General features: G+C 69.5%; 49 protein-coding genes (1 of these 49 only partly in view). 21 read left to right on the top strand and 28 right to left on the bottom strand.

Annotated elements, in window-relative coordinates:
• From HUA78_RS24705 to HUA78_RS24695, 3 genes are all read right to left on the bottom strand, one after another.
• On the bottom strand, positions 1–936 hold the 5' portion of the coding sequence (locus HUA78_RS24705; protein WP_141643147.1) for a CTP synthase. Its footprint begins 699 nt before the window's first position; only the first 936 of its 1,635 coding nucleotides appear in the window; the start codon lies at positions 934–936; its stop codon lies beyond the left edge, outside the window.
• 84 nt (positions 937–1,020) lie between these two features.
• Positions 1,021–1,254, bottom strand: coding sequence for a hypothetical protein (locus HUA78_RS24700; protein WP_141643146.1), 234 nt, complete (start codon positions 1,252–1,254; stop codon positions 1,021–1,023).
• A 316-nt stretch (positions 1,255–1,570) separates the two neighbouring features.
• Entirely contained in the window at positions 1,571–3,337 is a 1,767-nt protein-coding gene (locus HUA78_RS24695; protein ID WP_174477298.1) for an ABC transporter transmembrane domain-containing protein, read from the bottom strand.
• 94 nt (positions 3,338–3,431) lie between these two features.
• On the opposite strand from HUA78_RS24695, the gene HUA78_RS24690 reads away from it, so the two are divergent.
• Positions 3,432–4,280 carry an aldo/keto reductase gene (locus HUA78_RS24690; RefSeq protein WP_174477297.1) on the top strand — a complete coding sequence of 283 codons (849 nt, stop codon included), beginning with the start codon at positions 3,432–3,434 and terminating at the stop codon, positions 4,278–4,280.
• Here HUA78_RS24690 and HUA78_RS24685 read toward each other — a convergent pair.
• Both HUA78_RS24685 and kdsB read right to left on the bottom strand, forming a co-directional pair.
• Positions 4,273–5,166: a hypothetical protein gene (locus HUA78_RS24685; protein ID WP_174477296.1), complete on the bottom strand. Its 894-nt coding sequence runs from the start codon at positions 5,164–5,166 to the stop codon at positions 4,273–4,275. The genes HUA78_RS24690 and HUA78_RS24685 overlap by 8 nt on opposite strands.
• Positions 5,167–5,168: 2 nt before the next feature.
• On the bottom strand, positions 5,169–5,909 hold the full coding sequence (gene kdsB / locus HUA78_RS24680; protein ID WP_174477295.1) for a 3-deoxy-manno-octulosonate cytidylyltransferase: 741 nt from the start codon (positions 5,907–5,909) through the stop codon (positions 5,169–5,171).
• Positions 5,910–6,014: 105 nt separating this feature from the next.
• Here kdsB and wecB point away from each other — a divergent pair, with 105 nt between their 5' ends.
• The 3 genes from wecB (at position 6,015) to HUA78_RS24665 (ending at position 8,614) form a co-directional block, all read left to right on the top strand.
• On the top strand, positions 6,015–7,145 hold the full coding sequence (gene wecB / locus HUA78_RS24675; protein ID WP_174477294.1) for a non-hydrolyzing UDP-N-acetylglucosamine 2-epimerase: 1,131 nt from the start codon (positions 6,015–6,017) through the stop codon (positions 7,143–7,145).
• A 99-nt stretch (positions 7,146–7,244) separates the two neighbouring features.
• Positions 7,245–8,288 (top strand): RluA family pseudouridine synthase, encoded by a 1,044-nt coding sequence (locus HUA78_RS24670; protein ID WP_174477293.1) that lies wholly within the window; start codon positions 7,245–7,247, stop codon positions 8,286–8,288.
• 89 nt (positions 8,289–8,377) lie between these two features.
• Positions 8,378–8,614, top strand: a complete 237-nt coding sequence (locus HUA78_RS24665) for a hypothetical protein (protein WP_174459721.1) — start codon at positions 8,378–8,380, stop codon at positions 8,612–8,614.
• Positions 8,615–8,826: 212 nt separating this feature from the next.
• Here HUA78_RS24665 and purF read toward each other — a convergent pair whose 3' ends face one another.
• A complete protein-coding gene (purF, locus tag HUA78_RS24660) occupies positions 8,827–10,215 on the bottom strand; it encodes an amidophosphoribosyltransferase (protein ID WP_174454590.1) in 1,389 nt (462 codons plus the stop codon).
• Positions 10,216–10,359: 144 nt separating this feature from the next.
• Between purF and HUA78_RS24655 the strand changes: the two genes are divergently transcribed.
• Positions 10,360–11,670, top strand: coding sequence for a neutral/alkaline non-lysosomal ceramidase N-terminal domain-containing protein (locus tag HUA78_RS24655; protein WP_141643137.1), 1,311 nt, complete (start codon positions 10,360–10,362; stop codon positions 11,668–11,670).
• Between the two features lie 151 nt (positions 11,671–11,821).
• Positions 11,822–12,610 carry a crotonase/enoyl-CoA hydratase family protein gene (locus tag HUA78_RS24650; RefSeq protein WP_141643136.1) on the top strand — a complete coding sequence of 263 codons (789 nt, stop codon included), beginning with the start codon at positions 11,822–11,824 and terminating at the stop codon, positions 12,608–12,610.
• Positions 12,611–12,631: 21 nt separating this feature from the next.
• On the opposite strand, the gene yhbY is transcribed toward HUA78_RS24650, so the two are convergent.
• From yhbY to HUA78_RS24635, 3 genes are all read right to left on the bottom strand, one after another.
• Entirely contained in the window at positions 12,632–12,922 is a 291-nt protein-coding gene (gene yhbY / locus HUA78_RS47550; protein ID WP_141643135.1) for a ribosome assembly RNA-binding protein YhbY, read from the bottom strand.
• A gap of 62 nt (positions 12,923–12,984) precedes the next feature.
• Positions 12,985–15,009 carry a DnaJ domain-containing protein gene (locus HUA78_RS47545; protein ID WP_305798537.1) on the bottom strand — a complete coding sequence of 675 codons (2,025 nt, stop codon included), beginning with the start codon at positions 15,007–15,009 and terminating at the stop codon, positions 12,985–12,987.
• Positions 15,010–16,005: 996 nt separating this feature from the next.
• On the bottom strand, positions 16,006–16,818 hold the full coding sequence (locus HUA78_RS24635) for a hypothetical protein (protein ID WP_141643133.1): 813 nt from the start codon (positions 16,816–16,818) through the stop codon (positions 16,006–16,008).
• 144 nt (positions 16,819–16,962) lie between these two features.
• On the opposite strand from HUA78_RS24635, the gene HUA78_RS24630 reads away from it, so the two are divergent.
• Positions 16,963–17,736 (top strand): TSUP family transporter, encoded by a 774-nt coding sequence (locus tag HUA78_RS24630; protein ID WP_174454592.1) that lies wholly within the window; start codon positions 16,963–16,965, stop codon positions 17,734–17,736.
• A 23-nt stretch (positions 17,737–17,759) separates the two neighbouring features.
• Here the strand turns inward: HUA78_RS24630 and HUA78_RS24625 are convergent, their stop codons facing one another.
• Both HUA78_RS24625 and HUA78_RS24620 read right to left on the bottom strand, forming a co-directional pair.
• On the bottom strand, positions 17,760–18,275 hold the full coding sequence (locus HUA78_RS24625) for a YfbM family protein (protein WP_141643131.1): 516 nt from the start codon (positions 18,273–18,275) through the stop codon (positions 17,760–17,762).
• Between the two features lie 110 nt (positions 18,276–18,385).
• A complete protein-coding gene (locus HUA78_RS24620; protein ID WP_141643130.1) occupies positions 18,386–18,802 on the bottom strand; it encodes an EamA family transporter in 417 nt (138 codons plus the stop codon).
• Positions 18,803–18,903: 101 nt separating this feature from the next.
• On the opposite strand from HUA78_RS24620, the gene HUA78_RS24615 reads away from it, so the two are divergent.
• Both HUA78_RS24615 and HUA78_RS46610 read left to right on the top strand, forming a co-directional pair.
• Positions 18,904–19,386, top strand: a complete 483-nt coding sequence (locus tag HUA78_RS24615; RefSeq protein WP_174454593.1) for a hypothetical protein — start codon at positions 18,904–18,906, stop codon at positions 19,384–19,386.
• A 72-nt stretch (positions 19,387–19,458) separates the two neighbouring features.
• On the top strand, positions 19,459–21,450 hold the full coding sequence (locus tag HUA78_RS46610; protein WP_254623879.1) for an MXAN_5453 family MXYO-CTERM-anchored protein: 1,992 nt from the start codon (positions 19,459–19,461) through the stop codon (positions 21,448–21,450).
• A gap of 77 nt (positions 21,451–21,527) precedes the next feature.
• Here HUA78_RS46610 and HUA78_RS24605 read toward each other — a convergent pair whose 3' ends face one another.
• Positions 21,528–21,806, bottom strand: coding sequence for a hypothetical protein (locus tag HUA78_RS24605; RefSeq protein ID WP_174477292.1), 279 nt, complete (start codon positions 21,804–21,806; stop codon positions 21,528–21,530).
• Positions 21,807–22,076: 270 nt separating this feature from the next.
• Between HUA78_RS24605 and HUA78_RS24600 the strand changes: the two genes are divergently transcribed.
• Positions 22,077–23,705 carry an LVIVD repeat-containing protein gene (locus HUA78_RS24600; RefSeq protein WP_174477291.1) on the top strand — a complete coding sequence of 543 codons (1,629 nt, stop codon included), beginning with the start codon at positions 22,077–22,079 and terminating at the stop codon, positions 23,703–23,705.
• A 405-nt stretch (positions 23,706–24,110) separates the two neighbouring features.
• Positions 24,111–24,239 carry a hypothetical protein gene (locus tag HUA78_RS47290; RefSeq protein WP_256434356.1) on the top strand — a complete coding sequence of 43 codons (129 nt, stop codon included), beginning with the start codon at positions 24,111–24,113 and terminating at the stop codon, positions 24,237–24,239.
• On the opposite strand, the gene HUA78_RS24595 is transcribed toward HUA78_RS47290, so the two are convergent.
• The 7 genes from HUA78_RS24595 to HUA78_RS24565 all read right to left on the bottom strand — a co-directional run bounded on the left by HUA78_RS24595 (position 24,236) and on the right by HUA78_RS24565 (position 31,107).
• On the bottom strand, positions 24,236–24,871 hold the full coding sequence (locus HUA78_RS24595) for a hypothetical protein (RefSeq protein ID WP_174459714.1): 636 nt from the start codon (positions 24,869–24,871) through the stop codon (positions 24,236–24,238). The genes HUA78_RS47290 and HUA78_RS24595 overlap by 4 nt on opposite strands.
• Before the next feature lie 69 nt (positions 24,872–24,940).
• Positions 24,941–25,747 (bottom strand): hypothetical protein, encoded by an 807-nt coding sequence (locus tag HUA78_RS24590; RefSeq protein WP_174477290.1) that lies wholly within the window; start codon positions 25,745–25,747, stop codon positions 24,941–24,943.
• A 152-nt stretch (positions 25,748–25,899) separates the two neighbouring features.
• On the bottom strand, positions 25,900–26,409 hold the full coding sequence (locus tag HUA78_RS24585) for a biotin/lipoyl-containing protein (RefSeq protein ID WP_141643121.1): 510 nt from the start codon (positions 26,407–26,409) through the stop codon (positions 25,900–25,902).
• A gap of 27 nt (positions 26,410–26,436) precedes the next feature.
• Complete coding sequence (accC, locus tag HUA78_RS24580) at positions 26,437–27,960, bottom strand: acetyl-CoA carboxylase biotin carboxylase subunit (RefSeq protein ID WP_174454599.1); 1,524 nt, start codon at positions 27,958–27,960, stop codon at positions 26,437–26,439.
• Positions 27,961–28,054: 94 nt separating this feature from the next.
• Positions 28,055–28,666, bottom strand: coding sequence for a hypothetical protein (locus HUA78_RS24575; RefSeq protein WP_141643119.1), 612 nt, complete (start codon positions 28,664–28,666; stop codon positions 28,055–28,057).
• Positions 28,667–28,786: 120 nt separating this feature from the next.
• Positions 28,787–30,349: an acyl-CoA carboxylase subunit beta gene (locus HUA78_RS24570; protein WP_141643118.1), complete on the bottom strand. Its 1,563-nt coding sequence runs from the start codon at positions 30,347–30,349 to the stop codon at positions 28,787–28,789.
• Between the two features lie 50 nt (positions 30,350–30,399).
• Positions 30,400–31,107: a Coq4 family protein gene (locus HUA78_RS24565; RefSeq protein ID WP_174459713.1), complete on the bottom strand. Its 708-nt coding sequence runs from the start codon at positions 31,105–31,107 to the stop codon at positions 30,400–30,402.
• A 276-nt stretch (positions 31,108–31,383) separates the two neighbouring features.
• Here HUA78_RS24565 and HUA78_RS24560 point away from each other — a divergent pair, with 276 nt between their 5' ends.
• The gene (locus HUA78_RS24560; RefSeq protein WP_246137215.1) at positions 31,384–32,544 is read left to right on the top strand and encodes a site-2 protease family protein; all 1,161 of its coding nucleotides are present in this window, start codon (positions 31,384–31,386) and stop codon (positions 32,542–32,544) included.
• Between the two features lie 66 nt (positions 32,545–32,610).
• On the opposite strand, the gene HUA78_RS24555 is transcribed toward HUA78_RS24560, so the two are convergent.
• Positions 32,611–33,345, bottom strand: a complete 735-nt coding sequence (locus HUA78_RS24555; RefSeq protein ID WP_174454602.1) for a laminin G domain-containing protein — start codon at positions 33,343–33,345, stop codon at positions 32,611–32,613.
• Between the two features lie 261 nt (positions 33,346–33,606).
• On the opposite strand from HUA78_RS24555, the gene HUA78_RS24550 reads away from it, so the two are divergent.
• Complete coding sequence (locus HUA78_RS24550) at positions 33,607–34,797, top strand: hypothetical protein (protein ID WP_174465303.1); 1,191 nt, start codon at positions 33,607–33,609, stop codon at positions 34,795–34,797.
• A 27-nt stretch (positions 34,798–34,824) separates the two neighbouring features.
• Here the strand turns inward: HUA78_RS24550 and HUA78_RS24545 are convergent, their stop codons facing one another.
• From HUA78_RS24545 to HUA78_RS24535, 3 genes are read right to left on the bottom strand one after another with little or no spacing between them, the layout of a single operon-like run.
• Positions 34,825–37,293, bottom strand: a complete 2,469-nt coding sequence (locus tag HUA78_RS24545) for a hypothetical protein (protein WP_174477289.1) — start codon at positions 37,291–37,293, stop codon at positions 34,825–34,827.
• A gap of 23 nt (positions 37,294–37,316) precedes the next feature.
• Positions 37,317–37,964, bottom strand: coding sequence for a peptidoglycan-binding protein (locus tag HUA78_RS24540; protein WP_174477288.1), 648 nt, complete (start codon positions 37,962–37,964; stop codon positions 37,317–37,319).
• Positions 37,965–37,996: 32 nt separating this feature from the next.
• The gene (locus HUA78_RS24535) at positions 37,997–38,566 is read right to left on the bottom strand and encodes a carboxypeptidase-like regulatory domain-containing protein (RefSeq protein ID WP_174477287.1); all 570 of its coding nucleotides are present in this window, start codon (positions 38,564–38,566) and stop codon (positions 37,997–37,999) included.
• Between the two features lie 447 nt (positions 38,567–39,013).
• Here HUA78_RS24535 and HUA78_RS24530 point away from each other — a divergent pair, with 447 nt between their 5' ends.
• Positions 39,014–39,742, top strand: coding sequence for a double-CXXCG motif protein (locus tag HUA78_RS24530; protein WP_174477286.1), 729 nt, complete (start codon positions 39,014–39,016; stop codon positions 39,740–39,742).
• A 19-nt stretch (positions 39,743–39,761) separates the two neighbouring features.
• On the opposite strand, the gene HUA78_RS24525 is transcribed toward HUA78_RS24530, so the two are convergent.
• A complete protein-coding gene (locus tag HUA78_RS24525) occupies positions 39,762–41,150 on the bottom strand; it encodes a hypothetical protein (RefSeq protein ID WP_174477285.1) in 1,389 nt (462 codons plus the stop codon).
• A 184-nt stretch (positions 41,151–41,334) separates the two neighbouring features.
• On the opposite strand from HUA78_RS24525, the gene HUA78_RS24520 reads away from it, so the two are divergent.
• Complete coding sequence (locus HUA78_RS24520) at positions 41,335–41,802, top strand: hypothetical protein (protein WP_174454609.1); 468 nt, start codon at positions 41,335–41,337, stop codon at positions 41,800–41,802.
• Positions 41,803–41,958: 156 nt separating this feature from the next.
• Here the strand turns inward: HUA78_RS24520 and HUA78_RS24515 are convergent, their stop codons facing one another.
• On the bottom strand, positions 41,959–42,375 hold the full coding sequence (locus tag HUA78_RS24515) for a hypothetical protein (RefSeq protein WP_174454610.1): 417 nt from the start codon (positions 42,373–42,375) through the stop codon (positions 41,959–41,961).
• A 207-nt stretch (positions 42,376–42,582) separates the two neighbouring features.
• On the opposite strand from HUA78_RS24515, the gene HUA78_RS24510 reads away from it, so the two are divergent.
• The 5 genes from HUA78_RS24510 to HUA78_RS24490 all read left to right on the top strand — a co-directional run bounded on the left by HUA78_RS24510 (position 42,583) and on the right by HUA78_RS24490 (position 50,151).
• Positions 42,583–45,666 (top strand): aminotransferase class I/II-fold pyridoxal phosphate-dependent enzyme, encoded by a 3,084-nt coding sequence (locus HUA78_RS24510; RefSeq protein WP_174477284.1) that lies wholly within the window; start codon positions 42,583–42,585, stop codon positions 45,664–45,666.
• 146 nt (positions 45,667–45,812) lie between these two features.
• Positions 45,813–46,616 carry an ABC transporter ATP-binding protein gene (locus tag HUA78_RS24505; protein ID WP_174454612.1) on the top strand — a complete coding sequence of 268 codons (804 nt, stop codon included), beginning with the start codon at positions 45,813–45,815 and terminating at the stop codon, positions 46,614–46,616.
• A gap of 166 nt (positions 46,617–46,782) precedes the next feature.
• Entirely contained in the window at positions 46,783–47,781 is a 999-nt protein-coding gene (locus tag HUA78_RS24500) for a class I SAM-dependent methyltransferase (RefSeq protein ID WP_174459699.1), read from the top strand.
• Positions 47,782–47,870: 89 nt separating this feature from the next.
• Entirely contained in the window at positions 47,871–48,671 is an 801-nt protein-coding gene (locus HUA78_RS24495; RefSeq protein WP_174459698.1) for a hypothetical protein, read from the top strand.
• A gap of 103 nt (positions 48,672–48,774) precedes the next feature.
• Positions 48,775–50,151, top strand: coding sequence for a wax ester/triacylglycerol synthase family O-acyltransferase (locus HUA78_RS24490; protein ID WP_174467212.1), 1,377 nt, complete (start codon positions 48,775–48,777; stop codon positions 50,149–50,151).
• A 9-nt stretch (positions 50,152–50,160) separates the two neighbouring features.
• Here HUA78_RS24490 and HUA78_RS24485 read toward each other — a convergent pair whose 3' ends face one another.
• Together HUA78_RS24485 and HUA78_RS24480 are read right to left on the bottom strand one after the other, a co-directional pair.
• Positions 50,161–51,570, bottom strand: a complete 1,410-nt coding sequence (locus HUA78_RS24485; RefSeq protein ID WP_174467211.1) for a sigma-54 dependent transcriptional regulator — start codon at positions 51,568–51,570, stop codon at positions 50,161–50,163.
• Entirely contained in the window at positions 51,567–53,108 is a 1,542-nt protein-coding gene (locus tag HUA78_RS24480) for a nitrogen regulation protein NR(II) (RefSeq protein ID WP_174459695.1), read from the bottom strand. The genes HUA78_RS24485 and HUA78_RS24480 overlap by 4 nt, the downstream gene beginning before the upstream one ends.
• Positions 53,109–53,352: 244 nt before the next feature.
• Between HUA78_RS24480 and HUA78_RS47750 the strand changes: the two genes are divergently transcribed.
• On the top strand, positions 53,353–53,739 hold the full coding sequence (locus HUA78_RS47750; protein ID WP_371745654.1) for a tetratricopeptide repeat protein: 387 nt from the start codon (positions 53,353–53,355) through the stop codon (positions 53,737–53,739).
• Between the two features lie 46 nt (positions 53,740–53,785).
• On the opposite strand, the gene HUA78_RS24470 is transcribed toward HUA78_RS47750, so the two are convergent.
• Positions 53,786–55,953: FrgA protein (locus HUA78_RS24470; RefSeq protein WP_254623878.1), on the bottom strand; the 2,168-nt coding region annotated here is incomplete at its 5' end.

Raw genomic sequence — 55,953 nt, 5'->3', positions numbered from 1 at the left:
GAGGCTCTTGTAGCTCTCCGTCAGGTTCACGTACTTGCCGACGATGGCGACCTGGACCTGGCCGCGCGCGGGCTCGTACACCTTGCGGATGATGTTCTCCCAGCGCTCCAGGTGCGGCGCGCGGCTCCAGATGTTGAGCACCTCCGCGAGCCGGTCATCCAGACCCTGGCGGTGCAGCTCCAGCGGCAGCTCGTAGATGCTGCGCACGTCCGGCGAGGTGAACACGTTGCCCGTGTCCACGTTGCAGAACATGGCGATCTTGTCCTTGATCTCCCGAGACACCTCGCGGTCCGTGCGACACACGAGGAAGTCGGGCTGGATGCCAATCTCCCGCAGCTTCATCACCGAGTGCTGCGTGGGCTTGGTCTTCACCTCGCCCGCCGCGCCGATGTACGGCAGGAGCGTCAGGTGCACGTAGACGGCGTTCTGGCTGCCCACGTCGTAGCGCATCTGCCGGATGGCCTCGAGGAACGGCAGCGACTCGATGTCGCCCACCGTGCCACCGACCTCCACAATCACCACGTCCGCGTCCTGGGCCGCCTGACGGACGCTCGCCTTGATTTCATCGGTGATGTGCGGAATCACCTGCACCGTCTTGCCCAGGTACTCGCCGCGGCGCTCCTTCATGATGACCGCGTGGTAGATGCGGCCCGACGTGAAATTGTTGAGCCGGCTCATCCGAGCGTTGGTGAACCGCTCGTAGTGGCCCAGGTCCATGTCCGTCTCGCCACCATCCTCCGTGACGAAGACCTCGCCGTGCTGGAACGGGCTCATCGTGCCCGGGTCCACGTTGATGTACGGGTCCAGCTTGAGCAGCGTGACGGCGAGCCCACGGTTCTCGAGCAGGGCGCCGATGGATGCCGAAGCGAGGCCCTTGCCGAGGGAGCTGACCACTCCGCCCGTCACGAAAATGAACTTGGTTTTCTTGGAGCGCATATCCCGTTCTGCCAAGTAGGGCAGGGATGCGTCAATTATTCTGAGTAGGACGTGCGGCCGGTCGGCGCCCCGGCTGACACCTTCTCAGTTGCCGTCCCAACCACCCGGGCGAGACACGGCGAACTCCCGGACGTCGGGTTGTCCGACCCGGAAGGCGCGCAGATCGCAATTGCGGCAGCTCCACCCCTCCCAGCCGCGCTTGACGACCATGTGCAGGCAGGCGTCGTAGTTGGGGCAGTAGAGGTTGCGCTGCGCATCGACAGCCTCTTCGTCGCGCAGGGCGGTGGGCAGAGGGCTGGGGCACGGGGTGATGGACACGGCGAATCTCCCGGATGGGTACGAAAAGGGTCGGCCACTCCCCCCGGCGGGTCGGAACAGGTCGCTTACGACTCCATTCCCGGGAGAAAGTAAAAGACCCGTCCCCGCGCGAACGCGGAAACGGGCCCTTGAAACCTTCAGCGTCTGCCACCGCCGCGGTGACCCTCTTCAGGCCGCCGTGGCGGAGGTGGACGCCTGATTCTTGCTGTCAATCAAGGCATCACCTCCTTTCTTGAGGATGGAAGAGCTAATCACCGGCTTGATTCCGCGCCACTTTCCAGAGCGATAAGCGCGGGCTCGGGTGGTGGCCAGCCGTTCAGGCGGCGACGAACTGGCGCTCCACCAGCCGGCGGTAGAGGCCTTCCTGGCTCATGAGGCTCGCGTGGGTGCCGCTCTGGACGATGCGGCCGCCCTCCAGCACGAGCACCCGGTCCACGTTGGCCACGGTGGACAGGCGGTGGGCGATGATGAGCGTGGTGCGGCCCTTCATCAGGCGCTCCAGCGCGTCCTTCACCAGGTGTTCGCTCTCCGCATCCAGGGCGCTCGTCGCCTCGTCGAGGATCAGCAGGCGGGGGTCCTTCAGCACGGCGCGGGCGATGGCCACGCGCTGCTTCTGGCCTCCGGAGAGCTGGACGCCGCGCTCGCCCACCTGGGTGCCGTAGGCTTCCGGGAAGCGCTGGATGAAGTCGTGGGCATTGGCGGCGCGCGCGGCCTCTTCCACCTGGGCGTCGGTGGCGTCCGGCTTCGCGTAGCGGATGTTGTCCGCGATGGAGCAGGAGAACAGCTGCGGCTCCTGCGCCACCATGCCGATGTTGCGGCGCAGCCACTCCGGCTCCAGCGTGGTGAGCGCATGTCCGTCCAGGGCGACGGCGCCCCCTTGCGGGTCATAGAAGCGGGACAGCAGTGACGCGAGGGTGGACTTGCCCGCACCGGACGGGCCCACCACGGCGACGACCTCGCCGGGCCGCAGCTCCAGGTCCAGGCCCTGGAGCACTGGCACGTCGGGGCGCGTGGGGTAGGAGAAGCGCACGGCGCGGAACTCCACGTGTCCCTTCACCGAGGCCAGCCGCTCTCCGCCGGCGGGAATCGCGGGCTCGCGGTCCACCAGCTCGAAGACGCGCTCGGCGGCGCCGGTGGCACGCATGACGTCCGCCCACACCTCCGTCACGGCGCTCAGCGAGAGCGCCACCAGCGAGGTGTAGATGAGGAACGACGTGAGCGCGCCGGCGCTGAGCTCACCGTCCACCACCATCCGGCCGCCGTACCAGAGCATCGCCGCGGTGGAGCCGTACATGGCGATGGAGGCGCTGCCCATGAAGAGCGCACCCTGCCGCGCGCGCTCCTTCGCGAGCTGGAGCGCCCGGTCCACCGCCGCGCCGTAGCGTTCGACTTCATGGCTCTCCGCGGCGAAGGAGCGCACCGTGCGGATGCCGGAGAGGTCCTCCTCGGCCACCTCGCTGGAGGCCGCGAGCGCGTCCTGTGCCGCCTTGGCGAGCACGCGCACGCGACGGCCATACACCACCGCGCCAATGGCCACCGCGGGGATGAGGGCGAGCATCACCATCGTCAGGCGCGGGGACGTCAAGAAGAGCAGCACCACGCCGCCGAGCCCCTGGCAGGCGTAGCGCAGCATCATGGAGACATTGGTGGTGACGGTGCTCTGCAGGATGCTCGTGTCCGAGGCGAGCCGGCTGGTGAGCTCACCGGTGCGGCGCTCGTCGAAGAAGGCCACCTCCTGGGAGAGCAGGCTCTGGAACAGGCGCTTGCGCAGCCGCGTCACCACGCGCTCGCCCGCGTTGCTGAAGAGGTAGACGCGCAACGCCATGGCCACCGACTGCACGACGAAGACGCCGAACATCACCAGGGCGATGGTGTCGAGCCGCGAGCGATTGCGGGCGCCGAGCGCCTCGTCCACCAGGTCTCCGATGGCGCGCGGAAACACCAGCGTGGCCGCGCTGCTGACGAGCAGGAAGAACGTGCCCACGACGAGCGTGGGGACCTCCGGCTTCGCGAGGGTGAGCAGGCGGCCCAGCGTCAACCGCGAGGGGAGATGGGGCTTGGAGGCGGTCGAGGTGGGGGACACGCGCGGAGACTAGCGCGGAGCCCCTCGCTTCGCACGGTCGCGGGCTGTCGGAGCGGGTGGGAGGTGCTAATCCTTCGGGGCACGGAGGTAGGCCATGGAGCAGCGTGTTTTCGGTGGCACCGGGAAGCAGGTCCCCGTCCTCGGTCAGGGCACGTGGCAGATGGAGGAGGATGACCGCGAGGAGGCCATCCGCTCCCTGCGCGCGGGGTTGGACCTGGGGCTCACCCAAGTCGACACCGCCGAGTTGTACGGCCATGGCCGCGTGGAGGAGTCCATCGTCTCCGAGGCCATCGCCGGACGACGCGAGGGGGTCTTCCTCGTGTCGAAGGTCATGCCCTCCAATGCCACCTACGCGGGCACGCTGACCGCGTGCGAGCGGAGCCTGAAGCGACTGCGCACCGACTGGCTCGACTGCTATCTGCTGCACTGGCCCGGCTCGCACCCGCTGGCGGAGACGGTGCGCGCCTTCGAGAAGCTGGTCGCGGACGGGAAGATTCGCTCCTGGGGCGTGAGCAACTTCGCGGTGTCGGATTTGGACGAACTGCTGACGCTCACGAAGCCCGAGCGCATCGCCTGCAACCAGGTCCTCTACCACCTGGAGGAGCGGGCCATCGAACACGCCGTCCTCCCGTGGTGCGAGGAGCAGGGTGTGGCGGTGGTGGGCTACAGCCCCTTCGGCAACGGCCGCTTCCCCAAGCCCCAGAGTCCGGGAGGGCGCGTGCTGGAGGCCATCGCCCGGGCGCATGACGCCACGGCCCGGCAGGTGGCGCTCCAGTTCCTCGTGCGGCGGCCCTCGTTGTTCGCCATTCCCAAGGCGAGCCGCGTGGCCCACCTGCGCGACAACGCGGCCGCCGTGTCGCTGAAGCTCTCCTCGGACGAGCTGGCGCGCATCGACGCCGCGTTCCCCAAGGGCGCCTACAGCGACGAGCTGCCCGTCATTTGAGGCCGGAGGCGAAGGCCTTGCGGAAGGCGGACACGGTGGGCTCTCCCTCGCCCACCGTCACCGTGCCCGTCTCGCCCTCCAACGCGGCTCGCATGCCCTTGCCTCGGACGAAGCGCACCGTGGCGATGCGGCGCATCACCTCGCGTCCCTGCTCCTGCGCGAGCGCGCGCAACGCGTGGCCCGTGACATTCACCGCGGCCTCCAGCGCGCGACGTCCGGGCTCGTCATCCAACCCCACCCAGTCCACCTCGAAGCGCAGCGGCCTGCCACCCAGTGCCTTCTCGCCCGGCCAGAACTGCTCGGTGAGGGCGTGCGGCAGCTTCTCCACCAACGTCGCCACGTCCTGACGCGTGGGCGTGGGGCGCACCAGTTGCGTCAGCTCGAGCAGCTTGCTGGCCTGGCCCACCGTCACCGCGACCACCGTCGCCAGGTCCACGTACGTCACCGACTCCGAGCCGAGCAGGCCCTCCTTGCCGAGCGCCAGCAGCACCGAGTCTCGCGGCGCGTAGTCCACCACCGTGCCCGTCACGGTGTGCCCGTGGGCCAGGTGCAGCGTGACGGTGACGGTGGGGACCTCCTCGCCCGTGCGGGCTCGTATCGCGAGCGTCCCGAGTTGCTCCAGCACCCGCTCCACCTTGCGCGACACCAGTCGCTGCACGCCCTCCATCTGGTGCTCCTCGTCGTCCGCCCACTTGCGTCGGCGCGGGTCGTTCCTCGGCGTCGGTGCGGGCGCGGGCGTTGGCGCGGGCGTCGGTGCCGCCGCCGCGACGTGGGGATTCGCGGGGACTTCCTTCGCGGGCTCCGGGGGCGTGGCGGCGGGGGCCTCCGGCGTCTCGTCCTTCGCCTTGGTGTCGTTTCCGCCAAACAGGTCCTGGAAGATGCCCATGGCTACAGTCCTTTCTCGCGCATGACGGCTTCAACCTTCGCGACGTCTCCGGGGACATCCACCGCGACTGTGCGCCAGGAGACTCGGGCGCAGCGGATGGAGATGCCGTGCTCCAGCGCGCGGAGCTGCTCCAGCTTCTCCGTCTCCTCGAGCGGAGTGGGCGCCAGCTCCGCGAGCCGCAACAAGACGTCCCGCCGGTAACCATACAGGCCGATGTGGCCCCAGCGGGGGACGGGAGTCCCGGTCTCCCGTGCGTGGGGGACGAGGCTGCGGCTGAAGTAGAGCGCGTCGCCGTTGAGCGCGAGCACCGCCTTCACCACGTGCGGGCTGTCCGCTTCGTCCGCCTCCAGGGGCCTGACGAGTGTGCCCATGCACACGGTGGTGTCCGTGAAGAGTCCGGCGAGCGACTTGAGCGCCTCCGGGTCCACCAGGGGCTCGTCACCCTGGACGTTCACCCACACGTCCACGTCGGGCCGCTCGCGCGCCACCTCCGCCACCCGGTCCGTCCCCGTGGCGCAGGCGGGGCTGGTCATCACCGCGCGGCCTCCGAAGCCCTCCACGGTGGCGCGGATGCGCTCGTCGTCCGTGGCCACCCAGACCTCGTCGAAGACGCCCGCCTCCTGACAGCGGAGCCACACGTGCTCCACCATGGGCTTGCCGGCGATGAGGACGAGCGGCTTGCCGGGGAAGCGGGTGCTGGCATGACGGGCGGGGATGACGGCGATGGTGCGTGAGGAGGGCATGGCACACTCGGTCTATCAGATTCAGGACGGACGCTGGCTCCGCGGAGACGAGTCGCCCCGCAGCCACTAGGCATCCGACTCGCCGTGCCTAGCTTGGCTGGCGACATGAAGAAGGTCATCCATATCGTCGGTGCGCGGCCCAATTTCATGAAGGTCGCGCCCATCCACCGGGCCATCGCCGCGCGCACCCCGCTCCAGCAGATCCTCATCCACACGGGGCAGCACTACGACGTCAAGATGAGCGACGTCTTCTTCTCCGACCTGGGCCTGCCCGCGCCGGACGTGCACCTGGGCATCGGCTCCGGCAGCCACGCACAGCAGACGGCCCGGACGATGGTGGAGCTGGAGAAGGTCTTCCTGGAGCACAAGCCGGACCTCGTCTCCGTCGTGGGTGACGTGAACAGCACTGTCGCCGCCGCGCTCGTGTCGTCGAAGCTGGCGATTCCCCTGGCCCACGTCGAGGCCGGCCTGCGCAGCTACTCCCGGCACCAGCCGGAGGAAATCAACCGCGTCGTCACCGACCGGCTGGCCGACCTGCTCCTCACGCCCTCGCGCGACGCGGATGCCAACCTGCTCAAGGAAGGGCTGGAGCCGGACCGCATCCACTTCGTGGGCAACGTGATGATCGACTCACTGCTCGCCTCGAAGGAGCGGGCGGAGCAGCTACCCGTGCTGAAGAGCCTGGGCCTTGCGCCTCATGGCTACGCGGTGTGCACGCTCCACCGGCCGTCCAACGTGGATGACCCGCGCGTGCTCGGCGGGCTGCTGTCCGCGATTGCTCACGTGGCCTCCCGCATCCCGGTCGTCTTCCCGGTGCACCCGCGCACTCGGAAGATGATCTCCGAGCAGGGCCTGGGCTCCGCGTTCGAGCGCAATCCGAACCTGCGCCCCGTGGACCCCATGGGCTACCTGGAGTTCCTCGCGCTGACGTCGCAGGCCCGGCTCATCCTCACCGACTCGGGCGGACTCCAGGAGGAGACCACTGCGCTGGGCGTGCCGTGCCTCACCCTGCGCGAACAGACCGAGCGCCCCATCACCGTCGAGGAAGGGACCAACGAGGTGGTGGGCACCGACCCGGACCGCATCCGCGAGGCCGCCGACCGCGCGCTCAACGGGCAGGGCAAGAAGGGCCGCGTGCCGGAGTACTGGGATGGTCGCTCGGGTGAGCGCATCGCGGACCTGTTCGCGCGCTTCCTCTCCGTCGAGCAGGGCTCGCTTCGCGCTGTCTCCGCTTGATGGAGGTGACGAGGGGCCGCGACACCTGTGTGACGGTGCCTCGTGGCCGTGCTCGTTCCGACTGTGCGTGCTTCCGCTCCATGTTAGAGCTGGGAGGTCATGCGCGGCGATGAGGACGCATCGGCGGAGGTCTCCGCCTCCGAGAAGGACCCGGCCCCCGAGGGCTTCGTCGACATCCCCTTCGTCGTCGAGCCCAACTATGCGGGCTGGCGCCTGGAGGACTACCTGGGCCAGAAGCTGCGCCGAATGCCTCGGGAGCGCCTGGCCGGAATCATCCTGCGCGGTGTTCGCTGTGACGAGCAGCGGCTGAAGCCCTCCACGCCTGTGTATCCCGGCATGGCCTTCCGACTGCGCCGTCCCGGTACCGAAGAACCCGAGACGCCCACGGCGCTCCCTGTTGTCTTCCAGGATGACTGGCTGCTCGTGCTCGACAAGCCCGCGGGACTGCCCATCCATCCCACCGCGCGCTACCACAAGGGCACCCTCGTCTCCATCCTGCGCGAGCGCTTCGGTGAGCGCTTCGCCGAGCCCGCGCACCGACTGGACCGGGAGACCAGCGGGCTCGTCGTCTGCGGACGCACCACCGAGTCCTGCCGGATGCTGGGACGACTCTTCGTCTCGCGCGACGTGCACAAGGAGTACCTCGCCGTCTGCGAGGGCCATCCCTCCGAGGACTCCTTCGTTGTCGACGCGCCCATCGCCGAGGGCACCGAACTCATCCGCATCGCCGTGCGCATCGACCCCGTGGAGGGCAAGCCGAGCCGCACCCGGTTCCAGGTGCTCCAGCGCTTCACTCGCGATGGCGCCCCCTTCGCGCTGCTGCGCTGCTTTCCGGAGACAGGTCGTCAGCATCAGATTCGCATCCACCTGCACGTCGCGGGCTTCCCGCTGGTGGGCGACAAGATGTACGGGCCGGACCCCGGCTATTTTGATCGCTTCAGCAAGCACAGCCTGGAGCCCGAGGCGTGGACCCGGCTGCGGCTGCCACGACATGCGCTGCATGCCGCGCGCATCGTCTTCCCGCATCCTGGCACCGGTGTGGAAGTTGCCTTCGAGGCTCCGCTTCCCTCCGACCTCACGGACTTCATCGCGGGGGCTTCGCTGCCGCCCGCGCCTCCCGTGAAGAGCGGCGGGAAGGTTTAGCCGGGGCCCCGCAACTTCCGGGCGGCTCCTGGGTTCCAGAGGGAAACACCCTCCTCGCGTCACTGACGCGTCCTCCTCGGGAGCCTTTCATGCGCCGCACCGTCCTCGCCGCCACTGTCGCCTTCTTCCTCGGCGGTTTCGTCAACCAGGCCCAGGCGGAGCGTCAGCCGCGCATGCGTGACGCCTTGGTGCATCTGGAGAAGGCGCTCTCCACCCTGAAGAACGCGTCCCCCGACAAGGGCGGCCACCGCGTGAAGGCCATCGGCCTCACCGAGCAGGCGCTCGGCGAGGTTCGCGAGGGCATCCAGTTCGACAACCGCCACTGACGCGCGAAGGGAGTGAGGCGCCTGCCCAGAGGTCTGTGCGCGGCGCCTCGCTGGCGTGGCGTCTCGACTGACGCCCGGAGTGACCACGGCCCTGGTCCATGGGCGAGGGGCCTCGCTGAAGCGAGGTCTCGACCGCCACCTGGAACGAGCAAGGCCCCCGACCCGAAGAGAGGGCAGGGGGCCTTGTGCTGGTACGTCCCGTCAACGCCCGGTCAGGCGGTGAGCTTGTTCGCTTCCGGCGCGGAGGGTGACAGCTCTCCGATGAGATACTCGCCCGAGAAACACGCCGTGCAGAAGCTGCCTCGGCTGGGGTCTCCCACCGCCGTGCCCAGCCCCTCCAGCGAGATGTAGCCCAGCGTGTCCGCCGTGACGTACTTCGCGATTTCGTCCGTGCTGTGGGTCGCCGCGATGAGCTCCTGACGGCTCGGCGTGTCGATGCCGTAGAAGCAGGGCCACTTCGTCGGCGGCGAGGAGATGCGCAGATGCACCTCCAGCGCTCCCGCGGCCTTGATCATCTTCACGATTTTGCGGCTCGTGGTGCCCCGGACGATGGAGTCGTCCACCACCACCACGCGCTTGCCCTTGAGCACGTGCCGCACCGCCGACAGCTTCAGCTTCACGCCGAAGTGACGGATGGACTGCTGCGGCTCGATGAACGTGCGGCCCACGTAGTGGCTGCGGATGAGGCCCACGTCATACGGAATCCCGCTCTGCTGCGAGAAGCCGATGGCCGCCGCCACGCCCGAGTCCGGCACCGCGATGACCAGGTCCGCGTCGGGCGCCGGCTGCTCGCGCGCCAGCTGCATGCCCATCTGCTTGCGCACCTCGTACACGCTGTTGCCGAACAACACCGAGTCCGGACGCGCGAAGTACACCTGCTCGAAGATGCAGCGCCCCAGGCGCGGAGGCTCCGCGAAGGGCCTGCTGGTGCGCAGCACGCCGTTCTCGATGACCAGCAGCTCGCCCGGCTCCAGCTCGCGCACCACATCCGCTTCGATGAGGTCCAACGCGGTCGTCTCGCTGGCGACCACGTACGCGCCTTCCTTCATCCGCCCCAACACCAGCGGCCGGATGCCCAGCGGGTCCCTCACCGCGACCAGCTTGTTCTGCGTGAGCACCAGCAGGCTGTAGGCGCCTTCCACCTTGCGCAGCGCTTCCACGAGCTTCTGCTCGAAGCTCACCTGCTTGGAGCGCGCCAGGAGGTGCATGATGACCTCCGTGTCCGCGTCCGACTGGAAGATGGCTCCGTCGGCCTCCAGCTTCTCCTTCAGCGCTCCCGCGTTCACCAGGTTGCCATTGTGCGCGACGGCGACCTGTCCTCCCGCGTACGCCACGAAGAGCGGCTGAGCGTTCTTGAGCTGGCTGCCACCGGCCGTCGAGTACCGCACGTGTCCGATGGCCGACTGGCCAGGCAGGCCGGCGAGCACCGGCGCGTCGAAAATATCAGCCACCAACCCCATCTGACGGTGCGCCCGAAGACCGTGGCCGTCGGAGGCGACGATGCCAGCGGACTCCTGACCGCGGTGCTGCAGGGCGTGCAGCCCCAGGTACGTCAGGTTAGAGGCCTCGGCGTGTCCCGTGATTCCGAAGATGCCGCACATGGCGCGGTGCCTTACTCCTTTCGGGCGATGAGCGGAACAGGAACGCACGCCCCTCTGGTGGGTATTCCACCCGCCACCGGAGTCGGCCCATGTGGGCACACGAGCCTCGCGGTACGAGCACCGTCCCGTTAGTCTCGCCACCGCATGGCTTCCCCGCGACGAGCCTCCTGGCGTTCCCTGTTTCCCCTGGTCCTGCTCACCGTGGGTGCCGCTTATTCATTGGGTTCATGGAACTGGTGTGGCACCTGGGCGGAGCGCGCGCCCGTGCTGCTGTCTCAGGTGAAAACAGAAGGTGCGTTGCGCGCGGGCGCGGCGAAGGTGCCGCTCGTGCCGCCGTTTCCGGTGGTGGTCGCGGGGTACTCGCCTCCGCGTCCGGATGCGAGCCAGTCCGACCCGCCGCTCCATGCTCGCGCGGTGGTGCTGGAGTCGGGGAACACGCGGGTGGGGTTGGTGTCGCTCGAGTTGCTGCTCGTCACGGATGCGGTGACCGCCAAGGTGCGCGAGCGAGCGCTCGCCGCCGGATTGCAGGACGTGCTGGTGCTGGCCACGCACACGCACTCCTCGCTGGGAGGTTATGACAGCCGCCTGGTGTCACAGCTCGTCGGGACGGGGCGCTACCGGGAGGACTCGCTGGAGGCCGTCGTCGCCGCCGCGAGCGCCGCGCTGCAACAGGCCGCCGCCGCGCTCACCGACGTGACGCTGGAGCTGGGCGAGGCGAAGGAGCCCTCCTTCGTCTACACGCGCAGCGGTGGCACCGCGCCGGATGGCTCCTTGACTCGCGCGGTGCTGCGCGGCGCCTCGGCCCCGGTGGCGGAGCTGCTCTTCTTCGCCGCGCATCCCGCGATGGTGCCCCGGCAGCGCGCGTACGTGGACCCGGACTACCCGGGGCGACTCAGCTCGCTGCGCGAGTCCGAGGGCAGCGGCGTGACGCTGCTGTTGCAAGGCGCGGTCGGCAACGCCTCGGTGGCCTTCTCCGAAGGGCAGGGGCTGGAGCGTGTGTCCGCCTTTGCTCGGGCCTTGTCCGACCTCGCGGGCAAGGTGCCCATGGCTTCCGTGGGGCCTTCGGTCCGGCTGTCATTGGTGCGCGCGGAGGCGGTGATGCCTCGGCCGGATGCGTCGCGGCTGGTGCCGTCATTCACTCGCGCCGCGGGTGACAACCTGCTGTGCGGTTCCTCCGAGCGCGTGGCGGAAGTGGCGGCGTTGGTGCTGGGGCCGCTGGAGCTGGTGACGGTGCCGGGTGAGCCCACCGTCGACGCGGGCGCGGTGCTGGTGGGACGCACCGGGGCCTCGGGGGTGCTGGGGCTCGCGGGTGGATACGTGGGCTATGTGGAGACGCCGGAGTTGGTGCGCGTGAGCGGCGGTGAGTCGCGACGGCAGTACTTCGGTCCCTCGCTGCTGGAGCGACTGGGCGAAGCGGCGGAGCTTGCCGCCAGCACCGCGGGCTTCACGCGCTGATGTCGCCCGCGGTGGCTGGATGCGCGGGCCTCGTCGGCGGCCTGTCGGGACGGTCCTGAACGTCCTTTGCTGGACGGCGGGGCGAGCGTGATGGCGTCGCCAGGGCCGCATGGCGGAAACTGGCGCTCCCTTCTTCACCGTGGAGCGCCCCATGAGCCCATCGGATCCTCGCATCACCCTGGAAGTGCGCGGTCACCTCGCCCTCATCGGCATCCACCGGCCGGAGAAGCGCAATGCGTTCGACGTCGGCATGTTGCGGGGACTGTCGTCCGCGGTGACCGAGGCGGACCGTCATCCGGACGTGCGGTGCATGGTCATCTTCGCGGTGGGCGACCACTTCTCCGCGGGCCTGGACCTGGCGAGCGTCGCGCCCGCCCTCTCCAGTGGCGAGCCGCTCTACTCCGAGGGCGCCATCGACCCGTGGGGCATCCAGGGAGCGCTGAGGACCAAGCCGCTCATCGTCGCCGTCCAGGGCCTGTGCCTCACGCTGTCCATCGAACTCATCCTCGCGGCGGACATCGCGGTGGCCTCCGAGGACGCACGCTTCGGACAGATTGAAATCAAGCGCGGCATCTTCCCGTTCGGCGGCGCCACCCTGCGCTTCCCGCAGCGGGCGGGATGGGGCAATGCCATGCGCTGGCTGCTCACGGGCGACGAGTTCGACGCGCGCGAGGCCTACCGGATGGGACTGGTGCAGGAAGTCGTCGAGCGCGGCCGTCACCTGGAGCGCGCGCTGGCCCTGGCGGAGACGGTGTCGAAGCAGGCGCCGCTGGGGGTCCAGGCGACGCTCGCGTCCGCGCGACAGGCGGTGCACGAGGGGCCCGAGGCGGCGGCGCGCGCGCTGCTGCCCCAACTGCTGCGGCTGGCGGGAACGGAGGACGCCGCCGAGGGCGTCCAGTCCTTCCTTGAGCGCCGCGAGGCCCGCTTCACCGGCAAGTGAGGCGGCCCCGGGCGCGGTCCGTCAGAACTTCTCGAACTTGGAGTCCTCTTTGCGCTTCTTGAAGAACAGGGCGGTGCGGCCCAGGAGCTGGGCCTGGTCGGCGCCCGTGCCCTCGGCGATGCGCGCGGAGGCTTCCTGGCGCGTCTCCGGACCGTCGTTGATCTTCACCTTGATGAGCTCGTGGTCATGCAGCGCCTGCTCGACGGCGGCGATGACGCCCTCGGTGACGCCGGATTGACCGACGATGACCACCGGCTCCAGGTGGTGTCCGAGCGCGCGCAGATGGCGGCGTTGCTTCCCGGTGAGCGGCACGTTGCTATCTCCTTCGACTCGTCCGGCGGGGCCCCAGGCCCCTCCCGGACGGGGGGCGCACCCTACTTCTTCTGGGCCGCCATGCGAATCTCCCGCTGCGCGTCGATGTGGTCTGGCTGAAGCTCCACTGTCCGCTTGAAGTGCTTGAGCGAGCCCGGAACGTCCCCCGACAGCTTCGCAATCACCCCGAGGAAGTAGTGCGCGGGCGCACAGCGCTCATTGCGCTTGATGGCGTTCTGGATTTCCCGGAACGCCTCCGGCTGCGCCGCCTTCTTGTCCGCCGCCGTGAAGAACCGCGCATAGCCCCGCCACGCGTAGAACTCGGCCTCCTCCGCGTTGAGCTGGATGGCCTCGTTCAACATCTTCACGGCCTCGGGGAACTTGCGCGCCTTCACGAGAATGCACGCCTTCTGGAAGAGCTCTTCGGCCTGCAGGATGGCGTTGATGTCGACTTCCGCTCCCGCGCCGCCGCTCTTGACCTCCTCCAGATAGGACGCACGGCTCTTGTCGTCGGACAGCATCCGGTAGGCATCGCCGATGTAGGCGAACACCTCGGCCTTGAGCTTCTCCAGCTCCGGAGGCGCGCCCTGCGGCAGCGTGTCCGGGTGGTAGAGCTTGGCGAGCCGGAAGTAGGCGACCTTCACGGCACTCGAGTCCGCCTGCTCCGAGAGCCCCAGCCGCTGGAAGTGGTTCTGCTGCTTGAGCGCCATGACGAGCTGGCGCAGCGACGGAATCTCGTCCGAGCCCGGGGCATTGGCGGTGACGGTGGGCGGCGCCGGACGGGCCGTGCCTGGGCCCGCCGTGGGCGCCGCTGAACCGACGACCGGAGGACCCGCGGGACGGGGCGCGGCTCCTGGGGGATTGCCGGGACGCGCGGCCCCGGCGGCGGCGGTGCCCACGCCGGGAGGATTGCCGGGACGGGCGGCTCCGGCCGGGGCTGCTCCAACGCCTGGAGGATTGCCGGGGCGAGCGGCTCCAGCCGGGGCTGCTCCAACGCCTGGAGGATTGCCGGGACGGGCGGCTCCAGCAGGGGCGGTGCCCACGCCGGGAGGATTGCCGGGGCGAGCGGCTCCGGCCGGGGCCGCTCCAACGCCGGGAGGATTGCCAGGAGTCGCCGCTCCCGAAGGGGCGGTGCCGACGCCGGGAGGATTGCCAGGGCGGGCTGCTCCAGTCGGGGCCGCTCCAACACCTGGAGGGTTTCCGGGACGAGGCGCCTGGGCCGTGGGTGCGGGACCGGTCGGGGCGGCCTGTGGACTCGCGGCAGCAGGACCGGGGTGCGCCCCGGCTCCTGGCTGCGGGGCCACGGCGGCGAAGGACACGGCGTCCAGCTCTCGCAGCAGGAACGCGAGGCGCAGCAGGTGGTCGGCGTCCTGCGGGAAGTCGGTGAGGAGCTGGTTCACCGAGCGCACGCCGTCGATGACGGTGAGGGCCCGGACTTCATGCGGGGTGAGGCGCAGCTCGCTCGCGGCGACCATGCCCCCCGACTTCATGATGGGCAGTTGGAGCACCGGCATGAGCCGGCGCTTGAGCTCCGTGGACGGCATGCGGCGCACGGTGTCGCTGAGCACGGCCCACCGGTTGCCGAGCGGCATGGCCTTGTTGCCAGCCAGCTCGCGGACCTCGAAGGTGAACGTGCCCGCCTCGGTGCGCAGGGCCTTGAACAGGATGCTGGCGGCGCGCTGCGCCAGGATGGCGAAGGCGCTGGCGGGTTGCAGCAGTCCCAGACCAAAGAGCGCGGCGAGCAGGTCTCCACCGAAGCGGTCCTTCGCGGACTCGGCCTGCTGGAGCTGCTCGGGCGTGAGCAGTCGCCCACCCATCAGCGACGTGCCCAGCGCATCCTCGGGATGGGTCGAGTCGACGAACTCCGGGTTGCCCTTGCGGAAGTGAATCAGGGCGACGCGGTCCGAGAGCGTCAGCGTGAGCAAGCCCGTCTGCTCCGCCATGGCGACGCGCCCGTAGAGGTTCAGCGGCGAGGTCTGCTCGAGCTGTCCCTGGGCTGGCACCGCGTAGGGTGCGGCCTCCGTTGCAACGGCCGCGACGGGGCGCGCGCCAGCAGCGGGAACTCCTGCCTGCGGAGCGGCTCCCATGGGAGCCTGCTGCGCTCCGGGAGTCGCGGAGGCCTGCTGCGCTGGTGCCACGGGGCGTGCGCCCGTCGCGGGCACGCCTGCATGCGGAGCGACTCCGGGCGCTTGCGGTGCACCGGCGGGACGGGTGCCCGCGGTGGGAACTCCCGCCTGCGGAGCGACTCCGGGCGCTTGCGGTACTCCAGGCGCAGTGGCCATGGGAGGCCGCCCGGGGGCCGTTGCGACGCCGGGCGGGACTCCCGGGGCAGGACGCGCGGCGACGTTCGGCGCTCCGGGAGCGGCGGTACCCGGAACTCCGGGGCGTGCTCCCTGTGGCGCGCCAACGCCCGGGTTGCCTGGGGCGCGAGGATCTCCAGGCCGTGTTCCGGGCCCTGCCATCGGAGCTGACCCAGGCGTGCTTCTGGCGACCGCACCGGGTCCCGCCATATGCGCGGTGCCCGGACCGGCCATCGGCATTCCGCCAGGATTCGCACCCGGGCCCGCCATCGGCATTCCGCCAGGATTCGCACCCGGGCCCGCCATCGGCATTCCACCGGGATTCGCACCAGGGCCGGCCATGTGCGCGGTGCCCGGACCGGCCATCGGCATTCCACTGGGATTCGCACCCGGACCGGCCATGGGCATTCCACCGGGGTTCGCACCGGGGCTTGCCATGGGCGCGCTTGGCGCCTGCTGGGGCGCGTCGGGCGCTCCGTCACCCCAGAGCTCCCGGGGGAAGGTGTCGCGGGCTTCGGGGAATCGCCAGGGGAAGGCGAAGTTGCGCCCGTCCTCGGAGACCTGGAGCTTCCCCTTGATGGAGCCGCTGTCGATGAGCAGCTCGATGGTCGGCAGGGTGAGGGGCCCCCACAAGGTGCCCCTGTCGTTGCGAACCCAATATTGACGGACGTCACCCTCCGCCATGTGCGGTTCTACTCCGTTCGAGCTGCGAGAAGATGGAACCCTACCGCTCTCCCCGGAAGGGTCAAAGCAGACGACGGGGCAGAGTGCTCATACAGGGCGTCAGGGCGTGGCGCCGTCGAGGGTGGCCAGCCCCAGCACGGACAGGCACGCCGCGTCCGCCTGCTGCTCGGCCGGGGGGTCGAAGCAGAACACCTCACTGTCGAAGACCTTGCACAGCCCCGCCGGCGTGGACGCACAGGCCGACTTCGAGAACGCGGTGGTGCACCCGTAGCCACACACCGGCCCGGACTCGCTGTTGCGGCACTCGGGCGCGGGCAAGGTGCGCTTCCAGGCGCAGAGCGCGGCCGGAGACGGGTCGAAGCAGGTGATGCGACCACTCGCCATCTTGCACACCCCCGCGGGCGTCTTGTTGCAACGCACCCCCTCCGGGACGTTCAGACAGTTGTAGCCGCACGTCAGCTCCACGCTGTTGCTGCGGCAGTCCGCGCGGGGCGTGTCCTTGCCGTAGACGGCGAAGACGATGGCCGGCGGGTCGAAGCACTCCACCTCGCCGCTGCGACCTCGGCACACCCCGGCCGGAGACTTCGCGCACTTCACCCGACCCGGCTGCGTCGCGCAGTTGTAGCCACACGCCACCACGCCATCGATGGCCTTGCACTCGGGGTCCGGCAGCGAGGCGCCGTACGCCTTCACCACGTAGGCCGGCGGGTCGAAGCACACCGCCTGGCCGTCCACCACCTGACAGCGCCCCTGCGGCGTCTGCGCACACCGGGCCCGGTTCGAGTCCGACTTGCACCCATAACCACAGGCCACCTGGCTGTTCATGGAGCGGCAGGAGGGGGCGTTGGGGTCCTGCGACGGCGGTGCCGAGGCCAGCGTGAGCGCCAGCAAGGTGACGAGGGAGGCGAGCATGGTGACCTCGGAAGCAGGGGAGTGTCGCGGAGGCATTGACGCCCAAGGCGCGCGGTGACGCAAGAAGCGGGCGGGCGCGACGGCGCTTCGGGCGCGTGGTACCCAGGCGCCGTTCGAGCCGAGGGAGACACCCAGGTGGATTTCATGGTGGACGTCAGTGCGCAGCAACTCCTCCTGCTGTGCGTCGCCGCGCTGGTCGCGGGCCTGGTGGACGCCATCGCGGGAGGTGGCGGGCTCATCACCCTGCCCGCGCTCCTGACGGTGGGGTTGCCGCCCCACGTGGCGCTGGGCACCAACAAGGGGCAGTCCGTCTTCGGCTCGTTCGCCGCGCTGGTCCGCTTCTCGCGCTCGGGGCTGGTGGACTGGAGGCTGGCGCGCGTGACGTTCCCCTTCGGCCTGGGAGGTGCGTTCGCCGGCGCCGCGCTGGTGCTGTTGGTGAAGCCAGAGGTGCTCAAGCCGCTGGTGCTCGTGCTGCTCATCGCGGTGGCCGTGTTCCTCGCGTTCCGGCGGACGCCTGCCTCCGGGGCCAGGACGGAGCCCTCACCCCGGCCGCGCGCGCTCGCCATCGGTTCGCTCATCGCGCTGGCCGTCGGCACCTACGACGGGTTCTTCGGTCCGGGGACGGGCACCTTCCTCATCGTCGGCTTCAACACGCTGCTGGGCCACGGACTGGCCCGCGCCTCCGCCGACGCGAAGGTGGTGAACTTCGCGTCCAACCTGGCGTCCATGGCCCTCTTCGCCCTCAATGGCGTGGTGCTCTGGAAGGTGGCGTTGCCCATGGCCGCCGCGCAGTTCACCGGCGCGTGGCTGGGCGCGCACCTGGCGGTGAAGGGCGGCGACACGCTGGTGCGCAAGGTGGTGCTCGCCGTGGTGCTGGCGCTGGTGCTGAAGCTGGGGCGCGACGTGGTGATGGGCTGAAGTGGGGCTCGCCCCCGATGGCTTCAGCCGATGTGCACCAGCAGCGCGTCCCCGCGCTTGCCCATCTGGGCCATGAACTTCTGGAGCTCGTCGAAGTAGGAGACCATCTCCTCCAGCGGGTCCGAGTCGTCGGGCGGCTCTTCCCACGTGCCGGGGTAGATGTCCTGGGCCTGCATCTCCACCGCGTCGTAGCGGCGGCGCAGCGTGTTCTCGGACACCTCGCGCAGCGCGGAGGCGAGCACCTTCACCTGCTCGGGCGAGAAGACGCGCGCGGTGCCTTCATCCGAGGGGATGTCGCCCACGTCCACGCCGCCGCGCACCAGGAAGTCCAGTGGCGCGCTGCCCTCCCAGGGCGTCCCGGTGAGCAGGTACTGGAGGCCGTGCCAGGCCTCGCCGATGTCCAGTTCCAGGAATGCTCCGCCCTTCGGGTCTCCGAAGTCCTCCTCGTCGTCGAGGAAGTCGTCCAGGCGCTTGGGGGCCTGAAGCAAGGCGTCGCGCTGCGCCTCCGTGACGCTGCGCAAGGTGCAGAGCATCTCCATGCGGGGGACCTCGTGTGCCGCGGAAGCGGGGGGAATCGTGAGCGGCGAGGGACCCTACCAGTCCCGGGTGATGTCGCGGAATTTCGATGCGGGGCCGGGTGCTCCATCGTTCAGCGGAGGGTCAGCAGGGCGCCCGCCACCATCAGCGCCACGCCCGCCCCCAGCTTCCACGAGAGCGGCTCGTGCAGGAGGACGACGGCGAGGAGCACGGTCAGCGGCAGGCTGAGCTTGTCGAGCGGCGCCACGCGCGAGGCCGGCCCGAGCTGGAGGGCGCGGAAGTAGGCCAGCCACGACAGGCCGGTGGCGATGCCCGACAGCGCGAGGAACAGCAGCGTCTTGCGGCTCAAGGACGGCAGGGCGGCGTGTTCTCCCCGGGCCAGGGAGATGCCCCAGGCGAAGACGAGGACGACGCAGGTGCGCAGGGCCGTGGCGAGTGTGGAGGGAACACCCTCGACGCCGACCTTCGCCAGCACGGCGGTGAGCGCCGCGAAGAGGGCGGAGAGCAAGGCATAGACCCACCACGACATGAAGACCTCCCGACCGCGAGCGCACTCTGGAACCGCGATGTTAGTCTTTCGAGCGTCGACCGCCGCGCTCTCGCAATGGTGGTCCCAGGAGAGACCACCGGATGGCACCAGGGGGTCGATGGACTGTCGCCATCGCGGGAGTCGTGCTGTCGCTCTCGCTCGCGGCGTACCTGCGGCGTGAGCTGAGTCCTCCGACGCCGCACCGCGTGGTGGAGAAGGCATCGCCGCCCGTGGAGCCGCCTTCCGACAAGGCGCTTCCCCCGCCTCCGCCGCCCAGGCCGGAGGAGCTGGGGCGCGTTCATTTCCGGGCCCTGAAGAGATGGAGTGGGCATCCGCTGCGAGGCGTGACGGTGGGCATCATGCGGGAGACGAGGCCCCGCGTCGTGCATCCGGAGCAACTGCGGACGGACGCGAACGGCATGGCCGAGTTTGTCGCTGTCCCCTCGGGGCGGTTGACCGTCTGTGCTCGCGGGGCGGGCTACATGGAGTCCTGTTTGACGAGCTCGCTCGCGGCGGGCGGTCTGCTCACCATCGACTTGAGCATGTCGGAGGAACCGGCGAGCGCCCCACTCGCAGTCCCATGAGCCCGGCCCCTGAGTGGTAGCCTTCGCGCCCTACAGGCAGCGGGGGTTCCACCCATGTGTGACGTGACGTGGATGCGACGAGCACGGACGTTGCTGCGCCAGGCCGCGGTGTCGTTGGGGATGGGAGTGCTGACGCTGGCTCCCAGTGCGCGAGGGGAGTTGCCCGAGCACTACACGCTCCAGCTTCAGGCTCGCACCAACATGTTGGGCAATGCATCGGGTGCCTACAACCTGAAGCCGGGCAATCTGCTCGCGGGGAGTCTTCAGGTCCCGGTGGTCTCGGATGGGAGGGTGGCGTTCCGGTTGTCGATTACTCCCGAGGGGCCCAACGCCATCTGGTGGGGAAGCGACGCCGCGGGCCATCACCGTTATCTGTTGCCGGACCTGGGCGAGGATGCGCGCGCGAGCGACCCGGGGTTCAACTCGGCGGGGCTTGTCGCGTTCGCCGTCACGGGGGCCAGTGCCGTCACGAGCAATGGCATCTATCTGCTGCGCACCGAGGCGCCGAACGACGTGCGCATCATCCGCGAGCCGCTCGGGGCGTCGGACTGGTCCAGCCTTGCGCTCAATGATTCGGGGCAGCTCGGGTTCCGAGCCAACTTCAACTTCGTCGGCCGTGGCTACGTGGTGCTGACGCCGCAGGGGGCGGGTTGGACGACGACGTATCTGGCGAAGGAGAAGACGCTCGACGACACGAGTCCCTACGAGTTCCTCTACTCGCCAGCGTTCAACGACCTGGGACAGATGGCGGGCGTGGGAGACGTGGCGCCTGGAGGGTCGGAGTACTACCAGGAGTTGCGAGTCTTCAGCGCGGATGGCACGTCCCGGCTCATCGCGCAGTCGCGGGGCCGGGATGCGGGCTCGCCCATCTACCGGTTTGCTTCGGTGCAACCCGCGTTCGACAACCTGGGGCGTGTCGCCTTCATCGCGACGGCGAGGGTTGGGGCGGGACCGAACCTCACGACTGTTTTTCTGTGGGATGGCGCGGAGCTGCGGGTGGTGGCGCAGAACGGGCAGGGAGGCATCAAGGAGGTGGAGTTCTTCCCTCCGGACATGAACGACGAGGGGCTCATCGTCTTTCGCGCCATCGACAGCAACAGTCGGCGCGCGGTGTGGGTGAGCGATGGGCGAACGCTCAAGCGGGTGGTGTCGGAGCACGACATCGTCGATTCGGACCAGGGGCCGGCGCGTGTCGACCAGGAGACGCCGAACAACCCGGTGTTCGCGGGAAGCGTGAGCATCAGTCCGAGAGGAGATGTGTCCGTCGTCGCGGGGTTGGCGCCACCGGAGAATGACCAGGAGGAGTGGGGCACCGCCATCTTCGTGGCACAGGCGTACTTCGCGCCGCCCGCGGATGGTGGCGTGGATGCGGGACCTGGCGAAGAACCGGACGCCGGCTGCGACGGAGGCGAATGCCCCGGCGAGGGAGACAGCGGAACTCCAAGCTGCGACGGAGGCGAATGTCCCGGCGAGGGAGACAGTGGCACTCCAAGCTGTGACGGCGGTGAGTGTCCTGGCGAGGGAGACAGTGGCACTCCACGCTGCGACGGCGGTGAGTGTCCTGGCGAGGGAGACGGTGGCACTCCACGCTGCGACGGCGGCGAGTGCCCCGGAGAGGGAGACAGCGGAACTCCAAGCTGTGACGGAGGTGAGTGCCCCGGCGCGGAAGACAGCGGAACTCCAAGCTGCGACGGAGGTGAGTGTCCCAGTGAGGGAGACAGTGGCACTCCGAGCTGCGACGGCGGTGAGTGTCCCGGCCAAGAAGACAGTGGCACTCCGAGCTGCGACGGCGGTGAGTGCCCCGGCGAGGGAGACAGCGGAACTCCAAGCTGTGACGGAGGTGAGTGCCCCGGCCAAGAAGACAGCGGAACCCCACGCTGTGACGGGGGCAGGTGTCCGAGTGGTCCGGACGGCGGAGCCGTGGACGCGGGCGGGGCGGGGCCCAGGCCCGACAGCGGAGGCTGCGGTTGCCAGTCGACGCCTTCCTCCGCGCTCCTGCCGTGGATGTTCCTCGGCCTGGCCTGGTTCGGAGCGCGCCGTCGAAGAGGTCCGCGCGGTCACTGAGACGCTGGGCCTCTTCTGAGGTCATGACGCCACGCCCGGGTGGGCAGCTCACCTCACCCGGGCGGCGGTGCTCCGACTCAGCAGGGCAGCCAGGGGCCGACGCCGCGGTTGCATGAGTCGTAACAGATGGAGATGGCCGCGGCGCACTGCTCGCTCGTCGCCTGACACTGCACCTCGCACCAGGAGCTGGCCTGGTAGCACTCGTCCGCGCAGGACATCTGGGCCTGGGTGGAGGCCTCGCTGTCGGTCGTCTCCGGGCTCACGGGCTCGACCTCGGGAGCGCCCACGCCACAGGCCAGAAGGGCCATCCCAGACAACGAGGCCAGGACGAACGAGCGGATGCGGCGAGCATTCATGGACAGCTCCTTGCTGTGAAAGGGGATCACGGGCTCAGCGTAGCCCGACGTCTCGGTGTGTCGCAGGAGTACCCAGACTGCTCTTGTCTCAACGGAGTTCTGGGACTGAGGCTGCAATTCCAGGACCGGAAGACGTCTCCTCGGCTGTGGCTCGAGCCCAGGTCGGGAGATGGGCTTCATCTGACAAGCATTGGCCCGGCGCCTCCGAGTGGGGCGACCGTGAATGACACAGGCTTTCGTACCCCGACAGTCCCCTCACCGAGGTGTCTCATGACGTCGTTGGTTCGCGCCCGTGTCTGGTTGTTGTCGTGTCTGCTGGGAGGGAGCGTCCTGTCCGCCTGTGACGACACTCCGAAGGGGACCCCCGATGCCGGAGTGGAACCCGGCGCCTGGGATGGAGGCGCCACGCCGCTGGAAGAGCATGGCAACTGGTCGGACCGGGGGCCGTACGCGCCCTGTGCCTTGCGTGAGCACGGGACTCCCCTCCGGTGCGACAGCTTGGGGCTCGGGAGCTTCGACCTGACGGCTTGTGACTCGGACGCGCTGTCGCTCGTGCCTCAGGAGGGCATCTACCAGGCGGGGCAGCGCTACGAGTCGCGACTGGCGGATGGTGGGACGCAGGTGATGTTCGGCGTCGGCATCGGCTTCAAGCTGGACGGCGCGGGTGGCGGCACGCTGGCTTCGAGGCCGCTCATCACCCGGCAGACCGAGGGCGGCACCTTCTTCATCACCTCGGGCTCGCGAACGGGCACCGCGGTGTCGCGCCTGTATGCCGGTTGCCAGCGGCCCACGCCCGAGACCCTCACCGGATGCTACGTGACGTGCAACCTCGCGGGGACGGTGAGCCAGAGCGGTACCTTCGAGGCCCATCGCATGACCTGGCCCGTGGGTGAGCCGGAGTCCTCGGGAGGCCTGACGCTCGTCTCGGAGTCGCGCGTGCTGCTCGGCCGGCCGGTGGACATCTACGTCACCAGGAACCACGCCTATGTCGTCTCCGTGTCCGACTCCCTCACCGAACAGCCCGGTGGGCTCACCGTCTTCGACGTGACTGACAAGGCGCACCCGGTCCTCAAGACGTCCATCAGCCTGCCCGGAGACAACTACTGGAACGGCGTCTGGTCGAAGGGAGATGCGCTGTACATCGCCAGCGATGTCGCGGGCGTCATCGTCTATGACATCTCCAAGCCCGCGGAGCCGGTCTTCGTGCGGGGCCTGTGGGCGGGTGACTATGGCGTCCACACCGTGCTGGTCGAGGGCGAGCGGCTGTACGCCACGTCCAACGAGGGCCGGACGGAAATCTACGACCTCACCCAGCCTTTGGAGCCGGTGCTGTTGCAGAGCATCTCCCTGTCGGAGGAACTCTCCGCGGGCGGCCCCCACGACACCTTCGTGTACGAGGGGCGGCTCTACATCAGCAACGCGCAGGGGGGCTACTCCATCATGGACATCACCCGGCTCGACGACGTGAAACACCTGGGTCAGTACAGCTACCCGGATGTGTATTCCCACCACAGCGCGGTGGGCACGTTCGCGGGTCGCACCATCGCCTTCGAGGGAGGAGAGTTCGCAGGCTCCCACCTGCGTGTGCTCGATGTCACAGACCCCGCCCACATCATCAAGATTGGTGAGCACCGCCTGCGGCCCGTGTCCTCCATCCACAACATGATTCTGAAAGGCACGCGCCTGTATATCGCCTGGTATCAGGAGGGCGTGCGCGTGCTGGACGTGGCCAATCCCACCCAGCCTCGGCAGGTGGCGCACTACAACGTCTTCCGAGAGGAGGATGCGACGCGCACGGACAGCATCTTCCAGGGTGCTTTCGGCATCCGCCTTCCGGGAGATGGCTTCATCTACGTCGTCGAGTCCGCGCGCGGACTGCTCATCTTCAACGAACTCTGAGCCGCGGTGCTCCACGACGTCCCGGCGAACGAATGAAGCGCGTCGCGCATGACGCGCTGAACCGGCGCGCGCATCGACTCGCGGGCGCGCCGAGGGACCTGGGAGGATGCGACGCCGGTCGCCGTGGGGTTGCGGCGGGGCATCGAGGCGATTGTGGCGCAGGTGGTGCGCTGCAATCTCGGCGCGACGTGTGTGCCCATCGACCTGCGGCATCCGCCGGAGCGCATCGGCTCCGTGCTGACGGACTTGGCGCGGAGGTGCTGCTCACCGGGACGCTGGCGGATGAGGCCCGGTGTGGCGAAGCGCCCGCGACGCGCGCGTGGCAGACAACGCGCTCTGCCCGCTGGTGCCCATGCTGTACGAGCAGGTCTACGCGGGCGAGACGACACGCTGGGATGCCGGTCCATGAACGCCCACAACACGTTCCACGCGCTCGACGGGCGAGACGCCGGCTTCCGGAAGATGGATGCCGGGCTCCTGGGGCGCTACCTGGCGCACTGGCGACGTCTGGGCCTGCTCGCGGCGCCGGGCTAGCGGCAGATGCTCGACTTCATGGGGCACGGGAAGTCGAAGGTGCCCGCGACCTGGATGTTGCGGACGGTGGCGCCCGGCTTGTTCGCGGAGCTGTGCGTCGTCGCGCTGAACTTGAACGTGCCCGCGACGCCGGTGCCGTCGAACTTCGTGAGCACCAGCACGCCCGGCTTGGTCAGCATGTAGTTGATGCCCTTGAGGCTCAGCGCCACGGGAAGCTCACCGGGCTTCTCGTCGAAGGTCACGAGCGAGTACGTGCCGGGCTTGAAGGGGATGGTCGCCTTCGTGTTCTTGCCAGGCAGGATGCTGAGGCTCGCGGCCATCGCGCCGCTCCCGGGGCTCATGCAGTGCAGGGACAGGGGCCCCGCCATGGTGCCCCCGCGCGCCAGTTGCTTCTCCATGGCGGCCTGGGCCTTCTGGGAGGCCTTCGCCCTGCTGGAGGCCTTCGTGAGGAGCTGGCGCACTTCCTCGGGGGTCATCCAGTGGTCCGAGGCGGCGGCCTGGGTGCCGCCCTTGCCCGTGAAGGTGAGCGGAAGGCCCACGGTCACCCGGACCTCGCAAGTGCCCTCGCGCCTCGCGGCGAGCGCGGGCAGGCTGAAGAGGAGCGCGATGGCGACGACGGCGGCGTGTCGCATGACGGCGAGCCCTGAGAAGGGGGCGACCGGGATGGCCCGGTGCCCAGTGGAGTCCAGGACTCTAGAACGTCAGGGCTCCGGTGAGGCGCTCTTCGGGGCGCTTCCATCCGGAGGCCGGTCGATTTCCTCGGCGGGGAAGTTGGCGGCGGCCTCCAGGTAGCGAGGAGGCTGGACCTTGCGGCGATCTCTCCGGTTGAGTCCCTCCGGCTCCACGAACGTCGGCTCCGCTCCGCTGCGTTGCTCCACGCGGGCCCCGTCGCAGAACTGCCATGTGGTGCCGCCGTCCAGGCCCTGGCGCGCGTAGAACACCGTCGCTTCGCCCACCTTCGGGTCCGCCGTGCACCAGGTGCCGCGCGCGGTGCTCTCCCGCTGGGGCGACTCCTCCTTCCACTTCTCCTGGGTCGTCCGCACGGCCGCCGCCGCGAGGACCGCGTCGGACTCCGCCAGCCGTGTCCGCGCTTCCTTCAGCAGCTCCTGGCCCCGGCGCGAAATCTCCGGGAAGGCGCCCCGGTCCTTGAAGCCGCACCGCGCCAGACCCCGAAGGTTGCTCTCGTGGATGTCCAGCACCCGGGGCAGCGAGCCCTGGGCCTCCTTCACCAGCTCCACCTGCTGCGCGTGCTCGGGCGCCTCCGGCGTGGCGAGCTTCTCCGTGCCGGTGACGAAGCGCGCCAGCAGGCCGTTGACCGCGGTCAGCTCATCCGACAACCAACGCGGCTCCGCTTCACAGGGGTCGGACTTGGCGCCGCCATAGTCCCGGTAGTCCGCTCGGGACATTCCCAACGAGTAGTGCTGAACCGGGGGCGCGGGCCGTGACGCGCACGCCGACAGTGCCGTGCCCAGGGCCGCGAGCAGGACTCTCCGACGAAATGACTTCATGGCGCTCCACTCTGCCATGTGGTTTGCGTCCAAACAAACCAGGACGGAGACTGGAGCGCCGGCCGTACTGTGAGTGTACGGGAGTGGTTAGTACGGGCAGATGATGGGGCCGCCGCGCGAGCAATGGGCGCGCCGCTCGCGAAGGGGGGCCGCTACTCGACGATGACCAGCTTCGCGTTGTTCTCCACGGTGGTGCCTTCCTTGGCGAACAGCTCGGTCACCTTGCCCGCCTTGGGGCTCTTGAGCTCGTTCTCCATCTTCATGGCCTCCACCACGACGAGGCCCTGGCCTTCCTTCACCTCGTCGCCCACCTTCACCAGCACCTTCACCACCTTGCCGGGCATGGGCGCGGTGACGAGCTGCTTGCCCTCCACGGAGAAGGCCGCCGTGCCCGCGCGCAGCCGCAGCCGACGCTCGTCCGCCACGTCGAAGCGGCTCACCTGCCCGCGCAGGAGCACGCCGACCTCGTCGCCGCTCTCCTCGAACTCGGCGCTGTAGGACTGGCCGTCCACCAGCATGCTCATGGTGCCGTGCTCGAGCGCCAGCGCGTCCACCTGATACGTGACGCCGTTGACGGTCAGCTTGTACCTGTCGCCCCCCAGGGCCTCCAGGTCCACCGGCACCGCTTCCTTCTGTCCCTGCTGCTTCGTGAAATAGCGCATGGAAGTCTCGTGAGCTCGGAGGTGGGGTTACCGGCGGCGGGAGCGCAGCGCCAGGCGCCACGGGCTGATGCGACCACTGCTCGCGTCGGCCGCGCCCGCCTTGCCACCGGGCATCGTCCTGGCGCGCTTCGCGTCACGCTGGTGCGCGTACACCGCGCTGGCCAACAGGGCCATCTCGCTCAGCTTCGGGTCCTCCACGCCTTGCAGCGTCGTGTGCTCGCGGCCGAGGAAGCCCGTGTCGTAGTCACCCTCGATGAACTCGGGGTGCGCGAGAATCGCCTTGAGGTAGCGGATGTTGGTGGTGATGCCCTTCACCACGTACTCGGACAGCGCGCGCTGGGCCCGGGCAATCGCCTCGCGCCGCGTGGGAGCCCACACGGACAGCTTGGAAATCATCGGGTCGTAGAAGTTGGGCACCGTGTAGCCGGGGAACACGCCCGAATCGTCACGGACGTTGGGGCCGCCCGGCACGCGCAGGTACGTAATCTTTCCCGGGCTGGGCATGAAGTTGCGCGACGGGTCCTCCGCGTACACGCGCACTTCAATCGAGTGGCCGCGCGGCGTGGGCGCCTCCAGGAGCGGCAGCTTCTCGCCCTCGGCGACCTTGATTTGCAGCGCGACGAGGTCCAGCCCCGTCACCCACTCCGTCACCGGGTGCTCCACCTGGAGGCGGGTGTTCATCTCCAGGAAGTAGAAGTTGCGGTGCACGTCGACCAGGAACTCCACCGTGCCGGCGCCCACGTAGTTGACGGCCTTGGCCGCCTTCACCGCGACCTCGCCCATCTGCGCGCGAAGCTCCGGCGTCAGGATGGGGCTGGGCGTCTCCTCGACGACCTTCTGGTGGCGCCGCTGCGCCGAGCACTCGCGCTCGTTCAGGTGGATGACGTTGCCGTGCGTGTCGGCGAACACCTGGATTTCGACGTGGTGTGGCTTCTCGAGATACTTCTCGATGTAGACGGCGTCGTTGCCGAAGGAGTTGAGCGCCTCGCTCTTGGCGGAGCGCCACGCGGACTCGAAGTCGCCCATGCCTTCCACCCGGCGCATGCCCTTGCCACCGCCACCGCCAGCGGCCTTGAGCATGATGGGGAAGCCAATCTTCTGCGCGTACTCGCGGGCCTCGGCCTCGGTGGCGATGGGCTCGGTGGTGCCGGGGACGACGGGCACGCCGACCTTGATCATGTTGGCGCGGGCGCGGGTCTTCTCGCCCATGGCGTCCATGGCGGCGGCGGGCGGGCCGATGAAGGTGATGCCGGCGGCCTCGCAGGCGCGCACGAAGGAGGCGTTCTCGGAGAGGAAGCCATAGCCGGGGTGGATGGCGTCCGCGCCGGCGGCCTTGGCGGCGTCGAGGATGCGCTGCTGGACCAGGTAGCTCTCGCGGGAGGGCGGCGGCCCGACGAAGAAGGCCTGGTCCGCGGTGCGAACGTGCAGGGCGGAGCGGTCTGCTTCCGAGTACACCGCCACCGTGGCGATGCCGAGTTCCTTGCAGGTGCGCATCACCCGGATGGCGATCTCGCCGCGATTGGCGACGAGCACTTTGCGGATCTTGGGCATGGCCGCCCGTCTACCACGGGCCGACCCGGTTTGCCTGGGTTGGATGGCGTTCACGCCCCTGTCAGGGGCGTGGTCATCCGATGCCCGTGACGACCTACTTCCGGGCGCTGCGGTACTGCTCCATATAGGCGCGCGCCTGGGTCAGCTTGGCCTCGACGAACCGGTCATCCTCGTCCGGCTCCGGGGGCTTGGCCGGAGGGGCGTTCGGCTCGCCACCGAAGTCCACCGCCGCGGCCAGGAGGTTGCGCGCGGTGTTGCCACCTCCCAGCATCCGCGCCAACAAGCCCGTCTCCACGTCCAGCCAACGAGCGGCCTGGCGCATGACGTCCAGCACCTCACCCTCCACGGCCTTGGCGGGCCGGCCCGGGCCGCTGACGCACGTGCGGGCGTAGCTGTGCTCCCGGTCCACGAAGATGCCCAGCACGCGCTCCCGGAAGTCCTGGGACAGCGCCTGGGACATGGCATCGAGCTGCTCCTCCAGGAAGGGCTGCTCGGACTTGCGGGCCTTGCGACCGGGGGCGGGGGGCAGGGCCACCTCGGCGGCGTGCCAGCCGCCATCGGCCAGTCCCTCCGGGGGTGACTCCACCCACTTCACCTCGGGCGTGGGCAGTTCCACGGCCTCGCAGACGCGTTTGAGCGTCTGGCGCACGGCGGTGAGGTTTCCTTCGACGTCGGCGAGAAAGAGAAGAAGTCGGCGGTGGGGCAAATGGGGGTTCCTTTCCTGGCCACCTGAAAGCCCGCGCGGCGCACGAGAATTTCCCGAGCGACGCGAGCCTGCCTGCTCTCCAGCCGGGGGAGAGCAGGCGTCCAGGGGCCTGAAAGGAGCCTACAGCGGGATGTTCCCGTGCTTGCGCGGCGGGTTTTCCTGACGCTTGTCTTTCAACATCTCCAGCGCCCGGATGACCTTGGTGCGGGTCTCCTCGGGGCGGATGACCTCGTCGATGTAGCCCAGCTCCGCCGCCTTGAAGGGGTTGGCGAACTTCTCGCGGTAGTCATTCACCAGCTTCGTGCGCTCGGCGGCGGCGTCCTTCGCCTTGAGCAGTTCGTTGCGGAAGATGATGTTGACCGCGCCCTCGGGCCCCATGACGGCGATTTCCGCGGTGGGGTAGGCGTAGTTGATGTCCGCGCGGATGTGCTTGGACGCCATGACGTCGTACGCGCCGCCGTACGCCTTGCGGGTGATGATGGTGATTTTGGGGACGGTGGCCTCGGCGAAGGCGTACAGCAGCTTGGCGCCGTGGGTGATGATGCCGCCCCACTCCTGGTCGGTGCCGGGCAGGAAGCCGGGCACGTCCACGAAGGTAATCAGCGGGATGTTGAAGCAGTCGCAGAAGCGCACGAAGCGCGCGGCCTTCACGCTGGCGTCGATGTCCAGCACGCCGGCGAGGAACGCGGGCTGGTTGGCGACGATGCCCACGCTCTTGCCGTTCATCCGCGCGAAGCCCACGACGATGTTGCGCGCGAAGTGCTCCTGCACCTCGAAGAAGTGCTTGTTGTCGACGACGGCCTTGATGATGTCCTTGATGTCGTAGGGCTTGTTGGGGTTGCTCGGGACAATCGTCTTGAGCGACTCCTCGGCCCGGAACGGGTCGTCGTCACACGGCTGGGCCGGCGGGTCCTCCTGGTTGTTGGAGGGCAGGAAGGAGAGCAGCTCGCGCGTCATGACGATGGCGGCCTGCTCCGTCTCCGCGGCGAAGTGCGCCACGCCGGACTTCTGGTTGTGCGTCAGCGCGCCGCCCAGCGACTCCTTCGACACCTCCTCGTGCGTCACCGTCTTGATGACGTCCGGGCCGGTGATGAACATGTACGAGGTGTCCTTCACCATCATGATGAAGTCGGTGATGGCCGGCGAGTACACCGCGCCGCCCGCGCACGGCCCCATGATGAGCGAAATCTGGGGCACCACGCCGGAGGCCAGGGTGTTGCGCAGGAAGATATCCGCGTAGCCGGCGAGGCTCTCCACGCCTTCCTGGATGCGCGCGCCGCCGGAGTCGTTCAGACCGATGACCGGCGCGCCCACGCGGGTGGCCATGTCCATGATCTTGCAGATTTTCTGGGCATAGGCGCCGGACAGCGAGCCGCCAAAGACGGTGAAGTCCTGGGCGAACACGAAGACCTGGCGGCCCTCGACGGTGCCGTAGCCGGTGACGACGCCGTCACCCGGAATCTTCTTGTCGCCCATGCCGAAGTCGGTGGAGCGATGGGTGACGAACTTGTCCAGCTCGCAGAAGGAGCCGGGGTCGAGGAGCAGGTCGATGCGCTCGCGGGCCGTGAGCTTGCCGGCCTCGTGCTGTTTGGCGATGCGGTCGGCACCGCCACCCAGCTCGGCCTGCTGCTCCATCTGCTGGAGGCGTGCGCGGAGGGGGTCCTTCTCGGAGGTCTCGTCCATGGGCCGCCCTCTAGCACGATTGAGCGGCTCGCGCGCTGTCCGGCTTCGCGTCAAGCCGCTCTGCGAGAGGGGTCCATCTTCACCGGGGGCACCAGGGCCGGGAGCAGGGCGTCCACTGTTGGCAGGTCCAGGCCGAAGCGTTGGCGAACGTCAACAAGGGGGACCTCCCACAGCTCGCGCCAGGGGGTGCCGAACACGGGCCGCGCCAGTCGTCCCAGCACCCAGCCCCGGGTGAGGGCCTGCATGCGCGCGTCGCGCTCGGAGAAGGCGTAGAGCAGGGTGTTGGCGAGGCCCCCGGTGAGGATGCCCAACGCGAAGGGGCTGCCCAGTTGCGCCAGGCTGAAGGCCTGCACGCCCAGCTCTCCGGCCACGTCGGTGCGAAAGCCGGTGAGCACGTGCCAGATGTCGTGCGACTCCAGCAGGTGGGCCCGGACGTAGTCCTCGTCGGTGTGGGCTTCTCGGTAAGGCAGGGCGTTGGGGTCCAGGCCGTTCTGGGTGAGGTGGTCGGCGAACGCGCGGCCGAGGGTGCCTTCGGGCAGCGTGCGCAGCGTGGCGAGTGGAAGCATTCCGACGCGGGGGCGCTCGACGAAGGCGCGCGCGGCGGTGGGGGATTGCATCAGCCGCTCCACCACGCGGCGCATGGCCATGGGCGGTGCGAGGACTCGGGCCAGGTCGATGATGTCCTGGAGACGATTCGGGTCCTGGAGCACTCGCACCATTCTCCAGGCTTCGCGTGCGAGCGTGAGGGGGTTGCGCATGGGTCCTCCGGGGGAAGGCGGACTCGGCCAGGGACCGAGCGGAGGAACGGTAGCCGGCGTTTCGCGCGGCGGGAGCGTGCGTGGTGGTGGGGTGCTCGTCGGTGGACATCCGGGGGCCTGGAGGCCCGGGAGCGGACACTCAGGAGGCAGACGGGCGAACGAGTCATTCCCGGCACCGTGCGCGCATCGGGTGCGGGACGGACCTTGAAGGAGGCGAGCAGGGGGCGCAGGCCGTGGGAGTGCCCTCGCGGTGCTGGCGCCCTTCGCGAGGAGGCGATGATGCGCGAGTCACGGGGTGCATTGAAGGTGGGCTCGCTGCGAGGCATCCCCATCCGGGTCCACTACTCGCTGCTGCTCGTCCTGCCGTTGCTGGCGTATCTGTTCGGCGGAGCGTTCCGGCGGGCGGCGGAGGTGGCCGAGGTCCCTCCGGAGCAACTGATGGGCTCGCCCATGTTGTGGGGGTTGGGCGTGGCGGTGGGGCTGTTCGCGTCGGTCTTCGTGCACGAGCTGGCGCACACGTTCTATGCGCTGGCGCGGGGCGGACAGGTCCGCTCGATTACGCTGATGATGGTGGGCGGGGTGTCGGAGCTGTCGGAGGCGCCGCCCCGGCCTCGGGACGAAGCGCTGATGGCGCTGGTGGGTCCGCTGACGAGTCTGGCGCTGGCGGGATTGTTCGGCCTTGCGACGTGGGGCGTAGAGGGGACGACCTCGTTCAACCTCCAGTTCGCGTGTTTCTATCTGGCGAGCCTCAACCTGTTCCTGGGGTTGTTCAATTTGCTGCCGGCGTTCCCGATGGATGGCGGGCGGATTCTGCGGGCGGTGTTGTCGGGGCGGATGGGGCCGGTGCGGGCGACGCGGGTGGCGTCGCTGGTGGGGCGTGGGTTCGCGGTGCTCTTCGCGTTGTGGGGCGTGGTGTCGTTCAACCCGTTCCTGTTCGTCATCGCCTTCTTCATCTTCATGGGGGCGGAGGGCGAGTCGCGGCAGGTGCGGATGAAGGCCCTGTTGGAGCGGGTATCTGTGTCGGAGTTGATGTCGCCGCGTGGGGCGGGGGTGGAGGCAGGGGCGTTGCTGGAGCAGGCGCTGTGGGATTTGCGACGCGAGCGGCAGACGGCGCTGCCGGTGACGGAGGACGGGCGGCCGGTGGGGCTGGTGGACGTGGAGGCGGTGCGCGCGGTGTCGGAGGCGGACCGAATCCATCGCCTGACGCGCGAGGTGATGCGGCCCGTGCAGGTGGTGCGGTTGGACGAGGATGGATGGCGGGCCGTGCGACAGCTGGCGGAGAACTCGGCGCAGCTGCTCGCGGTGGTGGATGCAGACGGGCGGCTGGTGGGGACGCTCGACGTCGATGACGTGCAGCGGGGGATGATGCTGCTGCAGACGCGCGAGGAGCGTGCCGAGCGCGATGCGCGGCGCTGGCGGCAGGAGCGGCCGGCGTGACGGAAGGTCGAGCCTCCGAGGTGTTTGTGATTCGGAGGCTCGACGTGCCTTGGGGGGCGGTGGGGCTCAGTCGATGTTGAAGTAAACGTCGTCGATTTCGCCGTGGTACTGGTCGTTGTTGTTGCCGACGCTCTTGGCGCCCACGTTGACGGGCTGGCCCACGGGGTTGATGTCGTAGGTGGCTGGGAGCAGTGCGCTGCCTCGCGCGACGTTGTCGACGAGGATGGTGAGCGTGGTGCTGGTGCGCTGGCAGGCGACCTTGTGCCAGGTGCCGTCGGCGACGCCCACGGACGACTTGACGATGATGACGTCGGCGCCGCCCGTGGTACGCACGACGCAGCTGGGTTTGCCGAGCACGGCGTCATCGAGCTGGAGCTTCCACTGGGCCGTGTTCGCGAGGCCCTTCTGTACGAGGTTGGAGCCGTGGACGGAGGAGAGGTCCGCGAGGGTGAGGCGCACCCGGGCGCCGAAGGTGAAGAGGGCGGTGCCGGGATTGAGGCTGGCTGAGTCGGGGGTGGTGACGTTCGCGAGCGGGCAGCCCGTGCCGTCACACACGGAGGGGAACTTGATGCCCAGGCCGTCGAAGCCCGTCACGGGGACGACGGTGGCGCCGTTCGCCGTCTGCACGGTGCCGGTGCGTCCCTTGCCACTGTCGTCCACCACGGTGGCGACGGGGTTGGTCACCGCGTCGAACTTGTAGCGCAGCTTCTGGCTCACCGCGCCGGCCGCCACGGGGGCCAGCACCAACATTGCGAGCGCGGTCCGCTTCGCCATCCGTCGAGGCTGTGTCGTCAGGGTCATGAGGTGTTCTCGTTGTCCTGTTGGAGTGTGGGTACGACGAGGCGAGGATAGCCTCTCGTTCCGGCACACTCGACGCGGGCGCGGTGCAGCGAATGAGGTGCCGCTGTCACCGACGTCAGCATCATCGTCACCATTGGCACTGCCCCGGATTCACGCCGTCCACGCGCATCGCCGTTCTTGTGAGGGTGCCGTACGATGGGCGGGAAAGGCCGCCGCTGAATGAAGGGCGGCGCCCGACGTCCAGAGCCCTGAGGAGCGTTCATGTCCGATGACAGCTGGAGGGGTGGCACGCGCTGGTGGGACCCGAGGGTCATCCTGGGCTGCGTCCTGCTGAGCACGGGGGCCTGGGGGCAGTCCGCCGAAGCGGGGAGGACGGAGGCCGGAGGGCTGGGCCCATCCGGCGCTCCCGATGCCGGGCAGACCGTTTCGGGCGGCCTGGGCCCATCCGAGCCCGCCGACGCGGGGCAGGCCGCTTCGGCCGCACCAGGCCCCGCGGAGACTCCCGACGCCGGGCCGTCGGATGCAAGGCGGGTGGAGGTGAAGCTGCATGGCGTGTCCGTCACCGTGACGGCGTCATCGGTGCTGGTGGAAGGGAGGGAGCCCGGTCGCTATGGGCCGGCCAACCTGCTGGACGAGGACCCCGGCACCGTCTGGGCGGAAGGGGCGAAGGGCAGCGGAGCCGGGGAGTGGGTGGAGCTGAGCTTCCCACCGGACACGCCGGTGCATTCCTTCCTGGTGACGCCGGGCAACCCGAAGTCCGCGAAGCTCTACAAGGCCAACGCGCGTCCGAGGAAGGCGCGGCTGGAGTTGAAGCTCGCCGAGGGGCGCAAGCTGGACTACGTGCTGGACTTCCCCCGCGACTTCCCGGCGGGCGGGGCCATCTACGTCCATTACCGGCGCCAGTTCGCCGTGAAGTCCGCGCGGCTGACGGTGCTGACGGTATGGCCTGGGAGCAGGTACCGCGACCTGTGCCTGGGTGGCTTCGTCCCGGTGTTCCGAGGGCCCGAAGAGCGCTTCTTGCCGACGTTCCTGGGGACGCACCGCGAGCTGGCGCCCACCTTGGCGGAGTTCATGGCCAAGCCGAACCTGGTGTTCAAGCTTCTACCGCCTGAAAAAAGCGGGGTACCGGCTCGGCTGCGCGCCTACTCGCGGGTGCCCCACAACGGGCCGCTGCCCCCGCCCGAGGAGGAGTTCAACATGCATCACATCACGAGCGGGTGGAGTCGCTTTAGCCAAGACCTTGCCGGGAATACGGCCGGCGCGAGCGTGCAGCGCGAGCTGTTCCGTCTCGTCCCGGCACCCGGCGCAAAGGGCTATGTGTTCGACCCCATCGCTCCTCCGAAGAGACCGGACTCGTTCTCCAACTTCCGGGTCCACTGGGCACGTGTCGAGGACGGGTGGTACGTCGTGGGGGTGGATGTGCTGTACCGGGAGCAGACCGCCGACGATTGAATCTCTCGCGAGGCTCCAGGCTCAGGGCTACTTGGGTGCGCCGGCCGAGGGGGGAGGGGGCTTGTCCTTCTTCCCTGCTGACTTGGAGGGAGCCTGCTTCTTGGGCTTGGGGGATGGAGGTGGCGGGAGGGGCGCATCCTCGGGGAAAAGCGCATTCCAGTCCCGGCCACCCAGCTTCGACACGAAGGCTTCCATGTTGGCCCGGGTTGTCTCGGCCAGCATGTAGTCGAACCTGAAGCCGCACGCGCCGAAGTCACAGGGCTCAAGGCCATCCTTCAGGTACCTCGCGTGCCTTCCATTGATCTGCAGGGTGTGTTGGGCCTTCGCCCAGGCGTCCTTTGTCTCCGTGAGCTTCGTCCGCAGGTTCTCCAGGCCTGTTTCGATGGCCATTTTGAAGGTCTTTTCCAGTGTCTTCTCGAAAGCCCTGGCTTCCTTCGGCACTGGGGGCGGGCCCTCGACGGCTTTCTGGACATCCTCCTCGGGGAGCAGCGCGGCGAGCACCTTTTTTCGCGTGTAACTCTTCAAGAGCGCGAAGTTCTCGGGGGTCTCGTACTTCTTGTTCAGGAAGACCTTCAAGAAGGTCGCTCGCACCTCCTTGTCGAAGTCCTTGTAGGAACGGCTCTCATCCAGGAGCTTCTCGACCGCCACCACGAAAAGTGGGTCGGGTGCGGGCTGTGGAACGACGGCCTTCGGGTCGGGCGCTGCGGGTGATGCGGCGGCCCCGGGCTCCGGTGGTGGTGTCTCGGTGAGGGGAGGGGGAGGCGGGGGCGGGGGCGGGGTGAATGCCACGATGATTGCGTCGCTAGCAGGCCGGGCGAAGACACTGGGACACTTGCCGATGAACTCCGTCATCTTCGGGCCGATGGCCGTCTCGACGTCCTGCACCGTGAGCTTCTCGCAACAGCTCGCCTTGCGAGACGGGCAGTGCGCACGCTTGGACAGCATGGCCATCCGCATGAAGTCACGGAAATCATCGGGCGAGCGGAAGACCTGACACCCCTCGGAGAAGTCGTTCACCTCGCGCCCCCGTCTCCAGGAGCCGTTCTCTCCGTCGACCGAGTAGTGGATGTTGGTGGCGCCGGCGGTGCCGAAGACGACGAGCACCTCGCGCTCCGTCAGTCGCAGGGTCCTGGGTGGAGGAGGGGGCGCCGGCTCGGCGGGAAGTCCCGGAGCGTTGGTGAGGACCGGAGGCGTGGGGACCAAGGTTGACGCAGGGGGCATGGCGGGAGGAGGAGGTGGGGCCTGGAAGACGAGTTGGAGGCCCACCTTCATGGGCGCCTCGTCATCCTCCACCACCTCCAGGCGGGACACCTGATTGTCTTCCGCCTCGAAGTTCTGCGTCTCCGCGCCGCTGGCGTCCTCGAGCCGGATGAGCCTCTCGCTGGCGTCAATCTTTCGCTTCACCTTCAACGCTTCGGAGCCGTTGACCCACGCGTCGAGCGTCTCCCAAGCCTGCTTCTTCCGCTGCTCCGCCACTGGCGCCTCGTAGTGCTCGACGGTCCATGCCTTGAGCTTCTTCGCCACCGCCAGCGCCAGTGCCGCCTTCTGCTTGCCCGTCTTCTTCGGCAGCTTCTTGCCCAGCTCCTCCTCGATTCTCTCCCGCGCCTCCGTCTGGACTTCGGGTTCCTTCCGGATGAGCTCTGCTCGAATCCCTTCGTCTGTCCCCTTGTCGTGCGCGGCCTGCGCGGCGTTCAGGAAGTCGGAGACGGGAAAGCGCCGCCGGGCGGGGATGGAGGGCGCGGCGAACTGGAGCGCGGCGTAGGAGGTGGGCGGGTTGCTCGCGCCCTTGTGGAGACCCACCCGGTAATACCCGGTGTAGATGCCGGGGGCGATGGCCCCCACGTCGTTCGGGAGCAGGGTGGAGTTGTCGAAGTCGGGGAGCGTGTTGCCCTTGTCGTCCTTCAGGGCGGGCTTGTCCTTGTCATAGCCGGGCTCGGTGGTGATGGGCAGGACGGCCACCCGCCAGTGCTTGCACTGCGGACACGAGACATCCACGCCGGGATGGGGCCAGTGCTTCGGGACCGGCCACTCCGTCTCCGCGAGCACGGCATCCACATACGCCTGCGCGTCCTTCAGGTTCTCCGCGCGGAGCCCCTCGGCTTCGAGGACGGTCTTCTCTCCTTCCTTCAACAGGGCCGGGTCGTAGAGCACGACGAGCAGGTCGTCGAACCGGTTGGACAGGGAGCGCTCCCGGCGCAGGCCCACGAGCTGGAGCGTGAGCGGGTTCGTCCGCGCCAACTCCAGCTCCTCGTCATCCTGCAGGTGGAACCGCTGGTTGCCCGGGTCGAGCTCCTTCTGGTTCCGCAGGCTCTCGCTCGCGAACTGCTTCAGCAGGCCCACCGCGCAGTCCGGGCACTTCGTCTCACTCAGCGTCGCATGATGCGCCCGGCGCTCCGGCGCCGTCGCCACGGCCGCCTTCTTGGGCTTGTCCTGCTTCGGAGCGGCCTGCGTGGGCGCGTCCTTCGCGGTCTCCTTCTTCACGGCCTTGGCTGCCATCGGTACCTCTCACGCAAAGGGGTTCAGCTCCCGTGCAGCTCCTCGAGCCGCCGCAGGGTCTCCACGTCCAGGTGGCCGGTGACTTCCAGGCCGCCGCGGTGCTGGAAGGCGCGAATGGCGCTGCGAAGCCCCAGCGTCATCTTCCCCGTCGGCTCCAGCGCATAGCCCAGGTTGATGAGCCGGGACTCCGCGCCGCGGACACCGTGGTCAGGGGTGTCCCTCATGGGACGCAGGGTGCCCAGCGCGAGCTCCCAGGACAGGCCCTCGCACTCCAGCTCCACCTGGCTGACGGTGAAGGGGACCTTCGCATCGAGGAAGCCCTCGTCATCCGTACTGCCTTCGATGACCTCCTGCTCGAAGGTGAGCAGGTAGGGCATTCCGGAGCGCGGTGCCCCCTCCGCGTCCTTCAGGGCGAGCCGCAGGTGCCGCTCCCCCACCTTGAGGGTGAAGCGGTGGGCCCTTCCGGTGGAGACGTTGGGCTTGTTCTTCGGGGCGCTCACCTCCGGAATGACGACGGTGTCCCCCGGGTAGAGCACGTTGGGGTTGGGGCGCTTCTCGCGCAGCTCCGCGTTGTCCGGGTGTTCGTAGAGGCGCTTGAAGTCCGCGAAGCCATGGCGCCGCGCGATGAGCAGGAGGCACTCGCCCTGCGTGACGACGTGGGTGGTGGGCATCTCCCCCTCCTCAAGTCTTGTCGACTGGTAGTTCATCTCCAACTGCTTCCGTCCAGGTCGGGGAAGGAGACCTGGCTCTCCCCCGGATTCACGCCGTCCACGCGGGCGTAGCCGTTCTTGTTGAGGGTGCCCTCTCGAGTGGTGCCGTCCGGCAGCGTCACCATGTAGTGCGCGTTGGGGACGGGCTTGCCCCCTTCGTCCGGCAACTCGATGACCAGCCATGTCGGCTCCTCGATGGACGCCTCCGCGGGCTTCTGGATGAACGTATCCGGCCAGGGCGGGGGCACGAGCACGGGGCGCTCCACCTCCAGCGCCACCAGCTCGCCGCGGGTGAAGGCGTCGGCGAGCCGCTGCTTGAGGCGCCGCTCGTACTGGCCGCGCTCCAGTCGGGACTGCCGCAGTGGCGGGCCGCCGCCGAGCGCCTCGTCCATGGCATGCAGCGTGCGCGCCGTGGGCGTCGTCAGCCAGTGGTCGAGAGCGGACGTGACGAAGACGTCCGGCACCCGGTTCCGTTGTGCCTCGCGGCTGGCGGATAGGACGACGACCCAGTCCGAGCCTCGGGCCGGCAACGTCCACCGGCGTTCCCTACTTGGTTGCGACATGACAGCGACCCCCCATCCGCCGGAATGTACTTGCTGGGACTGACCTGAGGCATCCCTCACTTGATACCGAAGGCTTCGCGGAAAACGGGCTGCTCGCGAATCAGTGGTCGCAACGGGGCCTCAGGCATCATGGCAGGCTGGCCGCAGGGACCACGCCCCGCGTCGCCAGTGAAAGCGACAAGACCCTCTCGGCATGCAGGTCGTCCACGACGAGTCCGTCGAGGAAGGCATGCACCTTCTTTTCATTGATGGGGGGAGTTCTCACCCGGTACGTGGTGTCGAGGGTGCCCTGCTTTTCGCTCGAACCGGCCGACCTGCGGCGTCCTCGCCAGCTTGCCAAATGAGGGGATGCCTCAGATCGTGCCCTACTACGGGCATCCCATTGCGCCACCGGGGCCCCAGCTTTTCACGGACCCCTGAGCCGTGACCCGAGGTCGGCGAGAGCGAATGAAGTACTTCCGAGTCGAGCAGGACCTGTCGTCGCGCTACTCAGGCGAGCTGAACGCCACGCATCGGTGGGGACTCCCGGGCGTGGAGCCCTGCCCGTTGTGCGGCCTGAGCGGCGCAACGCTGGGTCTCGAATACCCGTGCGTTGACCTGTCGAGTCTTCCACCTGCGGAGCAGGAGCGGTTGTCTGACCCGTCTCCTGTCCCCTTGGATGAACTCGAGCGGTTGCGAGAGCTGGTGCGCCCGCTGGCTCCCGTGAATGCGGTGCTCGATGCCGGAACGGAGCTGGGCCCATTGACGGGAACAGGCTCGGGAAGCTTCGGCCCGTTCTTCCTGCCCGCAAGCTGGTCCCTGTGCATTCGAGAGGACGCGCTGGTCCGGCTCCGCGAGGCGGGCGCTCGGGGGCTCCAGGGGCGCGAGGTCTCGGTGCGCTTCAGGACGAAGAGCCCACCGATGCTGCTGAACCTGCAACTGGATGTGCAGGGCCGGTTTCATCCCGACGCTTTGACCTGGACGCGAAAGCCGCCGTGTCCTCGATGCGGCATCAGTGACGCGGAGGGGCCCCTTCCAGCGCCCATCGTTCTCGACGCGGCGACGCTTCCAGTGGACGTGGACCTGTTCCGGCTGGCGGATGCCCCGGGCATCATCATCGCCACGGAGCAACTGGTGGATGCGGCAACACGGTTGTCGCTGGACGGCGCCGTGTTCCGGGGCGTGGAGGCGCGTTAGCCGCGATCCCTGCCGCGCGTTACTTCGACTCCGGCAGCGTCCAGTCGAAGACGAAGCGGTGGGCGCCTCCAGGCGCGCTGTCCATCCAGCCCGTGATTCGCTCACTGCGCGCCAGCAGCGGGCCCAGCTCCGAGCTGACAGCGAAGAGCGCGGCGAGCTGCTCGTCCGACAGCACGTCCGACAGCGACACCTGGGAGAGTCCCCGCGCGAGCAGCTTCGGGTCCAACGTGAACTCCGCCGCGCGCTCCTGCTTCGCCGTCGTCTCCGGCAGCGCCGCCATCGTCGCCTGCATCACCGTCTCGTCGTTGCCCACCACCAGGTGCTTGCCCTTCTGTCGCACGAGCACGCTGCCGCCCTTCACCGTGAGCGCCCAGCCGTCCTCCAGCGCCTTCGCCCCGGGCAACGTGCCCAGCGGCGCCAGCGCGCTCTTCACCGCCGCCGCGTCCTTCACCTCCGCCGCCAACGCCTGCTTCACGGCGAAGAAGCGCGCCTCCCGCGTCCGCAGCGAACCACGCACCTGCACGTTGCTCATGTTCACCAACATGTTCCCCGTGAGCTGCTTCGCCACGGCGTCCGCCGAGGCCTGCACCTGCTCCTTGGGACATGTCGGGCAGAGGGCCTGGATGCTCGCGCGCAGCGAGCCCACGGCCTGCGACACTCCCGCCGGCGCCACCGCCACGCGCGAGAACAGCAACCCCTCCGGCTTCATCGCCCCATAGGGACTGTTGCTCTTGGCCTGGAACGGCGGCAGCGGCAGCTTCATCGCCGTGCCATCCACCTTCAGCCCGCTCGCCGTGCCGTCCAACCCCACCACCGTCCCGTCCGTGGCGAGGAACGCGACCCCCGCGACCTTGCTCAGTCGCGCATCCGGCGCGGGCGCCTTGCCCACCAGCTTCACGGACTCCTTCATCAACACGGCGCCACCTTCATCCGTGGCCCCGAAGGCGCAGACCTCCTGCCCCTTGAGCGCGTAGCCCATCGCCCCGCCCGCGGCGCGCGTCGTGCTCACCGTCGTCACACCCTTCGCCGTGACGGGCTTCGCCTCCGCGCCTCCCGCCTCCGTCATGGCCTCCGCCGCCTTCTGCTGGAACACCTTCGCGTCCGACACCCGCATGCAGGACACGCGGCCGTCCTCGCGCAGCGACACCGTGGCCGGCCCCGTCGCATCCAGGCCCACCGCCGTGAGCGTCTCCGGACGCGTGGGGTCGATGGTGAGGAAGGGGTGCAGCTCCGCGCGCCACGCCGAGGGACGCAGCAGCGCGGCGTGCGTGCCCGCGCGCTCCAGGAAGGCGGAGAGCCCCGTCAACGCATTCAGCTTGGGAACGTGGACGACCGTCTGGGCCGACGCGGCGGAGCGAGGAGCAGGAGCAGCCGCCAGCGTGGCGGCGAGGACGAGCGAGGAGAACATGTCCCCCGTGAGAACAGCGCTCCTCCACCCCTGTCAAGACACTCGCGCGCTCACGCGGGCCGGAACAGGGCGGGCCCCCAGCCTAACGGCCAGTGGTGGACGATGGCCCCCCTGGTGACGGTGCGTTTCCGGCGTGCCTGCTCGCCTGGCTTGATGTCGCGGCGGGCCCCGCTAACGTGGGCTCATGTCCCTTCGTTGGCGCGTGGGTGTCGTCGGCTGGCTGAGCATCATCGTGGCTCAAGGGTGCGCTCATTCGACTCCGACCGAGGTGTCGTCCTCCGCGAGTCCCAGGGCCTCCACGACTTCCCTCGTGCCCGCTTCAGCGCGCATCGAGAGTCTGGGCCTGGGGCTCAGTGAGTCCACGAAAGGACGCCGCGAGGACCAGAACTGCGCCGACTTCGTGCTCACGGAACCGCAGGTCCGCGCTTTCTTCGCGCAGTCGCGCGAAGTCACCTGGCGGGAGATTCACGACTCGGAGGACCTGGGCTTCGCGCCCTGTCTCGTCACCGGGCGGCTCGTCTTCGAGGACGGGCAGCAGGTTCGCTTCGCAATCAACCCGTTCCTGGTCGCGACCCTGAGCTACTCGGATGACAGCACTCGCTTGCTGGCCTGCGAGGGCGCCTGTGCCCAGAGCGTGCTCGGTCCTCCGTGAGTCAGCCTGGAAGTCGCTCGGGTCGCTCGTCCACTGGAGCCTCTTCGTAAAGCGCCGGTGGAGCAGAGGCGCGAAAGCCAGTCCGCCCCGCTGCTCCACCGGTCCCCCCTCCCGTCCTCTTCGTCGAGCGAAGACGGGAATGTCTCGTGTGCTGCGCTACAGCCGGCCGATGTTGGCCCACTCCGTCATCCGCTCCGCCAGGTCCTCGGCGTTGCGGCGCAGGTGCGCCAGCTGGAGCATCTGGTCATCCGACTCCGCCAGCGTCATGCGCCGCATCAGCAGATCCGCGAAACGCACCACCTGCGCGATGCTGATGCAGTCGGCGTCCTCCGCCGCCCCGGCGAAGCGCGCGACCTCCGCGTCCACCTCCAACTGCTCGTCCAGCAGCGCCTTCACCAGCGCCGAGCGCGACACCGGCGTCTCGAACTCCTCCGGATTGCGAAGCTGACGCCGCCAGGGCTGCGACTCCCAGCGGACACGCACGGGGTCTCGGAGGACCCGGTTTCGTATCGGCTGAGCGCTCATCATCCCCTGCATGCCGGGCCTGGCCGGCGACCAGAAGCTGAGTTCCATCAGTGCCCCCTCTCCACTACGGGGTCTGTCCACAAGCGTGACCGAGTTCATCGTCTCCAGCCGTCCCTTCCCGTTCCAACCCACCCACCGCATCCCTATTACGGCCGAGGGCTCAAAACTTGATTGGAGCCACGGCGCCAAAGGGTTGCGTTCGCACGCCACGGGTGCGTTGACACAGGGCGGTGAGCCCGGGACAGTCCGCGCGCCATGCCGACCTATCCCTCCTCCCCCCGAGAGGCCTTCCACCTGTTGCGCGCCCTGTCGGAGGACCTGGGGCACCCGGAGCGGCGCGCCCGGGCCCGGGTGGAGCTGCGCGAGCTGGCGGAGCTGTCGCGCGAGCAGCCCGAGTCGGCCCCCCTGCGGCTGGTGACGGTGACGGTGGTGGCGGGCGCGTCCCAGGAGCGCCTGGAGCTCTTCCTGCTCCCCTCCATCTTCGCGCCCGAATCCTGGGCCTATACCTTCATGGAAGGGCTGCTCAGCGTTCCCTTGGACGAGTACGCCGGCAAGCGACTGGTGGAGGTGGGCGCGGGCTCGGGGTGGATCTGCATCGCGCTGGCGAAGTTCACCCGGCTGGCGCACATCCACGGCGCGGACCTCAACCCGCACTCGCCCGTCGTGGCGCGTTGCAACGCGTGGCTCAACGGCGACGAGTCGCTCGTGTCCCGCCTCTCCTTCGCGGAGAGCGACCTGCTGCGCGGCGTGCCCGCGGAGCCCGCGTGGGACTTCGTGGTGGGCTGCATCCCCCAGGTGCTGCGCACGGAGGAGCTGCCCGGCGAGCTGTCTCAGGCGGATGAGCAGGCGCTATACGACCTCTCCAACTACTGCACGTTGCAGAACGTGTACGAGGACCACTTCGGCCTGGGGCTCATCGCCCGGCTGCTCGACGAGGCCCCGGAGCGACTGGCGCCCACGGGCAAGCTGCTGCTCAACCTGGCGGGCCGTCCGGGTCGCCCCATCATCGAGCGCATGTTCACCCGGCGCGGCTTCACCACGCGGGTGCGGGTGGCTCGGCGGGTGCGGCAGGCGGCGGACACGGACATCCGTCCGCTGGTGGCGCTGGAGCAGCGCACGGGGCGCGAGTTCGAGTTCTTCATGGAGGCTCGCAGTCCGGAGCCGCTGCGCGCGGCCACGGCGCTGGGCTGGCTCCAGTCCGGGAACGCGGTGTGGCACGAGGTGGCCGTCTGGGAGGCGCACCTGTCGCGCCCGCGCGAGACGCTGGCCCTGCGTCAGTCCCTGCGCGAGCTGGGCATCCCAACGCTTCAGGAAGAGCTGGACCTGGGCGCCGCGTCGCCCGAGCAGCTCGGCTTTGTCTCCGCGCTGTCGCAGCGGCTGGCGAAGGGGCCGCTGTTGCCGTACGCGCACGAGGCCGGAGATGTGTCGTTCCGAGGCCAGGTGGTGCGCTACCTGGAGCGCTACTTCGGCCTGCGGCTCGCGGAGGAGGAGCTGTTCGTCGCGCCCGAGCGGGAGCAGGCGGTGTACTCGCTGCTGCTCGCCACGTGTGACGTGGGCGACGAGGTGCTGGTGTCGCGCAACCTCCATCCGCTCTACGCGCGGGCGTTGGAGAAGGCGGGCGTGCGCGCCACGGTGACTCACACGACGCTGGAGGAGATTCGCCGGCTGTTGTCCGCGTTCGACGTGAAGATGGTGCTGCTCACGGTGGAGAAGGGCGAGCGCACCAACCTCTCCGTGCTGCGCGACATCATCGCGGAGGCGGCGCGGCGGGGCATCTGGGTGGTGCTGGACGAGAGCGCCTTCTTCAACATCACCGGTGAGGTGGAGCCGCTCACGCTGTTCGAGTTCCTGGCGCGCGAGCCGTATTCGCCCAACCTCGTCGTGCTCTACGGCCTGGTGAAGAACGCGGTGTGGCCGGACCTGGAGCTGACGCTGCTGCTCCCCGTGCCGGAGCCGCTGCGCGGAGACCTGGAGGTGGCGGCGGAGGTGACGTACTCGCGCATCAGCACGCTGGCGCAGTGGTTCTATGAGCGCACGTTCGCGGACCTGCTGTCGTTCCGCATCTCCTTCGCGGAGCCGGAGCCGCCCGGGCCGCGCCGCGCGCCGGTGGCTCCGTTGCCGCGCTCCTCGCGCGTCCATGCGCTGGCGGGCTTCCCCGCCTTCGCGCCCAAGGTGTTCCGCGATGACGACGCGGAGTTGGTGCGGTTGGACTACGGAGAGAATGAAGGCCCGCTGCCGCAGCCGCTGGTGGAGGGGCTCATCGCCGCCGCCGCCGCGCCGCGCGAGACGGGCGCGCAGACGGGATTGTCCGAGGCGGTGGCGGCCTTCCTCCTGGAGACGCGCGCCGCGCGGTATTCGCCCGAGGAGTTGGTCATGGCGCCGGGCGTCTGGCCGCTCATCCATCACCTGGGTGTGGCCCTGCGCAAGCGCCTGGGGCGAGCCCCTCGTGTCTTCGTGGTGACGCCCTGTTACGGCGTGCTGCCGCCGACGTTCGTCTCGGCGGGGTGCGAGGTGGAGCAGGGGACGCTGGCGGAGTTGCTGGCGCGACGAGGCCAGGGCGCGAGTGGTCCGGACGCCGTGGTCATCTCCCAGCCGTCCAACCCCACGGGCGTCTACGTGGCGCGCGAGGAGCTGGTGGCGCTGGCCAACTACGTGGTGGAGCAGCGGTGCCTGCTCGTGTCCGATGAAATCTTCGGACTGGTCAACCTCACCAGCCCCACGGCGGAGACGGTGCACAGCCCGGTGACGCTGGAGGGCGCGGTTCCCGGCGTGGGCGCGCGCACCGTGGTGCTGGGTGGTTTGTCCAAGGAGTTCGCCGCCGGTGGGCTGCGCGTGGGGTGGCTGGCCACGCGAGACAGGGCGCTGGCCGCGGTGATGCGGGAAGGGGGGCCGGGGGTGTTGCACCTCGTCACGGCTCGAGCGGCGGCGTATCTGTACGCGGCCTATGCACGCAGCCCGGATGGACAGCTCCTCTATGGCGCGCGGCACCGCTCGCTGCGGACCTTCCTGACGAAGATGCGGCGCGAGCTGGCGGAGAAGCGCGAGCTGTTGGTGCAAGCGCTGCCCGCGGACGGGCGCTCGGACACGGGAGACACGGGAGGGCTCTTCCTCGCGCCTCGCATGACGTCCTGGCTGGGACGCGAGGTGGACGGCGAGAAGCTCACGCCGGAGAACCTGCCGCGCATCGTGTACGAGCACACGCATGTGGTGCTCAACGGCGGGCCCTGGTGCTCGGACCCCGAGCGTGTGCGCGCCGTGTTCTCCATTCCCCGGGAGAAGCTGGTGAAGGCGTGCGAGCGACTGAAGGCGTTCGGCACGAAGCTCCTCGCCGGCGTCTGAGACGTTCCGCTCCCCGTTGTGTCGAGTGGGGAGCGTCCGTCCCAGACTGGAAGGTGGCTCGCGGCGAGGGACGTGGGCGGCGACACTGCCCGCTCCTGACGCCGCGCCCGGTCCTCCCGGCTGTCGGCGGCACGGGGGGCGAGACAATGAGCGAGCCTGCGCCGCGCGCGGTCATCGAGCTGGTGGACGTGCACAAGTCCTTCGGCCCGCAGCAGGTGCTGCGCGGAGTCGACCTGGTGGTGCGCGAAGGCACGACCTGCGTGCTGATGGGCGTGTCCGGCTCCGGCAAGTCCGTGCTGATGAAGCACGTCGACGGCTTGCTGTCGCCAGACCGGGGCACCGTGCGCGTGGACGGCGAGAACCTCGCGGACCTGGACACGCAAGGCATGGCGCGCGTGCGTCGGAAGCTGGGCATCCTGTTTCAAGGAGGCGCCCTCTTCGACTCGCTCAATGTCGAGGACAACGTGGCCTTCCCCCTGCGGGAGCTCACCCGACTCCCTGAGCGCGAGGTGCGCGCGCGGGTAGGCCGCGTGCTGGCATTGGTGGGACTTGAGGACGCCGCGACGCAGCTGCCCGCGGAGCTGTCCGGCGGCATGCTCAAGCGCGCCGCCTTCGCCCGCGCCATCGTCATGGAGCCGCGCATCCTCCTCTACGACGACCCCACCGCGGGGCTGGACCCGCTGAAGACGCAGTCCGTGGCGGAGGTCATCCTCACCGGCAAACACCAACTGCACGCCACGTCCCTCGTCATCTCCCCGGACGTGGCCACCGCGTTCCAGGTGGGCGACAGCCTGGCCCTGCTGCACGAGGGCCGCATCGTCGAACACACGACACCCGAGGCCTTCCGGGACTCGCGCCACCCCGCCGTTCGCGCCTTCCTTCACGACTGGCTCGCGCGCCGCTCCCGACATGCGGGCCCCTCCAGCGCGGACGCGCCCATCCCTGGCTGACGCGCTCTGTTCGCTGCTGAACCCGAAGGCCTGTTCAAGCGGGGACAGAGACCCAGCCCCTTCGCTGGATGGGCCGGAGCATGGGTTGTCCCGCATGGTTGGTAATCCCGGTTCCGGGGGGCTGCCTGGAGCGCGGTGGATTCGACTCACATCTCGGGGGGGTGTCATGCCCAATCTGCTCGACCTGCCTCGGCAGGCGTTGATGGACCTTCGTTCTCGCTTGAGCCACCTGCCACTGATGTCCCAGTTGCCGCTGCGCAACGTGGTGCCGGACAGCCTGTCGCTGTCGAGTCCCACGCCGCAGGACTCGGCGCTGGCGGACCCGGCGCGGGTGTTGGCCTGGCAGAAGGCGTGTGAGCGTTATGTGAAGCCCGGCCAGGTGGTGATGGACGTGTGCTCGGGGACGGGGCTGCGCACCTTCCTGGCGGCGAGCCGACATCCCCGGCGGCTGTTCGCGGTGGATGGCTCGCGGCTGCTGGACACCGCGCAGTGGGTGGCGCGGCGCAACGGGCTGGAGCACATCGACTTCGTGCGCTCGCACCCGTGGAACTTCCAGGCCCCGGAGAAGGTGGACGTGCTGCTGCACGACCTCCTGGGCGAGGCCCTCTTCGACGCGGGCCTGGTGCCGAGGATGTTGGACCTGCGCTCCCGGCTGCTGCGGCCCGGTGGGCGCATCCTGCCCAACCGCTTCGAGGTCTTCATCGAGCCGGTGCAGCTTCGCGACGAGGCGTGCCTGCCCTTCATCTGGAGCCAGCGCTTCCCCAGCGTGGACTACAGCTGCCTGCAGACGCTGCGCGAGGCGATGAACCCGTCGTACTTCACGCGCGTCGTCCGCTCGTACGAGGTGGACCACCTGCTGTGTGACCCGGAGCCCGCGTTCGCCTTCGACCTGGAGACGATGGCGGCGGATGGGCTGCCGCACCGCGTGCGCTTCGAGCGCCCGGTGATGGAGGAGGGGCGCGTGGATGGCTTCTGCCTCTTCTACAAGGTGGCCTTCGACGCGGAGCTGTCCTTCACGGTGTCGCCGCTGCGCGGACAGAACCCCGCGGGCATGACGCTGCTGCGCGTGGACCCCCGTGAGTTCGCTCGCTACGAGACACTCGCCTTCGAGCTGGAGCTGGTGGACCCCGGGGATGTGCGCACCTGGCGCTGGCACTTCTGCTGAGGGCCCAGGCAGGCATTGCTCTCGGGTGGACAGCCCACCCGACGCGAGGGCTTCGCCCCGAAGGGGCCGTGCCTAGTTTGCTCCACGGCATGCGCTCCTTTCGTGGGTTCTTCTTCCTGGCGAGTCTGTTGGGCTTCTCCTTCTCCGCGCTGGCACAGGGGGCTTCCGAGCGTCCTCGCACCGTGGCGGGTGTCTGTGGCAGCGCCAACTGGGTGTGCGTGGCCGAGTGCATCGAGCCCGAGTGCGTGGACCGGTGTCTGCGCGAGGGCTGTGAGCAGGCGTTGGACCGACTCAAGTCCTGCACCTTGAAGGCGGGGTGTGCGGAAGACGACACCCAGTGCGCGGCGCGCACGTGCGGCCCCACGTGTCAGCGCGCCTTCGAGCCCGCGCCTCCGAGTCCGGAGAAGGAGCTGAAGGACCCCTGCCAGGGCCAGACGGGCTCGACGAAAACCGTGCCCGGCAAGCTGGTGGGAGAGTGGAGGCTGACCGCGGCCAGCCTGCCCGAAATCACGGACGGAGGCTTCACGCGCATCGAGCCCCAGCCCCGCGCCGACTATGCGCGCACGCTGCGAATCACGCCCGAGGGGTGCTTCGTGCTGCGCACCGCGCTGAAGGACGCGACGCTGGGACAGGGCAACGCGCTGGTCGTTCGCGCCTGGGGCATGGTGGAGGCCCTGGGTGAGCACCACGTGAAGCTCCTGGCCCGCGACGGACAGGCCGTGGGGCCGGTCTGCGGCGCCAAACGGGTCATCCCCCTGGCACGCTCGAAGGTGAAGTTCCGGGGCGGCTCGTACCGGTGGGACTTCGAGCAGGGCGCGCTCACGCTGACGCTGGATGATGCGACGAAGCAGACCTTCCAGTTCGAGCGCGAAGAGGGCGTGGCGCCGTAGCGCTCCTGAAAGTCCACCCACCACGCGAGGTCAACCTGCGCCATCATGGCGTGTCCCGGAGTCCTGGGACGCGGTCTGAGCGCACTGGGAGGCACGCGAGGCGATGGCGACACAGGAGCGGATGGCGAGCGTGGATGCGCTGTGGTTCCACATGGAGGAGCCCGCCAATCTGATGATGATTACGGCGGTCCTCTTCTTCGAGGGCCGGGTGGACTTCGAGCGCCTGCGCACGGAGACCCGCACGCGACTGGTGGACCGCTACCCGCGCTTCCGACAGCGCGTGGTGCTGGGACGGTTGGGCCTTCCTCAGTGGGAAGATGCGCCGGACTTCGACCTCGACGCGCACCTGCTGCGCCTGCCTGTCCCCGCGCCCGGAGACCGCGCAGCGCAAGAGGCGCTGGTGAGCGAGTGGATGAGCACGCCGTTGGAGCGCTCGCGGCCCCTGTGGCAGTTCCACGTGCTCGAGGGCGCGCAGGGCGGAGACATCCTGCTGGCGCGGCTGCACCACTGCATCTCCGACGGCATCGCCCTGGCGCGCCTGTTGTTGTCGCTCACGGATGGCGACGCGACGAACACCGAGCCTCCGCGCGAGCACACGCGGGCTTCGTCGGGCGGGCTGGCGCGGTGGGTGCGCGGCGCGCGCGCGGCGGCGGGGACGGCGCGGACGGTGTTGCGCAAGGGCGCGGAGCTGGCGGCCGAGCCCATCCTGGCCGGAGACCTGCTGCGACAGGGGGCGCTCAGCGCGGCGGCGCTCGGCAAGCTGATGGTGATTACGCCGGACCCCCGCACGCCGCTGCGAGGGCCGCTGGGGACGCAGAAGCGCGCGGCGTGGTCCTCGCCCATTCCGTTGGAGCGCGTGAAGGTCGTGGGCCGCGCGCTGGGCGGCACGGTGAATGACGTGCTGCTGGCGGTGCTGACGGGCGCGCTCAGGCGCTACCTGGAGGCTCGCAACGTTCCTCCCGAGGACCTGCATGCGCTGGTGCCCGTGAACCTGCGGCCGATGGATGAGCCGGTGCCTCGCGAGCTGGGCAATCGCTTCGGTCTGGTGTTCCTGCGCCTGCCCGTACAAATCGAGGACCCGCGTCGTCGGCTGCACGAGCTGTCGCGTCGCATGGGCCTGGTGAAGAAGTCACCGGAGGCGGTGGTGACCTTCGGCGCGCTGGGGTTGCTGGGGTACACGCCGGCCCCGGTGGAGCGGGCGGTGGTGGATGCCTTCGGCACGAAGGCCTCGCTGGTGGCGACGAATGTGCCCGGCCCCCGACAGCCGGTGTCCCTGGCGGGCGTGACGCTGCGAGAGCTGACGTTCTGGGTGCCGCAGGCGGGGCACCTCGGGCTGGGCGTGAGTCTCTTCAGCTACGCGGGCCAGGTGACGGTGGGCGTGGCCGCGGATGTCCTCCGCGTCCCCGACCCGCATGTGCTCATCCAGAACTTCCACGAGGAGCTGGATTCGCTGAGCGAGGCCGCCGCCCAGCAGGCGTGAGCCGGTGGGCTACACCAGCCCGTGCTCCTCCAGCTTGTTGTAGAGCGTCCGGCGGCTGATGCCGAGCAGCCGCGCCGCCAGCGTGCGGTTGTCTCCCGCGCGCTTCAGCGCATCCACCATGGCTTGTCGCTCCGTGTCCTTGCGCTGGGACTCCAGCGTGCGTCCAGACTCGGCGCCCGCGGGCTGCGCGCTCGAAGTCGCGGGCAGGGCCGTGGTGCCCTGGGATGGCGTGAGGACGGGGGCGGAGAGTCCGGGCTGGCGAGCCAGCTCGCGCGAGACGTCTTCACCTGTCAGCGTCTGTCCATCCGAGAGCACCACCAGTCGCTCCAGGAAGTTCTGGAGCTGGCGCACGTTGCCCGGCCAGGGCTGGGCCTGAATCACCGCGAGCCCGTCGGCGGTGAGCGTGAAGGGCGGCTTCCCGTTCGTCCGCGCATGGACGTCCAGGAAGTGTCGCGCCAGGGGTTCGATGTCCTCGGGCCGCTCGCGCAGGGCGGGCAGCCAGAGCGGCACCACGTTGAGTCGGTAGAAGAGGTCCTCGCGGAAGCGCCCCGCCTTCACCAGGTCCTCGAGCGGCTGGTGCGTGGCGGCCACGAAGCGAACGTCCACCTTCACCGTCTGCGTGCCGCCCAGTCGCTCCAGCTCGCGCTCCTGGATGACTCGCAGCAGCTTCACCTGCACGGCGGGCGAGATGTCTCCCACTTCGTCCAGGAACAGCGTGCCCCCGTGGGCCAGCTCCACGCGGCCCGGCTTGCGCGTGGCCGCCCCTGTGAAGGCACCCTTCTCGTAGCCGAACAGCTCGCTCTCCAGCAGCGTGTCCGGGAGCGCCGCGCAGTGCAGCTTCACGAAGGGGCCCGCATGTCGCGGACTGCCGTCATGCACCGCCTTCGCCGCCAGCTCCTTGCCCGTGCCCGACTCGCCCCGCAGCAGCACGGTGGCCATGCCCGTGGCTGCCTTCGCCAGCAGGGCCTGGGCCTCCGCCATCTTCTGGCTGCCACCGACGAAGGCGCTGGGAGTCCGCAGCGGCTCGTGCGCCGCCTCGCCCTGCGCTCGCAGCAGCGCCTTGCGGATGGTGAAGAGAATCTCTTCCCGGTCGAAGGGCTTGAGCACGAAGTCCGCCGCGCCCGCCTTCATCGCCTCCACCGCCAGCGGCACGGTGCCGTGCGCGGTGAGCAGGATGACGGGGACGTCGGGCCAGCCCTTCGCCACCTCGTTCAAGAGCTGCATCCCGTCCATGCCCGGCATGCGCACGTCGCTCACCACCACGTCCACGGGCTTGCGCTCCAGCATGGCGAGCGCTTCCTTCCCGTCGCGCGCCGCGTGCGTCGTCAGCCCCGCCTGGGACAGCAGCGCTCCCAGCACCTTGGCCACCGCCGGGTCGTCGTCCACCAGCAGCACGGTCCCCTTCAACGCCTCGCTCACGCGGCTTCTCCTTCAGTCCCACTCCCGGCCTGCCGGACTTCCATCGGCAGGCTCAGGCGCACCACCGTACCGTGCCCCTCGCGGCTTGTCAGACTCACCGTGCCGCCATGTGCCTCCACCACCCGCCGCACGAAGGCCAGGCCAAGCCCGCTGCCCGCTGCCTTGGTGGTGAAGAAGTCGTCGAAGGCGCGCTCGCGGGTGCGCACGTCCATGCCTTCGCCCGTGTCCTCCACCTCCACCGCCACGCCGGGGCCGTCCCGCAGGGTGCGCACCGTGAGGGTTCCACCTCCGGGCATGGCCTCGACGCCATTGCGCACCAGGTTCTCCACGGCGTTGGCCAGCAGGTCGGCGTCTCCCGAGCAGGGCGGCAGGCCCGCCTCCAGCTCGCGGACGATGGAGACCTGACCCGGACTCGCGAAGGCCTGGAGCGACAGGACGCCCTCCACCAGTCGCCCCAGGTCCACGGGGTGGGGGAGGGGCTCCACGCGTGCCAGCCGCTGGTACGTGTCCACCACGCGGCCCAGCCGCTCCACCTGCTCCAGCATCAGGTCCAGGAACTCACCGTGGCTGGCCCACGACTGGCCCCGCGCGTGCTCTTCCTTGAGGTACTGCGCGGCGCCCTTCAGCGCGGCGATGGGGTTCTTCAAGTCGTGCGCCATCTGCGCGGAGAAGCGGCCCAGCGTGGCCAGGCGCTCCATGCGCTCGGCGCGCGTGACGAACGCGGTGACACCTCGGCGCGTGGCGGCCAGCAGCGCGAAGGTGATGGCCGTGGTGAACACGACGAGGGCGCCGACCTGCGCGGCGAAGAGGCGGAAGACGGTGAGGTACGCCAGCACGCCCACGCCCGCGAGGGCCGCCGCGTGCAGGGCCATGCGCGGAGCGCCTTCTCCCTGGTCTCGACCGAAGAGTCCGAAGCGCAGCGACGCCGTGGCCATCACCGGCAGGCCCAGGAGCGTGCCCAGGCTGCCCAGGCGAGGCACCTGCCGCAGGCCCAGCTCCACCGCGAGCTCCGTCAGCAGCAGGGCCACCACCAGCGTCAGGCCGAGCACCATCAGCCCCGCTCGGGCCCGCTCGTCGGAGTGACGTGCTTCGCGCAGGTGGAAGCCGAGCAGCGCGAAGCCGGCACTGAGCGGCGGTGCCACCAGCACGGTGACGAAGATGCCGAAGCGCAACGTCAACAGCCGCGCCGCCAGCGAGGGCGCCCCCAGCGACGCGAGCATCGTCATCGCCAGGGCGCCGAAGATGGCGTAGGTGCCGAACATGGCCCAGGCCGAGCGGCGACGTCGTCCCACGAAGGCGAGGGCGAAGTGCAGGGTGCACGGCACCGTCATCAGCGCGGCGGCGAAGCCCACCAGCCTCCATCCCGGCTCGCCCGAACGCTCGAGCGCGAAGCCGGTGAAGTTCCAGGTGGAGAGCGCGATGGACAGCAGGGACAGGGGCAGCGCCAACGGGCTGCGCCCCACGCGCGCGAGCGCCAGTCCCGCGAGCGCGAGCTGCCCGGCGCAGGCGATGATGCTGATCCACATCCCGCTCGTCATGACGCTCTGTCTCGTGCCCGTGTCACTGACGCCAGCATAGTCCGGGATGGCGGTCGGCTCGGAGCGGGCAGGCGTCCTGGCTCCGAGTCGATTCCGTGTTCGTCACGGGTGCGGGGCCACCCGAGCGCGTCCTGGCTCCCGGTCGAGGAGCCCGCTCCCACACGTCATGCCCGAGACGCCGAGCACGTCCTGCGGCAGGGCTTCCCACTGGATGCCCGTGTTGATGAGGAGAAGGTCATGGTGAATGACGAGAACCCCCTTCGTACCGCGTCCGCTCTCGCCCAGGCAGGCAGGCAGGACGGCCGAGGCCATCGCTTGCCTGGAATCCGCGCTGGCTCGGACTCGGCCGGACAGGGGAAGGCCCGCCAATGCATCCACCCTGGCTCGAACAGCGGGCCTCCTCTGCGAGGAAGTCGGAAGGCTTTCGCAGGCAGCGCTCTACTACGAAGAAGCAGTTGCTACCGCGGAAGGAGAGCCACTCCTGCTGCTCGCCCTGGCGGACGTCCGCTGGCGGTCAGGTCAAGCGGACAGCGCGCGTTCGTGCCTGGCAAGAGCCGAGTCCGCCTCTGATGCCGATGCCTTGAACATGGTCGCCAACCTCCGCGCGCGGTGGGCGAGCGAGGACCGTTGAGCAGCTCTCGCTCCTCCGGTCTCCCTGCCTGTTTTGTCAGGCACTCTCAGAGCATGCCGAGCCGGCGCGCGTTGGCCGGGTCCACCGCCGCGGCTTCCCAGCGCCGCGCGGCCACCTCGCGCTCCGCCTCAGGGGCGTCCGCGTAGTAGCCGAGCGTGTCGTTGAGCGCGCGGCTCAGCTCCTCGATGGCGGCGAGGCGCACGTCGAGTTCACGGTGGCGCAGCGCGGTGATGAGCCAGTCCGCGCGGCGGCGGCTGCGGTTCTCCAGCCACCACGTCGCCCACTGCTTCGGGCTGAGGCCCAGCGGCATGCGCGTCACTTCACGCAGCGCCTCCGCCGCGGCCTGGGCGCACATCTCGTCGTCGCTGCTCGTCAGCTGGATGAGGCCCTCGACGGCCTCGCGGTCATGCAGGCTGCCCAGCGCCCTCGCGGCCAGCGCACGACGCATCATGTCCCGGCTGGTGAGCTCCTGACGCAGCTCGCGCAGCGCCGCGTCCAGGCGGGGCAACTGCTTGAGCGCGGCGGCGGCCACGCGCGCGGCGCTGGAGATGTCCGGCTCCAGGTCGAACAGCCCGCGCAGCACGCCATCCACCAGCTCCACGTAGGGCAGGTTGCCCGCCGTGAGCAGCGCGAAGTAGCGCGTGTCCGCGTCCTGTGAATCCAGCAGCGGCGACAGGGCCTGCGCCGCCGGACGCCCCAGGCGCGACAGCGCGGCGGGAATCGGTCCCAGCTCGTCCGCCTCGGGCAGCTCGACGACGGGCAGCCGGCTCCAGGCGGTGGGGCCGGGGAAGTGCTGGGCGAGCACGCGGGCGCTGGCCTCGGGCGAGCGCGCCAGCTCCACCATCGCGTTGGAGCGCTGCGCGGCGTCCGGGCCGGTGAGTCGGCGCAGCAGCGGCGCGAAGTCCGGAGGCGGGCGCTCCTCCTGCGACTGCGCGCGAGGCGGCAACGCGGCGGCGCGGCCCATGGTGCCGGAGGTGCCTCGGCCGAAGAAGGGGCCCCAGCCCAGTCCCGCCACCACCGCGGGCGCGGGAACCGGAGCGGCGGCGACCGGCACGTCCACGTCGATGGAGATGTCCTCTTCCGGCGCGCGCGGCTCCGCGGTGACGCGCTGCTTGCGGAACAGGATGAGCTCCTGGAAGGCCGAGGACAGGTCCTGGCAGAACAGGATGTAGTCCGACAGCCGGCGCTGGCTCATCGGCTTCTGGCCGCAATCCCCGTAGAGGATGGCGACCAGCCGACCCTTCACCTCCACCGGGTACAGGAACACGGTGCGCGGCGTCTGCCGACCGAACAGCTCCAGGTAGTGTCGGGTGAGCGCGTCCGGAGGCAACGGGCCCGCGTAGCTTCCCCGCGTCACGGCCACGGTGCGGAAGACGCTGCTCGCGTCGAGCGGCACGGACACCTGGGCGAGCCCTTCACCCGTCATGCCCTCGCCACGACCGTCCCAGCCCACCGCCGCGCCACGCAGCACGGCGAAGGCCGCCACATAGTCGAACGTGCGCCGGCCGAAGCGCAGCGCCACATCCATCAGCCGGTCGCGGTCCTTGGTGGACTCCTTCAGCGCCGCGCGCGCCTGGGCCAGCGTCCAGTCCGGAACGTCCTGGCTGGAGGGCGAGGCGGGCGGCCGTGCTTCCGGCTCGGCCTGACGAGGACGCGCCTGCGCCGGAGCGGACGGCTTGCCCGGGTTGGGGAAGACGATGAACGCGGGCTCATTCGAGCGCGGCGGCTGGAGCGGAACGGGGGCGTCCGGACGCGTTCCCGACAGCGGAGAGCCGAAGCGGAGCGTGGGCGGCGGAAGAGCGTCGGCTGCGGACTGCTGCGCGGGAGGGCCCGGTGGCCAGACCTGGGGCGCCGTACCGGGCTGCGCGGGCGGCGCCGGGGGCCACACCTGAGGGGCTCCCGTCTGCGCTCCAGCGGGATTCGTCGCCGGGCGGGTAGCGGGCTGCGCGCCAGTGGGCGGCGCCGTCGCGGGACGGGTCGAGGGCTGCGAGGTGTCGGCGGGGCGCGTCGCGAACTGCGCGACGTCTGCGGGACGAGAGGCGGGCTGCGCGCCATCGGCGAGACGCGAACCAGGCTGCGCGACGTCTGCGGGACGAGAGGCGGGCTTCGCGCTGTCAGCGGGACGAGAGGCGGGCTGCGCGCCGTCGGCGGGGCGAGAGGCGGGCTGCGCGCCGTCGGCGGGACGAGAGGCGGGCTGGGCGCCGTCGGCGGGAC

The sequence above is a fragment of the Myxococcus sp. CA033 genome (assembly GCF_013336625.1).
Taxonomy (GTDB): domain Bacteria; phylum Myxococcota; class Myxococcia; order Myxococcales; family Myxococcaceae; genus Myxococcus; species Myxococcus llanfairpwllgwyngyllgogerychwyrndrobwllllantysiliogogogochensis.
The sequence above is the reverse complement of the archived record's forward strand: the minus strand, read 5'-3'. Positions and strand labels throughout refer to the sequence as shown.

Bases quoted from the DNA above. Each gene is read 5' to 3' on its own strand.
- HUA78_RS24625 (WP_141643131.1), bottom strand. From the start codon at position 18,275: ATGGAGATGCTCTGCACCTTGCGCAGCGTCACGGAGGCGCAGCGCGAC.
- accC (WP_174454599.1), bottom strand. From the start codon at position 27,960: ATGCCCAAGATCCGCAAAGTGCTCGTCGCCAATCGCGGCGAGATCGCC.
- HUA78_RS47290 (WP_256434356.1), top strand. From the start codon at position 24,111: ATGAACGCCCACAACACGTTCCACGCGCTCGACGGGCGAGACGCCGGC.
- HUA78_RS24585 (WP_141643121.1), bottom strand. From the start codon at position 26,409: ATGCGCTATTTCACGAAGCAGCAGGGACAGAAGGAAGCGGTGCCGGTG.
- HUA78_RS24570 (WP_141643118.1), bottom strand. From the start codon at position 30,349: ATGGACGAGACCTCCGAGAAGGACCCCCTCCGCGCACGCCTCCAGCAG.
- purF (WP_174454590.1), bottom strand. From the start codon at position 10,215: ATGTGCGGCATCTTCGGAATCACGGGACACGCCGAGGCCTCTAACCTG.
- HUA78_RS24550 (WP_174465303.1), top strand. From the start codon at position 33,607: ATGTCCGATGACAGCTGGAGGGGTGGCACGCGCTGGTGGGACCCGAGG.
- HUA78_RS24555 (WP_174454602.1), bottom strand. From the start codon at position 33,345: ATGACCCTGACGACACAGCCTCGACGGATGGCGAAGCGGACCGCGCTC.
- HUA78_RS24505 (WP_174454612.1), top strand. From the start codon at position 45,813: ATGAGCGAGCCTGCGCCGCGCGCGGTCATCGAGCTGGTGGACGTGCAC.
- HUA78_RS47545 (WP_305798537.1), bottom strand. From the start codon at position 15,009: ATGGGAGCCGCTCCGCAGGCAGGAGTTCCCGCTGCTGGCGCGCGCCCC.
- HUA78_RS24560 (WP_246137215.1), top strand. From the start codon at position 31,384: ATGATGCGCGAGTCACGGGGTGCATTGAAGGTGGGCTCGCTGCGAGGC.
- HUA78_RS24510 (WP_174477284.1), top strand. From the start codon at position 42,583: ATGCCGACCTATCCCTCCTCCCCCCGAGAGGCCTTCCACCTGTTGCGC.
- HUA78_RS24520 (WP_174454609.1), top strand. From the start codon at position 41,335: ATGTCCCTTCGTTGGCGCGTGGGTGTCGTCGGCTGGCTGAGCATCATC.
- HUA78_RS24635 (WP_141643133.1), bottom strand. From the start codon at position 16,818: ATGCTCGCCTCCCTCGTCACCTTGCTGGCGCTCACGCTGGCCTCGGCA.
- HUA78_RS24500 (WP_174459699.1), top strand. From the start codon at position 46,783: ATGCCCAATCTGCTCGACCTGCCTCGGCAGGCGTTGATGGACCTTCGT.
- HUA78_RS24630 (WP_174454592.1), top strand. From the start codon at position 16,963: ATGGTGGACGTCAGTGCGCAGCAACTCCTCCTGCTGTGCGTCGCCGCG.
- HUA78_RS24535 (WP_174477287.1), bottom strand. From the start codon at position 38,566: ATGTCGCAACCAAGTAGGGAACGCCGGTGGACGTTGCCGGCCCGAGGC.
- HUA78_RS24685 (WP_174477296.1), bottom strand. From the start codon at position 5,166: ATGGGCATCTTCCAGGACCTGTTTGGCGGAAACGACACCAAGGCGAAG.
- HUA78_RS24540 (WP_174477288.1), bottom strand. From the start codon at position 37,964: ATGCCCACCACCCACGTCGTCACGCAGGGCGAGTGCCTCCTGCTCATC.
- HUA78_RS24495 (WP_174459698.1), top strand. From the start codon at position 47,871: ATGCGCTCCTTTCGTGGGTTCTTCTTCCTGGCGAGTCTGTTGGGCTTC.
- HUA78_RS24480 (WP_174459695.1), bottom strand. From the start codon at position 53,108: ATGACGAGCGGGATGTGGATCAGCATCATCGCCTGCGCCGGGCAGCTC.
- HUA78_RS24545 (WP_174477289.1), bottom strand. From the start codon at position 37,293: ATGGCAGCCAAGGCCGTGAAGAAGGAGACCGCGAAGGACGCGCCCACG.
- HUA78_RS24515 (WP_174454610.1), bottom strand. From the start codon at position 42,375: ATGGAACTCAGCTTCTGGTCGCCGGCCAGGCCCGGCATGCAGGGGATG.
- wecB (WP_174477294.1), top strand. From the start codon at position 6,015: ATGAAGAAGGTCATCCATATCGTCGGTGCGCGGCCCAATTTCATGAAG.
- HUA78_RS24650 (WP_141643136.1), top strand. From the start codon at position 11,822: ATGAGCCCATCGGATCCTCGCATCACCCTGGAAGTGCGCGGTCACCTC.
- HUA78_RS47750 (WP_371745654.1), top strand. From the start codon at position 53,353: ATGACGAGAACCCCCTTCGTACCGCGTCCGCTCTCGCCCAGGCAGGCA.
- HUA78_RS46610 (WP_254623879.1), top strand. From the start codon at position 19,459: ATGCGACGAGCACGGACGTTGCTGCGCCAGGCCGCGGTGTCGTTGGGG.
- HUA78_RS24600 (WP_174477291.1), top strand. From the start codon at position 22,077: ATGACGTCGTTGGTTCGCGCCCGTGTCTGGTTGTTGTCGTGTCTGCTG.
- HUA78_RS24655 (WP_141643137.1), top strand. From the start codon at position 10,360: ATGGCTTCCCCGCGACGAGCCTCCTGGCGTTCCCTGTTTCCCCTGGTC.
- kdsB (WP_174477295.1), bottom strand. From the start codon at position 5,909: ATGCCCTCCTCACGCACCATCGCCGTCATCCCCGCCCGTCATGCCAGC.
- HUA78_RS24690 (WP_174477297.1), top strand. From the start codon at position 3,432: ATGGAGCAGCGTGTTTTCGGTGGCACCGGGAAGCAGGTCCCCGTCCTC.
- HUA78_RS24525 (WP_174477285.1), bottom strand. From the start codon at position 41,150: ATGTTCTCCTCGCTCGTCCTCGCCGCCACGCTGGCGGCTGCTCCTGCT.
- HUA78_RS24665 (WP_174459721.1), top strand. From the start codon at position 8,378: ATGCGCCGCACCGTCCTCGCCGCCACTGTCGCCTTCTTCCTCGGCGGT.
- HUA78_RS24590 (WP_174477290.1), bottom strand. From the start codon at position 25,747: ATGAAGTCATTTCGTCGGAGAGTCCTGCTCGCGGCCCTGGGCACGGCA.
- HUA78_RS24530 (WP_174477286.1), top strand. From the start codon at position 39,014: ATGAAGTACTTCCGAGTCGAGCAGGACCTGTCGTCGCGCTACTCAGGC.
- HUA78_RS24615 (WP_174454593.1), top strand. From the start codon at position 18,904: ATGGCACCAGGGGGTCGATGGACTGTCGCCATCGCGGGAGTCGTGCTG.
- HUA78_RS24490 (WP_174467212.1), top strand. From the start codon at position 48,775: ATGGCGACACAGGAGCGGATGGCGAGCGTGGATGCGCTGTGGTTCCAC.
- HUA78_RS24595 (WP_174459714.1), bottom strand. From the start codon at position 24,871: ATGCGACACGCCGCCGTCGTCGCCATCGCGCTCCTCTTCAGCCTGCCC.
- HUA78_RS24565 (WP_174459713.1), bottom strand. From the start codon at position 31,107: ATGCGCAACCCCCTCACGCTCGCACGCGAAGCCTGGAGAATGGTGCGA.
- HUA78_RS24670 (WP_174477293.1), top strand. From the start codon at position 7,245: ATGCGCGGCGATGAGGACGCATCGGCGGAGGTCTCCGCCTCCGAGAAG.
- HUA78_RS24620 (WP_141643130.1), bottom strand. From the start codon at position 18,802: ATGTCGTGGTGGGTCTATGCCTTGCTCTCCGCCCTCTTCGCGGCGCTC.
- HUA78_RS24605 (WP_174477292.1), bottom strand. From the start codon at position 21,806: ATGAATGCTCGCCGCATCCGCTCGTTCGTCCTGGCCTCGTTGTCTGGG.